This window comes from Agrobacterium sp. B1(2019), from assembly GCF_008274755.1.
Lineage (GTDB): Bacteria > Pseudomonadota > Alphaproteobacteria > Rhizobiales > Rhizobiaceae > Agrobacterium > Agrobacterium salinitolerans.
Genome location: NZ_VTPB01000004.1, coordinates 403,700 through 459,585, shown reverse-complemented (window position 1 = coordinate 459,585; position 55,886 = coordinate 403,700). Strand labels below are relative to the sequence as shown.

Genomic DNA, 55,886 nt, shown 5'->3' with positions numbered 1-55,886 from the left:
CGCACACTGTCGAGCGCCGCCGTCGGCTCGTCTGCAAGAACAAGGGCAGGATCATTCGCAAGTGCCCGGGCGACTGCCACGCGTTGCTGTTCGCCTCCCGACAGCCGTGCCGGAAGATTGCCGACGCGGTGGGCAAGATCGACGCTCCCGAGCAAATGCGAAGCGTAGTCGCGCGCCGCCCGCGAAGGCACATCGTCGATCTCAAGCGCCAGAGCCACGTTTTCCACCGCCGTCAGAAACGGAATGAGGTTGGCCTTCTGGAAAACAAAGCCGATATTGTTGCGCCTGAAATCACGAAGATTGTCGAGGTCGGCACCCGGCTCTGAAACGAGCCGCTCGCGAATATAGATCTCGCCCATCGTTGGCGGTTCCAAAAGGCCAGCAATCAGCAGCAGTGTGCTTTTGCCCGACCCGCTGGGCCCCAGGATGCCGACAACTTCGCCCGGATGAATATCGAAGGAGACACCGTCAAGGGCACGCACCACGGTCTCGCCGCTGCGGTAGTGGCGGGCTGCGTTTCGGACGCTGAGAATGGGTGCGTCGCTCATGACAGAATTTCCTGCGCCCGAACTTTGAGAGCCCTCGAAATCCCAAGCAGGCTGGCAAAGCCACAGATGACAGCCATGGCAAGCGCAAGCATACCGATGTCAGGAAGATCGATCACGACCCTGCGCGGAAAGTAGGGGAAGATCAGATGAGACAAGCCAAGGCCGAGAAGCAAGCCGCCTGCCCCGATCAGATAGGACTGCTGGGCGATCATGCCGACAATGACGGAGTTGCGTGCGCCAATCAACTTCAGCATGGCGATCTGATGACGCTTTTCCATGGTCAGCATGTAGATGATCAGCGAAACGACGATCGCCATCACCAACATAAGGACCGCAGTGAAGGAGAGGATCTGCACTCTCAGCCGCCAAAGCCTCTGGTTCAGAAGCAGGTTTTCCTGATCGGCCTTGCTCAGGACGTTTGCGTCTCCCCAGGCCATGATCGCCGCGCGGACGGCTTTCTCGTCAGCAGCCTGCTCCAGCGTCACCAGCGTCGCGGCAATCTTGCTATCCTGTTGCACCGAGCTACCGCTTGTGCTTTGGCCGGAGCCCGGTTCCTTTCGGGCAAGCAGCACCTCTTCGCTTGTCCGCCGTTGAGCGATTGCCATGGCATCGTTCACGGTAACGAAGAGGAGCCCGTCACCACTCATGTCGACCATCCCTCGCGCCAGGCCAACGATGGTGTAATCGTCCTGGCCCAGCCGGACCCGGTCACCGAGACTGAGCCCGATGCTTGCGTCTGCAATCGCCTCGAAGTGGCCGTTTTCCAGGTATCGACCTGCTGTCAGCGGCACCCATTCCCCACGGTCCTTGGGATAGTCGAGCCCCGTAATGGAGGCGCGCAATTGCCGGTCACGAAAGGCAAATTGCTGGCTGATCTGCACGAAACGCCGGACACCCGCCACGCCGGCAATACTCTCAACCCGGCGATCCATCTCGGAGGATATCGCCGAGCTTTCGGAAAAGGGACCGGACCGCCCTCCTTGCACCACCCACATATCGGCGCCGATCCGGTCAATAATCACCAGCGCATCCTCAACGATACCCATGTAGAGACCGATCATGCCGATAGACGCAGTGACCAGAAACGCAACGCCTGCAGCGGTCATCAAAAAACGTCCCAGATTGTGGCGGATGTCCTTGAGGGCAATATTCATGGCCATGACTCCGAGCGGGCGACAGGCATGAAGGCGTAGGCCCGCTTTGGGTCGGTCATGACGACATCTCCCTTATCGAGACCACTCCGCACCTCAACCATGTTTCCGCCAATCGATCCGAGTTCCACAGGCCGCCACGAAGCGCGGCCTCCAGCGGCCGTCCATACCCCGGGATGCCCATCTTTTCGAACAATTGCCGAAGCGGGAACGGAAATGACGTCTGACCTGCCTTCAAGGGCGATGACAGCAATACCACGCTGCCCAAGCGCCCAATTCGATGGCAGTTGCTGCGGCGTGATGTCGACGGTGAACTCTCGCGTCTCGGTGTCGACCTCCCGCCCAATGCGGAGGACTTTGCCGTCGACAGGAAGCTCACCTTGCGAATTGAACGTGATTTTTACGTCTTGGCCTTGGGATAGCGAAGCAATCGCGCTTTCATCAAAGCGGGCCGTCAGCACGATGCTTGAAGGATCGACAAGCTCAACAATCGCGCTGCCAGGCGAAACGACATCGCCGAGATTGAGGTCTCGGGCAACCACAATGCCATCGATCGGAGCCTTGATGACCGACTTGTCCAACTGCGCCTGATTCACTTCCACCGTTGCAGCGGCTTCAGCCTCCTGTGCTTCGGCTTGTCGGATAGCGGATTGCGCTTTGGATAAATCAGCTTCGCCCTGCTGGACTGCGGTTTGAGCGGATTCCAGCGCTGAACGCGTTGACGTGCCGGTGGCCTGCAGCTCCTCCTGACGGGCAAGCGTCGAGCGGGCGTTCGCAAGCGTTGCTTCAGCGCGCCGGCTGTCGGCATACGATGCTTCCACCGCCTTGCGTGCCGCCTCTTGCGAGGCACGAGAAACGCTAAGTTGCGCTTTCAACTCGTCGGCGCTGATTTCGGCAATGATCTCTCCCTTTCGCAGCACGTCATTGCGATCGACATGGAGAGCCGTAATGACTCCCTGCAAACTGGAACTGACATTAGCCTTGTTGATTGCATCCAAGGTACCGGGACCCTTTATCTCAGCTTCGAAGAGGCTCGGACCCACCGGCATCAACTCTGCGGGCTTTGGCACCAGATAGCGGATCGACAGCAGAATTGCCGCCCCTGCGAGCAAGCTGACGACAAACATCGCCACCGTCCTGCCTGGCCGACGGGGCGCTGAAGGAGGCCGGACAAGGCTCTCCGGCTTCGGAGCTTCGGGGGATCGATCGCCGATTGGCGCGACAGAGGATGACGGCGCCGGATCGACATTGTTTTCGCCGCCGGGCGCACCCGTCAGTTGATGGGTGATATCTTTCCCCCGTGGCCCTTCTTCCCTCGGCATATTGGCTTTTCTTGGATGCAAGAGACTACACTCCAGGCAATGTTATAATCATGGTGCCGCGCCTTTATGCGGCGGCATCTATCGCGGTAGACGTCGGAAAATAGCACCAACCCGAGAATGGCATCTGAGAGAATATGATTTAAAGCGCCTGGCATCCGCGGATATGGTTGCCAGGCGCAGTCCGTCCGCTCTCCGTGGGGCGGCGGCGAGCGGAAACGAACCTAGTCCGGCTTCTTTGGCATGACTTTCGCGAGCGTCTCAGAGCAGACCTTAGAAAGTTGATCCTTTTTGCTCTGGATGCAGCCCATCAATTGACCACCCCCTGGGCGCAGACCGGGGCAAAGCTCGCGGAAGTCTGCGCTACAATCGTCCCGGATCTGCAGTTTCTGAGACATCGAGAGTTGCTGGGCCGAAACGCTCGAAGCACCGACAAGGGAAAGGGCGAGAGCGATTGCATATTTGTTCATGGTAATGATCTCACGTTTTGCGTGGTTCTGGAGGGGACTGTCAGTCACGGGAGATTGAGCCATGACGGACTCGGACGTTGCCGAAGGGTCCGCGATTGATTGAGGTTCCGCTGCAGGTCCCATCGGCGCAATGGCCGAAGGCAACATGGCCCGGCCTAACAACCGCCCCACCGCAGCCGCGATCGTTGCAGCCACCAACCGCGCCACCACGGGGCGGAGGTGCTGCGGGGCGATAATAGGCATTCCACTGGCCGTACCAGGGACGACCGACGTAATAGGTATTCCAATACGTCTGATTGAAGCTGACGACGGTTATGCCCACGGCCGGGGCAACCACCGGCGTCACCACCGTTGGGGCGCCGCGATAGAACACCTGTACGTAACTCGCCGAAACCCATCCCCGCTCGCGCCCCCAGGACACATCGCACCATGACGTACTTGCCGTGCAGCCGTAAACCGTCAGAGCGGCCTGCGATGGAAGGCCGATAACAATAGGATAGGCTGTGCTTGGGCCTGCCCGCATGTTGACATTCGTCACCGCGACGGCGGACATGGCAGCCGATGCCTGGCCAGGAATCATGGTACCGACCGTTGCGGCAAGTACCGCCACCACGCCAAGCGATGTCTTTTTCCAGTTTCGCATCAACATTCTCCTGATTGATATGGCGCCCGGTGCTCGACGCGCCGAAGCGACCCGGCAGCGAGCGTCTTGTTGATGTCAGCCTTCGAGCCTGACAATCGACATGAGGAGATTTAGCGGTGCGCCGTAAACCGCCTTTGAACAGCGCATGTCGTTTTGTTTCAGTTTGTTAACGGGCTGCAAGCGCTTGTAAAAATGCCAATAGATGCTTGCGTTTCACGACTGACCCTACAAAACTGTGTGCATGGAAACACCCAACCCATCGATCCTGATTGTTGAAGACGATGTCGAGATCCGTACCCTGTTGGCGGAGCTTCTCGTTGCTGAAGGTTTCATCGTCATTCAGTCCAGCAACGGTCGCGATATGGACGACGCGCTCAGCAAAGCGGTTCCGGACCTCGTCATCCTTGATCTTATGTTACCGGGAGAGGACGGCCTTTCCATTTGCCGCAGGTTGCGAACGACTAACGCCGTGCCAATCCTGATGCTGACAGCCAAGGGTGATGAGATCGATCGCGTTGTCGGCCTGGAAGTCGGCGCCGATGATTATTTGGTCAAACCGTTCAGTCCCCGCGAGCTCACCGCTCGCATCAGGGCGATTCTGCGCCGCGTCCATATGCGCAACCCGGTTGTCACCGCCCCTTCACGCCGGTTCACATTCGACAATTTCGTCGTCGACCTCGATGCGCGCCAGCTCTCCGACATCGAGGGTGTCCCCCTCATCTTGACCAGCGCGGAGTTCGATCTGCTTGCCTGCTTCCTCAATCGGCCGCGCCGTGTGCTGACGCGCGATCAGATTCTGGACTGGACCCGGGGGCGTTCGGCCGAACCGTTCGATCGCACCGTTGACGTCCTGATTTCCCGGTTGCGGAAAAAATTCGAGACGGCGAGCCCCGGTTCCAACCTGATCAACACAGTGCGAAACGGTGGGTATCTGTTCACCGCGCTCGTCCAGCAGGTGCCGTAGTGGCATCCCTCACTCTTGCCCGTCGCCTCTCGGCCATCATCATTGTGCTGATACTGATCGTCTGGCTGATTATGGTGATGAGCTCATACCTCGGCAAGGATTGGGAGGAGCAGAGTTTTAGACCGTCACCCGATCGACTTGCTGCCATCGTCGAGGCGCTGGAAGATGCCCATCCCGATCAACGGCCGGGTATCCTTGCAGCACTCAATACGCCGGTCTTGTCCATTCGTATCGTTATGCCGTCCGAGAAAATGGAATCCAGAGATGCGTCCGGAAATGTGAGCGACGATCTTGCCCGGCAATATCGCAGTCGCCTGGGCGACCGGCCCATCACCGTCTCTCGCTTTGCCGCATTGCGGGAGGAAAGGGACATTCCCCATTTCCCCTGGAACGACAAATCGACATTTGAATTCCGAATTGGCATGCGCACGGGCGAGACGCTGATCATCCACAATACCTCGCCGGTCATCGCCACGCCGTTCGGACTGCCGATAGGCCTCGGCGCCGGTCTTCTTGGAAGCTTAGCGGCACTCGCAGCTTTAGTCGCTCTCTACCGCGAGATCAGACCCCTTGGCGCACTGGCCCGCGCCGTCGATCACATCGACCTGAATGGCGAAACGATCAGCTTTCCCGACACAAAGGGACAAAGTGCCGAGATCAAGGCTCTGGTCACGGCTTTCGATCAGATGCAGCACCGGCTCTCACAGTTGCTGCGGTCCCGAATGGCAATGATTGCGGGCATTTCTCACGACGTCCGGACGTTCGCAACGCGACTGCGGCTGAAGGTGGATGCCATACCCGACGCGGACAAGAGGGAGCGGGCGATCCGCGACATCACAGACATGATACATATGCTCGACGATGCGCTGCTCGCCGCCCGGATCGGAGCCGGTGACCTTCCTCAGGAGCTCATTGATCTCACCCCTCTCGCACGCAGTGAAGTGAGCGAAAGGCAGAAGACAGGGGCCGACGTCAGCTTTCTGGCTCAGGCCGGCGGAAGTACGTTCATCCTGGGAGATCCGCTGTCGCTGAGACGGGTGATCGGCAATCTCATCGACAACGCCATCAAATACGCAGGATCAGCGCATGTCTCCGTCATGGTCGACGCCGGATATGTGGTGCTCTGTGTCGAAGACGATGGTCCCGGCATTCCCGCGGAGTCGGCCGATCTGCTGACCGAGCCTTTTGTTCGCGGCGAAGTTTCCCGCAATCGCGACACAGGCGGGGCGGGGCTCGGGCTGGCGATCGCCAAGAACCTTGCCGAGGCCCATGGAGGCGACCTCTCGATCGGGACAGCGAACAGCGGCGGCGCCCGGATCGAGGTTCGGCTTCCGATATACGAATATTAGATGCAGTGGATTTCCAACACCGCTCGAGCTTGTTTCATAACGGCATCGCCTGGTTCAGGTTTCGAGGAGCCTGAACCAGGCATCCGTTGATTAACAGAAACCGTTATAAATTATGCCCGTGTCCGCCCTTAGATCACCGGCGCACGCGACCCATCAATGATTTCAACGCGGTCGCGGTTGTCGAAGCCCCACGCTCGATCCCGGCCTTGGCCGCATCAAGGGGCAGCACCGTCGCGGCAATGTTCAAGGCGTTCGGATATTGCCTTGTGACGAAGGCATAAACGAGCCTGTCGTTAGCGGCATCGAAGAGTTCGACCGCATAGATCACGGCGCCGGAAAAATTGCCCTCTTTATCCCCAATAGATCGAAGCCCGCTCATGGCAAAGCCGACGGGTGTCAGTCTCGTGGCCGTACTCAGTACCGGGACGCTGCTTGTCGCGCCGGTGATCGTGACCCGCATTCTTAATGTGTTTTTGTCTGGCTCCAGTTCAAGAAGTTGCTGGCGTGCCAGTTCGCGTCTGAAAGTTTGACCGGCATAGCGGGCCAATTCCGTCTTGGATTGCTCGGACAGATCTCCAAACTGACTATCTTTGCCCCGATAGATCCGCACGGGTTCCAGGAGAACTGAAGCGTAAGGCTTGAGGGCACCCGGCTTAAGCTCCGTGTTGAAAGCGACCCGCTGATCCGTCTGCAGGCTGGTTGCGCGCAGTTGACGGCTTGAGGCCAGTTCCTGATATAGGGCAGGTTTGCTCGAGCACGACGCACAGAGGGCGCTTATTCCCAGGACGAATATTGCCCTGTGAAAGGCTCGCACGGTCGGAAGCAGCGCATCCATTTTCGTCTCCTCGCTCCCGAACGGTCGCACAGACTTGCCGGACCCAATCCGGAAATGGCGCATGAGGAGCGTGACGCATAAGCAGGCACGCATGTTGCTGCAGCATTTCACGAATATGACGATTTGTTGCAGCAACGCCGCATAGGCATTGCGCTTCATTGTCGCTTCCGAGGGCGTTGATCGGAAATGGTTCAATCTCCGTGGGTTCGCAGAAAGGCGGACATGATTTAGCCATCAGTCGCGAGGGTTAGGGATTTCCACGCTTCGATTTCCTGTTGCAGCCGCTCGATCCGCGCCGTCACGTGCTTGAGCGCATCGCTGCCAAGAAGAAGTTGCGGAGGAGGATTATCGGAATCGATGAGGGTCAACACCGCGGCGGCGAGCTTTTGCGGATTACCCTGTTGCTTGCCGCTCACCGCCTGACGCGCCTCGCGGATGGGATCAAAAAGGCTATCGTAATCCGCAATGGAACGTTCCGTGCGGACCATGGAACGACCTGCCCAGTCTGTCCGAAATGAGCCTGGGCAGAGCGTTGTCACATGAACACCGAACGGCGCCATTTCCGAACGCATGACCTCTGAAATGCCCTGCAGTGCAAACTTGCTGCCGCAGTAATAGGCGATGCCGGGCATGGTGATCATGCCGCCCATCGACGTGACGTTGACGATAAAGCCGCTTCGGCGCTGGCGGAACTTTGGAAGAAACGCCTTGGCGACCGCGACGGCGCCGAACACGTTGACGTCGAATTGGCGGCGCATCTCCTCGATGGGCGATTCCTCAAGCACACCCTCGTGCCCATATCCGGCGTTGTTGATCAGCACATCGACTGGACCATGCTCCTCCTCCGCTTGCTGCACCACGACAGGAATACGATCAAAATCGGTGACGTCGCAAAGGACCGGGTGCAGTTCCGGGAGGGTCTTTGCCAGCGCTTCGCGCGAGGCTTCGGAGCGGACGGTCCCGATGACGGTGTGACCGGCTTCGATTGCGGCAGTGGCGATTGCCAATCCAAAGCCCGAGTTCGCCCCTGTTATGAAAAACATTTTGCTCGACATTTCTGAAACTCCTTGATTGCCCGTCGATATGACAAATAATCTGGAGACCACGCGGGTTCGATTGCGGATCCTCTTAGAGTTTTGCCAATTCCTATGAAATGTAAAATGCAGCCGTCTACACATGACCAGTCTGCCGCCTTGGCCGGGCAACTTGCTCCTCGTCTTGGCTACAATCAGACCGCGCTCGGTTGTATCCGTATTCTACGCACCGAAGCAGTGCTGAATGACATTCCGGTTCTTTACAAGCCGGGGGCCGTGTTTGTATTGCAAGGGAGCAAACACGGCATTCTGGACGGGGAAATCTACCTCTATGACGAGCACCACTATCTTGCCGTTTCGGTGCCCGTTCCCTTTAGGATGACATCTACAGCCAGCCCACGGCGGCCACTGCTCGCCGTTTATTTAGAGTTCGACATGCAGATGGCGGCCGAGATCGCCACCCAGCTCGAAAAGCTCGCCGGTCCTGCAAGCGCCAAGCCAAAAGGGCTCTTCTCGAGCAGGATGGACAGCAGTATCGAAGACGTGCTGCTGCGCTTGCTGGCGACGCTTGGCAGCCCGGTTGAGGTCGCCGTCCTTGGCGGCTCAATCCTGCGTGAACTGCATTACCGGGTCATGTCAGGGCCGCAAGGCGGCGCAGTGATCGCGGCCCTGCAGCGGAAGGGGACCTCGGGAAAACTGGTCGAGAGCGTCTCCTGGCTCCGTGAGAACTACCGCTCTGAAATCACCGTTGCGAACCTGGCCAGAGCGGCGGGAATGAGCGTCCCTTCCTACCATGTCCATTTCAAGGAGCTCACAGGCTCAAGTCCCATGCAATATGTGAAAGCCATGCGGCTCCATGAAGCGAGACTGATGATCGCCCGCCAGAGCGGAACAATTGCAGAGGTGGCGGCGTCAGTGGGCTATGTCAGCCCGGCGCAATTCAGCCGCGACTTCAGACGGCATTTCGGGCGTACCGCATCGGAGGAGGTGAAGTGGGTCCGGCATCACTTGGGCGAACAGGTTTGACCATTGCCCCTCATCGTTCTCACAATCGATCGACCGTCAGAACACAACATTTCATTGTAAGGCGGCTTGAAGGGCGGCTTTACAATGAACAAGGGTCGTGTCGAAGACGGGAACGCCTACGTTATCCTGGTTTAACAGCATACCCACCTCGGTACAGCCAAGGATAAGACAGTCGCAGCCTTTGTCGATCAGACGCTGCGCAATCCGTTCATAGGTCAAGCGGCTCTCCTCGTGAACGATGTCGCAGCACAGCTCTTCATAGATAATACGGTGCGTTTCAGCTCGATCATCAGCTTCAGGGGTCGCTGGCGACAGCCCCTGAGCGATGAGGCGGTCGGTGTAGAAGGTCTGCTCCATGGTGAAGGTGGTTGCCATCAAACCCGGTCTCCGGAAACCGCGGTTGAGGATAGCGGCTGCAGTTGCGTCCGCGATGTGCACGAACGGGATCGACACCCCGCCCAAGATCTTGTCCGCCACCTTGTGCATGGTATTCGTCGCCAGGATGAGGAGGTCGGCACCTCCGCGCTGCAGCGCGATAGCATGTTCATTGAGGATGTGCCCCGCCGCGTCCCAATCGGAGGATGCCTGCAACTTTTCGATTTCGTCGAAATCGACAGACCGTATGAGAAGCTCGGGAGAATGAAGTCCTCCCAGGCTCTCGCGGGTAAGCCTGCAGAGTTCCCGGTAATAAATCTGGGTTGATGCCGCGGACATTCCGCCAAGTATGCCGATGGTCTTCAAATGTTTCTCCATTTTCATACGTTAGGTCTGTTACCGCTCAATGGGCCCTTGAGCAGAAACCAGGCCACCCATATTCGCTACCCCGGTACGAGTGCAACGTCAGGAAAACCACCAATTGAGTGGGAGGAATACCTGAACGATGGCCGCCGCCCGCTTCGCCGAATTTACGCTTAAAGTGCAGCGGAGGGAACTCCGCAGACCATTACCGGCGCATGCTGCCGGATTTGCTTTCGGTTCTGGAATTCAGGTCGAACAACGCAGTGTGGCGTCCGGTGCTTGCGGCGCTCGACTGGATTGGGAGCAAGGTAGGTGACAGCTGCCGGTTTAACCTCGCCAGCGGATTGCAGGAATCTCTGCTCCAACGGTACCAGGCTTGCGGTGTCGTATCTGAAATTTGGCCAATCAGTGTTTTGCCAATTCCATGTCACGAGTTATAGACGCCCTCTTTATAACTCATGATTATTGCCAAAAATGAGTTATTGCACGCCTGTCTATCGCTCAGCACTACATGCTGCGGCTCTCCATTCAAGAAGCAGCGATCGACAAGTAACTTCCCGAGCGACTTCTCCGCGTCAATTGACAATCAAGTCAATCGAACCGTCAGCGCTAAAATCGGTGCGCATCAAGCTGTTCATGCCGTCTGAGGTCTCGCCTTCCAGTTCATGCAAACGCCGGGCGAAGACGACCTGCCGGAGGCCCAACGCTTTGTGGATTTAAAGGTTCAGCTTACTCCGCCAGGACTTGAGATATTGGCGCTCACGACCGTTTGTCAGCGATGATAGCCAACTTGTGGATTTGTGGCGGCTTGGCAAACAGATCTCCTTCTTCCGCCTTGGCCATTAAGGCCGCAGCGACTTGGCCATTCAAGTGGGCATCTCTTCCGCCCTCATCGTCAAACGTATCGAAGATTGCGAACGAACCTGGACCTTCCTGGATTGCGTACCAGGAAATCGTGCCAGGCTCCGCGTTTACTAGAGGAATGGCTGATCGCAGAAAATCGGCGACTGCCTGTTCCTTGCCGGGCTTTGCTTCAAGAGGAACGTAGAGTGCGAATTTGGTCATCATTACCTCCATGGGCACTCGATTGTGCCGCAACCAGCTATAGCACGTGAAGCCGTCATGTGTTGCACGATTGATCAATTAGAGGAGTTCGATGGTAAAGTTCGCTTTGGGTAGGATGGCGACCGCCGCAAAAATGATTGAAAAAATGGGTACCGGATCAAAGCTATTTAAGGGATGTGATCCGGCCACCTATCGCATCAATGAGATCGAATGATGAAACTTGGCGCTCCGACAATCGACGATGCGTATAGGACCTACAAGACGGACAGCCTTGGTGCACAGATCGTTATGCGCTGAAGCAGTCTGGCTGGATCGAGGCAACCACGCTGTCTGATCATGCCGAACAAGCACAACGCAAGCCTGGGTGACAACTTCATCAGGCTCACTCAAGGGCCTGCGCGATGGACCGGCAACATGATGAAAACGCGAAGCCCGCCAGCGGCCCTGTTTTCCGCCCATGCGCCGCCGCTATGCCATTCGGCTGCTCGGCGGTTGCACGTCGCTAGCTGATGAAGAAGATGGGTATCGAAGCGATCTACCGTCGCCCGAACACCTCCAAACCAGCGCCAGGAGGGCACAAGATTTATCCCTATCTTTTGCGCAAGCTGGCGGTTACGCGGCCCAATCAGGTATGGGCGATGGACCTGACCTATACCCCATGGCTCGCGGATTCGTCTATCTCTGCGCAGTCGTGGACTGGTTCATTCGGCGGGTTCTGTCGTGGCGGCTGTCGATCACGATGGAGGCGGCCTTCTGCATCGCAGCAGTCGAGGAAGCGCTGGCCCGTTATGGCACGCCCGACATATTCAATACCGACAGGGCTCGCAGTTCACCTCGATCGACTTCACGGCGGTGACGAAGAAGGCGGAAATCGCCATCTCGATGGATGGCAAGGGTGCGTGGCGGGACAACGTCTTCGTCGAGCGGCTCTGGCGTTCGATCAAATACGAGGAGGTCTACCTTCACGCCTACAAGACCGTATCCGAGGCCCGCGTCGGCATCGGCCGCTATCTGACCTTTTACAATACTCGACGCCCACATTCATCCCTTGACCGGCAGACACCGGATAAGGCGCTACTTCAACGCGCTGACACCAATGATGGTGGCGGCATAATCGAGGCGGAAATCCACTTAACGAAACGCCCGAAACTGTTCAGACAAACCGAGCCAACTCTGTCGCTCATGGATCTTCCTGTGCTCCATGTCCTCACGGGCGCCGAAGCCGTCAGCGAAATGTTCGGGCAATCCATCGTTGGCCCGGTCGTGACCTTCTAAGGTCGACTGGCACGTGAACCGGACGATGACCACAAGACATCATCGTTGGATCCCGCGAACCTTCAGGACCCTTCGAAGCGTGACCGGCGTCCCGCCACGTCGCAAATCGCGTCGATGACCGGACTATCGAATTCGCGCGGCAGATCATGCCCCATGCCTCCGATCGGCAGGTAGACCGCGTTCGGTATCGATAGCGCCGTGTCTTGCCCGCAGGCTTGCGATATCAAAGGATCTTCTGTTCCGTGTATGACAAGCGTCGGCGCGGTGATCTTTGCAAGATGCGATCGCCGGTCGCCGGCCACCGCCATGGCGGCGATCTGCCGCATCGTCCCGCCCGGATCGTAGCAACGCTGCACTTCTTCTTTGAGAAGGGCGCGATGGGCCGTTTCGTCGAATGGAACCCCCGTCCCCGAGATCCTGCGCGCGAACGCAAGACGTACCGCCAGAAAGCCTTCGGGATCGACGGCCGGCTCGGGCGCGGGGCGCATCATTATTGCCATGACATCCCGCGTCGCCTGCGGCAACGACGGATTGCCGGTGCTCGACATGATCGACGTTAGGGAAATTACCCTGTCGGCGTAGTCGCTCGCAAGAATCTGGGCGATCATGCCGCCCATCGAGCGTCCGACGACATGGGCCCTTGTTATCTTGAGGACATCAAGGAGACCGATCGCGTCGGCCGCCATGTCATAAAGCGTATAGGGCACGTCGGGTCTGCGCCCCGCCCCGAGCGCTGCTGCGAGCGCTCCAAAATCCGGCGTGGCCGACGTGGTGAAATGCGTCGAGCAGCCTGCGTCCCGGTTGTCGAAGCGGATCACGCGATAGCCTCTGGCGGCCAACCTGTTGCAGAAGGGTTCTGACCAACGGATCATCTGCGTCCCGAGCCCCGCGATCAGCAGGATCGGTTCCGCATTGGCCTCGCCGAAACTGTCCCACGCGAGTTTGATGCCGTTGGTTGTTGCGATATTCATTCTTTCGCTCCTGTGGCTGCGAGTGGTAGCGGCATTTCGGCCAGCGGAAGGAGCCGAGAGTCCCTCACGGCCGCCGTGCGGTGACCGAGGCCAGCCAGATAGCCGGCATGGCTGGCAAAGGAGAGAAACGAAGCGACGCTTGCCTGCCTGACGAGCATTGCAAGATCCCAATGTTCGTCGCTTGGACCGATCAGGAAGGAGCCGGCATGACCAAGAAACAGGATATCACCGCCGGCCTCCCGTAAAAATGGAAGCGTGTGTTCGATATAGCGATCGAAAGCCTCAGCCCCGCTGATCGACTTGGCAGGTGCCAGGTGAGAGTAGCCCGAATAGTCGGCGATAGGCCTAAAGCGCAGCAGATTGAGCATCACGACAGGCCCATCGAGATTGCGTTTTACAAAGGCACGACCGGCGTCCTGTGTCGGCTCCAGATAGAAAATGGTCTCAGTTATTGTCATCGGTTATCCATTGAGCGACGGGTTATGCGCTTTGATCGTCGTCCGGCCCAAATGCGAGACGCAGCGCATAAGTGCGAATGTCCTCAGGCCATGCAGCGACCCGTTTTTTCACGGCCGGTTGATCGTCGGCGAAAAGGGCGCGCGTCACTTCCTCATAGCCGGGCAGATCGCCGGCTATTGCATGCATAAACTGGTAGGCGGCGTCTTGTGCTGCCTGCCTCTGTTGGCGCGAACCCGCCCCTTTCCGTGCCTCTTCGACGAGACGCCTTAGCGTTGCGGACGCACCACCTGACTGCTCCGCCAGCCATTCCCACTGTCGGGGCAGCAAGGTCACCTCTCGGGCGACGACACCGAGCTTTGGTCGGCCACGCAGTGCCTTGGTATGCATTTCCTTCGAGTCCGTCGAGCCGGCCCCGGTTCCAGTTTTGGCGCGATAGCGTCTTGGGTGCGCCTTTAGAGGTTGCAATAACCGCTCAAGAACTTCTGCATCGCTTCCGCGCAAATCAAGATCGATGGGGCGCCCCGTCGTGTCATCGAAGACGAGGACTGCGCCAACCTCATCCGGAGAGCGCTTTACCGCCAAAGCCACCTCGGACAATGGCCCGCTCAGCAGCAATCTGTCCCCGGCAAACGCCGTACAGGTCTTCGCAGCAGGATCGGACATTGCGCACTCCCATTGATAGAGACGCGCTAAATACCCGGATTAAATTACTGCGTCAATTCTACCCGGGTAAAAATATTGCGCTTGCTATCGTCGTGGGTCGGTAGCGTCTCTGATATCCACCCTCGTCGGAACTGTTTGCCTGCTGCCCATCCTCGGAGCGACTGGCACCACGTGACCGGCGAGATCTCGGCCTCGCGTGCCAGTGCGGCCAAAACTGGCGGTCTCGCTGGGATGCGCGTGAAATAAGCTAGACGATGATGCCATCGGGCGAGTTCCACGCCCAACGCCTCCATCCAATTCAGCACGGTATAGAGATAGGCGTCAGCAACGGTGAAGCTTCCGCCCATGATGTAAGACCGCGAGGTCAACTCCGCATCCAGGAGATTGAGGCGTTGGGACGATCGTGTTTGGAACATATCACGGACTGTTTCCGGCAAATCCCTGTTGAACAGCGGACTGGACCCCGCGTTGATCTCGCTCGTGATGAAGTTCAGCCAGTCTTGCTGCCGTGTGCATTCCAGAGTTGCATTGGGAGGAGCGAGACCCGCTTGGGGGGGTAGGTCGGCCAGATATTGCACCAGCGCGGGCCCGTTCGTCAGCACTAGCTTACGCGCGCGTTTCCATCCTCTGCCAGTCGGGCCGCGACGACTGAGCCGCTGGACCCGGCGCCACAGACGATGAAGTCAAAGACGTCGCCGGCGGAGTTATGCGGGAAAAACGGATTCGCGGGTGCATTCTTGTCATGGGCAGGCAGTTTCACGTGAGTTCCTCCGGAAAATGTTTCAGAGGAATTGGCCGGAAGTCTGGGTTGGAGAGGCGCGGAAATACCCATGGATTTGGGTGAGGCATCCGGCGTTCCGCCGGTATCTCACTTGGGAAAAGCCGAGCCGTTAAGTTAATTTTGTCAACGCCATCGGGAGGGTTATCAACCGTCCCGATAGCGCGAAGTCGATCATTGCTTTTTTGCTGACACGGTCTTGGCGGCTTGATCGATAGTATCGGCGATAACCGCTGGCTGTGTCATGAAGAGGGCGTGGCTTGCCGAGACCTTGGTGATCTTCGCCTTGATGCGCTCAGCCATGTGAATCAGCATGGCCTGATCGAAGGCCTTGTCTTCGGCCGCAATAACGGCCCAGCTGGGCTTAGTGCGCCATGCAGCATTTTCGAGCTTGGTGCCGAACGCAGACATGTTGATCGGCACTTGAGACGCACTCATGAACGCGACATCGGCATCGTTGACGTCGTGTGCAAAGCCCGACTTGAACTTTGCCGGGCTGACATAGCCAAAACCGTCCTTCGTGGTCTCGATAACGAACTCGGACGCCGGCGCAAATCCTTCGTACTGCTGAGCTGTCGTCTCGCCGGCGTCTGGAGAAAGAGCGGAGACATAGACGAGACCAGCGACCTTCTCATCGATACCAGCTTCCGTGATGACGGTTCCGCCCCAGGAATGACCAACGAGAATAACCGGGCCGTCCTGCCGCTCAAGAGCACGCTTGGTGGCGGCGACATCGTCTGCAAGCGACGTCAGCGGGTTCTGCACGACGGTGACGCGATAGCCACGCTTCGTCAGGTTGTCATAAACACCCTTCCAGCCGGAACCGTCAGCAAACGCACCGTGAACCAGAACGACGTTTTTCACGGCTTGATCTTTCGGAACGGTGTCGGCTGCATTCGCTGCCGGCAGGGTAACCGACAGCGAGGCTGCAGTTGCGATTGCGGAAATGGTAGTGATGGACTTGCGTGTCATGATGCTCTCCTCTTTCTTTATGCGATAACAATTATCGCGATAACTATAAGCTTTCATATCTTCGGACGCACGTCAACACGATTCTTATCGCGATATTGGTTTTCGTGATAATTTCGGTTATATGGGTGTCTACAGGAGTTCAGAATGACCAAACGCCATAACGATCCCCCGCCCCTGCGCGACCAGCTCTGCTATGCGATTTATACCGCCGGCATCGCTATCCAGCGCGCATACAAGCCGCTGCTTGACGAGCTTGGACTGACCTATCCGCAATATCTCGTTCTGAACGTTCTCTGGGCGCAGGACGAGCAGACCGTGGTGTCCATCGCCGACCAGCTTGCTCTTGAATCCAGCACGCTGACACCTCTGTTGAAACGCCTGGAAGTCGCCGGGCTCGTGCGTCGGACGCGCAACGCTAACAACGAGCGTCAGGTTCTGGTGGCGCTGACAGATCAGGGCCGTGCCTTGCAGCACAAGGCAGGCTGCCTCAGCGATACCTTGCTGGCAACCTCGACACAGACACCAGCGGAACTCGCTGCCTTGAACCAAGACGTGCGGCGCCTGCGTGACGCGATCTACTCGCAGATCGGCGGGTGGGATGCACCCGCCTGACCTGCAAGAGTAGTCGATGGCCAGATCAAGCGGTCGGAACCGTCCCGCCATCAATCACATGCTCGGTCCCGGTGATAGATGCTGCTCGATCCGATGCAAGAAACGCAATCAGATCGGCAACCTCTTCCGGTTTTGCCGGTCGCCCGAGCGGTATGCCGCCGAGCGAGTTCATGATCACCTGCACTGCGGCGTCGTAGCCGATACCCGCTTCCTCGGCGATGCGCAGCGCCAGACCGTTTGCCCCCGGATCGGCGATCCAGCCGGGAGAGACCCGTACCACTCGCACACCCTTCGGAGAAACCTCTTTGGAGATGCTTTTGCTGTAGGTGTTGAGGGCTCCCTTGGCCGAAGCATAGCCAGTCGTCGCCTCCGGTAGCGGAAGGTTTCTCTGGATAGAAGTCACATGGATGACGACACCGCTTCCCTGAGCGATCATTCCGGGGATGAGAGCTCGATCCAGTCTGACGGCCGGGAAGAAGTTGAGGTTGAACTCTTTCTCCCATTCATCATCGGTAAGCGCGGCAAAGCCCCCTGACGGGGCCGAAGAGCCGCCCAGCATGTTCACAAGGATATCGAGGCCGCCGAGCTCTCTCTGCACCGCATCGACGACAGTCTTTACCCCCGCCGTGGTGGTCAGGTCGGCCTCGACGAACGCCGCGCCAGAGAAGTCAGCAGGCTTCTTACGAGAGGTGGTAAATACGCAGGCACCGAGCTGTCTGAACAGCGTCACGGTTGCAGCTCCGGCCCCCGAAGTGCCGCCGGTGATGAGGGCCCGACGGCCCTGCAGGGTGAGGAACTGTGTCATACGGTGATCTCCAGTTCAGCGACCTTGTCGCCCGCGAGGACGAAGAAGAAGCGCAGATCAATGGGGCTGCCCGGGAAGTCGCCGGCGGCGTGGGACGTTATCTGGGTTCTCCCGTTTTCGGTGGTCATGAAGAACGGCTCCACCGTGTAGCCGTATTGCTGAGCTTCATCAGCCATCCATGTCCGAATGGCATCACGGCCCCTGTGGGTCTTGCCCTTATCTTTCACAATGCCGTTCTCGGTGAATGTGGCAGCGATCGCATCCGGGCTGTTTGTGCGGTCGGCCTCGAAATACGCTTCGATAGCCTTGGGCAACTTGATTGTCATTGTTTCCACCAATCCCGGTTTCAGGCTCTGCCAGCTGAGGGTGCCCCCCCCTTTGGAGGACGATGACGGTAATCTAAGACGAACAGGTTGACACGATAAAGGGGATAAAAGAGGATGAGGAATTGCGAAAAGAGGGATAATGACCCGTTCTGTTCTAGTCGATCTGGACGCCGTTCTCAGCATCGCGCGCCTTGGTTCGTTTCGTGCTGCCGCGCTCGAGCTTGGCATGTCCACCACAGCACTCAGCAATGCTGTTGCAAAACTTGAGCAGCGTCTCGGGGTTCGCCTGTTCAATCGAACAACGCGTAGCGTCTCGCTCACCGACGCGGGAAAAACCTTTGCCGAACGGGTTGGACCGGCAATGATGGACATCCACGATGCCATGCTTTCGGTCCAATCTCTCCAGGAAACTCCGGCAGGGACATTGCGCATCAATGCATTCGCGACGGCGGCACGCGAGGTGATGGAACCGCTCATCCTGTCGTTCATGCAGCGCTATCCGCAGGTGCATATCGATCTGGTCACGGAGGGACGGATCGTCGACATCGTTGCGGCGGGCTTCGACCTGGGTTTGAGGCCGGCCGATCTGGTGCCGGCCGACATGATCGCCGTGTCACTTGGTTTAAAGCGAAGCAACGCCGTTGTCGCATCACCAGACTTCCTGCGCACGCATGGCATGCCAACCGTACCATCCGACCTGTACCGGTTTCGCTGCATCCGCGCGCGTCTGCCCAACAACGCCTTGTTTCGGTGGAAATTTGAAAAGGACGGGGACGCTATGCAGATCGATGTGCAAGGCTCGATCACCCTCGACGAGTCAAGCCTGGTCAGGATCGCGGCTCAAAATGGCGTTGGGCTCGGATACGTTATGGAGGCCGATGTACGCGAAGATATTGCTGCCGGTCGACTGGTCCGTGTTCTCGAAGACTGGACGCCCTCGTTGGCGCCGTTGGCGCTGTACTACCCCGGCAGGAAAAACCCACCGGCCGCCTTCAGTGCGTTCATTCAAGCTGCGCGAGAATTTGCCAATCGATAATCGTTTGGCGGATCAGTCAGGTCTCGTCGACATTGTCATTACACACGAACATACTTGATGTTCGTGTTGTGAAGGCTTGTCCCGAAATCGCTTCGACTTTGTGGCCGTTCTTCGCCTTGATGCGGATCGAACCGTCGCCCCTGCGCGAACGCAATCATCCGCTTAGCGGCAGTTGTTCCGGCCATTCCTGCGCGCCATGGAGTACGCGAAGCATTCGAACTGTTGTCTCGGTGATCGCATAGGCCGCGACGTAAGGCGTACCATTGATGACGAGTTCGCGTGTCCCGGCAATTCTACCCACGCGCCCACTGGCAGGAAAATCGAGCAAGCGACGGGCGGCTACTATCCGTTCATCGATCAGTATGGTTGCTGCAGGATTATCTGCCTCGATGTATGTGAAAATAGCGTCGCGATCCGACAACGCAAACGCAGACCAAGTCAGTTTCACGTTTCTGGCACACCAGCTTTATGGCGGGCCGCCGCTCGACGTGTGGCAAAGTGCGCCTCGACCTCGTCGTCCGATAAATCCGGTCGAGTATCGTTCAACGCTTCGAGCACCTTGGTCCGAAACCAGGCGTCATGTGCTTCACTGCCAGAAAGAAGCTCAAGAGGCAGCGCGCCCTCGTTAGCAGTTCGGGTGAGCATGATACGAACCGCATCAGATACCGTGAGGCCCATGCTTTCAAGCACGGCAGAGGCACGGTCCCGGACTTCGGAATCAATACGTGTTTGTACAAGGGCGTTTGCGGCCATGACTATCTCCCACAACTTACGAGACAGTAATTCATTTGCATGACGATTTCCAGACTAGAGTGTCGATATTCCGCTCGAAGTGCTCTTAAGCTCTTGAAGGGGTCTGAACCCATAACCAGTAAGCTTCTAATAAACTATCCAGCTGAATTCCCGAATGAATCTCTTACGAATAAACCCACCACCGCTGTCTTCAGGATATCGGAGCAAAGCTGCTGGCAGCGCTGATTTTATGGAATGGTTTTCGTAGGAATTGGCAGTTGCTGCTGATGACGTGTTCCTCCACCCGCCAAGCGTTCAACTTTTTACCCTTATTTATCCCGGGACCGAAGACCGGCGATGCTAGTCCTTTTTCCAGAGGCGCTGATGTGGATCGGCACCCAATGTCGAAAAGGAAAGCACCATGAAAAAGCATCTTCTCGCCACTGCCGCACTACTCATGGCGATCATGCCCGTTATAGCCGAAGCCCGCTGCGTACCGAACACCCCGGTCATTGCCGCGAAGGCTGTTCCCGTCATTCAATACAAAAACACGGTGATCGATGGTTTAAACGTCTTTTACCGTGAAGCCGGCCCCAAGGACGCACCGGTCCTGCTGCTCCTGCACGGATTTCCGACTTCGTCGCACATGTTCCGCAACCTTATTCCGCTGTTAGCGGATCGTTATCGGGTGATCGCACCTGATTATCCCGGCTATGGCCAGAGCGATGCTCCAGACCACACGAAATTTTCCTACACATTCGCGAACATGACCAACATCGTCGACAAGCTGGCTGAGAAGGTCGGAGCCGACCGCTACAGCATGTACGTCATGGATTACGGCGCACCGATCGGATACCGGCTCGCACTCAAGCATCCCGAGCGGGTCGAAACGCTGATCGTGCAGAATGGCAATGCCTATACCGAAGGTCTCGCGGCATTCTGGGATCCGATCAAGGCCTATTGGGCTGAGAGAACGCCGGAGCGCCGGGAAGCACTTGCCGGTCTGGTCACGCTCGAAACCACGAAGTTCCAGTACACCGATGGCATGGGCGATGTCGCGCATATCAGCCCCGACAACTGGGTGGTGGATCAGGCTTTGCTCGACCGTCCGGGCAATAAGGACATCCAACTGGATATGCTGGGCGACTACGGCAGCAACGTCCCGCTTTACCCGCAGTTTCAGGCCTTCTTCCGCGACCATCAGCCACCGACGCTGATCGTCTGGGGCAAGAACGACAAGATCTTCCCTGAAGCTGGCGCGCACCCCTATCTTCGGGATCTACCGAAAGCCGAGATGCACATCCTCGACAGCGGCCATTTCGCCCTGGAAGACAAGCTCGACGTGATGGCGCCGCTCATTCACGACTTCCTTGACCGCAAGCTCTGCAAGTAACGCATCCAGCGGGGCCGGCGGCCCCGCAGCCACCCCCCAACAGGATAAAATCATGACCAATCCCGTTTCGGGCACCCGGGCTTCCGGTGTGCCATCCCTCTCGATCGTCCTCGTGCACGGCGCCTTCGTCGACGGCTCCGGATGGCAACAGGTCCATGGCGAACTTGTCGACCGTGGATTTGAAGTGCTTGTCGCCCAACATCCAACGACCTCGCTTGAAGGCGACGTCGCGATCGCCGAGCGCCTGATCGCTGCGGCTCGTTACCCGGTCCTCCTGGTCGGCCATAGCTATGGCGGCGCCGTTATCACGGAAGCCGGCGCCAACCCGAAGGTCCAGGCGCTGGCCTATATTGCGGCTTTCGTGCCTGACGTCGGCGAGTCCGTTGCAGCGCTGAATGAAGCTTCAGAAGAGCCCGGCGAGGCGAAGGCACCGTTGCTGCCGCCGCAGGGCGGTTATCTCATTGTCGACCCGTCTCGCTTTCCGGACGCTTTCGCAGCTGATGTTGACCCTGCGATCACCCGGTTCATGGCTGCAGCGCAGTTGTCCTGGGGCCTAGCGGCGGTCACTGCGCCTTTGACCCATGCGACCTGGAAGACCAAACCCAGCTTCTATCTGGTGGCATCCGCCGACAGGATGGTGCCGCCCAGTGCGCAGCGCCGCATGGCAAAGCGCGCGGGAGCAGCGATCACCGAGATCGACAGCAGTCACGCCGCAATGTTGTCGCACCCCCAGGACGTCGCCGCGTTCATCTTAGCCGCCGCCACTGCCACTACCCCGGCCGAAGGTGCCGGACAATGACCGCGCCCGTTACCTATCACCGAACCACCAGCGTTGCCGGTATAAAAATATTCTATCGCGAGGCCGGAGAAAGGGGCGCACCTGTCGTGGTGCTGTTGCACGGCTTTCCAAGCTCTTCGCACATGTACCGCAACCTCATTCCAGCGCTCGCCGACCGTTATCACGTGATTGCGCCCGACCTTCCGGGGTTCGGACTGTCGGACATGCCGTCCTCGGATGATTTCGAATATGGCTTCGCCACTTTTGCGTCCGTCATCGCTGATCTTCTCGAACAGCTGGGTGTCGAACGCTACGCGCTCTACGTCATGGATTATGGCGCGCCGACCGGGTTTCGGCTGGCGCTTGCACACCCCGACCGGGTGACAGCTCTGATCGTCCAGAACGGCAACGCCTATGAAGAAGGTATGGGGGATTTTTGGGCCTCGACGCGCGCCTACTGGGCCGACAATGGTGCGACGAACCGCGACACGCTGCGGCCGTTTCTGTCGCTCGATGGAACGCGCTTCCAATATCTCGCCGGGACAAAAGACGAGGCGCGGATCGATCCTGCGGCGTGGCTATATGACCAGCTCTTCCTAGACCGTCCGGGAATTGTCGAGATCCAGCTCGACATCATCTACGACTATCGGACCAACGTTGCGCTCTACCCCGCGTTTCAGGAGTATTTCCGCACGTATCGGCCACCGACCCTGATCCTGTGGGGCGAGAATGACCCGATCTTTCAGCCGGAAGGCGCGCGCGCCTTCCTCAGCGACCTTCCCGACGCCGAACTCAGATTCTTCAACACCGGACATTTCGCCCTTGAGGACAAGGCGGACGAAATAATCCCGGTCATGCGGGACTTCCTTGCCCGAAACCTCAACAGCTAACTGAAACCTCAAAAAGAGAGAATGACCATGTACAACAGCAAATCCAAGCCAAGCGTACTTCCGACCGGTGGTGGCGCGGCCCTCATCGATCCCTCCGACGCCCTGTTCCTGCTTCTCGATCACCAGTCGGGATTGTTTCAAACGGTCAAGGACATATCGGTCGCCGATCTGCGCCGAAATGTGGAAATGATCGCCAGGCTCGCCACTCTCCTGAACGTCCCAGTTATCACGACCGCCTCTGAACCTGCCGGCACCAATGGGCCGCTGATGCCGGAGATCCATGAATTGGCGCCGCACGCCGTCTATGTGTCGCGCAAGGGGGAAGTGAATGCCTGGGACAATGACGATTTCGTTGCAACGGTGCGCGCAACCGGCCGCAATACGCTTATCATGGCCGGCGTCTGGACCGGTGTCTGCGTGATGTTTCCCGCACTCGACGCCCGTGCCGCGGGCTACGACGTCTACGCGGTCCTCGATGCGTCGGGAGATCCGAGCGAAATGGCCTCGCGCGTTTCACTCGCCCGGTTCGTTCAAGGCGGCGTCAAGCCAACATCGACCAACGCGTTGCTGTCCGAGCTTCACCGTACTTGGGCGCGGCCTGAGGCTGCCGAACTCGGCAAGCTCTATGGACTTGCAGCGCCTAATTATGCTGCAGTGGCCGAAAGCTATGCGCGCGCCCAGCAGGCCGCACGAGAGGCAATGTAGCACCTCGTGCAGCCGCCGCCCTGCGAACTGAAGACATTTCAAGGAGATACGATTGTCATACGGCTTTATGGATATTGCGATCACACCAGCGGTACGCAAAGCACAGGCGGAAATGGGAGCGGATCATTTGTGGTCCGACTTCAAGGGGCACCGAGAATTCGACCGGTTTTCAGCAAGAGAGGTCGCGTTCATCGCGGAGCGCGACAGCTTCTATATGGCCTCGGTTTCGGAGTCAGGTTGGCCTTATGTCCAGCATCGCGGTGGGCCTGTGGGCTTTTTGAGAGTCCTCGACGATCGCACACTCGCTTTCCTCGACTACCGCGGAAATCGCCAATATATCAGCACCGGCAATCTGGCCGAGAACGACCGGGCGTGCCTGTTTCTGATCGACTATCCGGCACGGACCCGCCTTAAGATCTATGCCCGCGCCGAAAAGCTGACGCTCGATGCGGATCCGGCCCTTACGGAGAAAATCACGGACAATGATTATGGTGCCAACGCCGAGCGTATCTTCAGGCTGAAGCTAGAGGCGTTCGACTGGAACTGTCCGCAGCATATCGTGCCGCGATATACCGAGGCCCAATTTCTGGCGGCCTCACGACACCTTCTCGACAGGGTCAGTCAGCTTGAGCAGGAAAATGCGTCGCTCCGGTCGCAGATCGGCTCGCAACGAAAGGAGTGAGCGGGTAGCCCACGAGCCCAAGATTGGTGAAGGTCAACCTCGATCAGTTTTATCCATGGCAAATTGGGTCCGTTTGATCGCAGCCCCCGCGCCGATAGTGCGTGCGCAATCCAGTGACGTCTGAAAATACCGCATCGCCTTGTCGGGCTGCCTGCGGCTGGCTGCAATCGTTCCTGCGACTCGCCAAAGATCCGGATGCCACCAACGCTCTTCACGTATGCCGGGCTCCGTAAGCACGGCGCGCAGGCACTCCTGCGCAAGCTGAATTTCTCCTACAGCAATATAAGCCTCAGCCAGGAGGCTTCGGTAGAATGGGACACGCGTTCGCCAGCGTCCCCGGAGCAATCCGGTGATGCTGTCCTGCATCAAGCTCAAACCGGCTGTGTCACCTCGAACCGACTGGATCGCACCGGCGAAAAACGTGGCAGTCCCCTCGTAAATGCCAACGCTTTCGCGGCGACCGACGTCAGCCAACTGTCGCTGAAGCTGCGAGGCGCTTTCAAGGTTGCCGTTCACGAATGCGATCGGAAGCCCCGCCAACGAGATCGCATTGCCGAGGGATATCATGTGATCAAGATCGATGGCACGATCGATGGCACGACTGGCCAGATCGGCGGCACGATCAGGATCACCCTGCAGCCAGGACAGAAATGCCTGGGACAAGCGTATGCCAGCCGGCAAGTCGACCTGGAACCGCGAGAGCCCGTGGCCTTCTTCCAGGTGACCCCAATCACTCATCAGCGCGTCCAGGTGAGCCGATGCCGTATTGAGCTCCCCCGCATAGATCTGGATATGCGCCAACAGCCGTCTGCCGTCGGGCGCTGTCGCCCAGTCCAACCCCCTTGCTGCAGCAAACTCCTTCATGCTGCGTAATGCCGTTCGCGGCCGACCGGAATAGGCAAGAAAAACGGCCTGTCCGCAAACCGAGCGTATTTGAAATTCGGCATCGTGCGATAGCCCCGCATGAAGGATACTTTCGCGCCAGGCCTCATGGGTTTGCGGGTGCATGTGGTGCGCCAGCGTCATGGCCCAGGCCCGCGCCGTTGAGAGCTTTGCTCGTCCCAAAGGCGCAAGCCTTGCCGGGGCCGCGCTGTTGGAGCTTGCAAGCTCGATTGCCTCCAGCATTTCCTTGAATGCCGACAGCTCTTGCCACAGCGGCAACGCAGCCACCACGAGTTCGACACCCAAGACAGCATCGCCCGCAGGATCGAACGCCCACGCGATTGCCGCACGGACGTCATCGATCTGTCTGCGATGTTTCCCGAGCCATTCCCGAGACGTCTGCGACGCCCATTCCCGTTCGGCGATCTGCAGCTTGTTCCTTGTCCGAACGGCAAATTGCCGTCTTGCTTTCTCTCTGTAGAATGAACCCAGCAGGCGCCGCGCAGCATAGGCACCCGTGCTTTCGGCAAGCCTGTAATGCACGGTCCCACCGTCGTACTCCGCAGAGACCAGCGACTTTGCCACGAGCTGCGACAGTGCATCCCGCCCCGTCATTGGCTCGAGGGCACCGGCGGGATACATCGCCTCCACGTCGTCGGTGTTGAATCGGCCTGAAAACACTGAAAGCAGACCGAGCAACACGGCCTCGCGGTCAGGAAGAAGTCGATAGCTCCAGTCGAGGGTCGCCTCCAGGGATTGGTGGCGCAAGGGCGCATCCCTTGCGCCCCGGTTCATCGTGTCAAAGCCATCCTTGAAGAGATCATCGAGCGCCGCGCCCGCAAGAACACTGGCGGTGCCGGCCGCCAGCTCGATCGCGAGGGCCAGTCCGCCAAGCCGCGTGCAGATCGAAACGACGCTGCGGACATAGTCATCAGTGGGCTCGGCATCCGCTGAGCCCACCGCCTTTGACACGAACAGCTGGATTGCCGGAAACTGCAGCGCCTCGCTGCTGGAAAACGTCGTCGTCGGCTCTGGGTAAGCGAGCCCGGAGAGGAAATGGATCTGCTCGTGTCGCGTCCGCAATGGCTCGCGGCTGGTCGCAATGATACGGGCAGCAGGAACCTCTGAGGATATCCGCTCGACCACAGTCGCTGCCATCGCAATGACATGCTCGCAATTATCGATGATAAGAAGCAGCCTGTTGCTGCGAAGGACGTCGATCACGCCCGCGATCGGATCGTCAAACCCGAGCGAAACGCCGAGAGCGGACGCGATCGCCGGCACCACAAACCGCGGGTCGCTAAGCGTCGAGAGATCCGCAAAGGCGATGGCTTCGTCTGCCCCGCAGGATTGCTCTGCAACCTTCACCGCAAGTGACGTTTTTCCCGCGCCCCCTGGCCCGACGATGGTTACGTAGCCCGGCTGATCGAGCGTCCCGGATATCTGATGGATCGCGTCATCGCGGCCAAGGAGCTGGCGAACTCGGGGGGCAGCAATATGGTGGCTTGTGCTTGAACCCACCTGCCTTGCCGGCGCCGGGCGATCGCTTTCCAAGGCAGCGACGAACTTGTAGCCTCGTCCTGCAATGGTTGCGATATACTCCATGGACGGATCAAGGTCGGCCAGCGCGCGTCGCAAGTTGCCGACATTGACCTTCAAATTATGGTCGTGGACGATATAGTCTGGCCATACATGTGCGAACAGATCGGCTTTGCTGACGACCTCGCCCGCCCGCGCAACGAGCAGGGTCAGAATGTCGAAACCTCGCCCACCGAGGCTAACGGGTTGCCCCTTGTACAGGAGGGCTTGAGCCTCTGGCAGAAAACGGAAATCTCCAAACTGGAAAGCGGTTTGTTTCAACAATGCTTGGGACCTACGATCGTGTGACACTTCTGCTCTCACAATTCATAAGATATCGACGCTACACCGCACTGGTCAGTTTGCAAGGTGTATAGAGGCATCGTTGCACAGTACGTTGGCTTAACATGATAGGTATCATCTCTCTTCGTTCGTCTAGCTCGCGGAAATTCGCCCCACGCTGAAGTCTGCGCACATCCTTGTCGCCGGCATTTCGCATTCAGACAGACGTCAAGGAATTCGCTGATGCGATTGCTCTATTTTTAATCCAACAGTTCCTCTATCTGCTGTCGGTGAAGTTTCTGCCTTTGGAGTACGTTCGTGGGTTCGTTTTCGTCTGATCAGCCCTGCCCTACGCAGGAAGATGCTATTGAGGCCAAGGCCTTCATTGATCTGCATAGGGCCGCCCGCGGCCGATTGGCAGACGACGAGCGATTTGAATGCGTTTCGATGAACGGCGGATGCGCAATCTCACTTCCTAGCGCGCCGGCGATCGGCCTCAACCGCATCCTTGGCCTCACCAGAAGTGAAGATCTCGACAAAGCCTATACCTGGATGAAAGGAAAGACGGGGAACAGGTTCTTGCAGGTCAATATCGATGCCGCATCCGACGAGCTGAAGCATTGGATCCGATCGAAAGGGTTGGTCCCCTATGGTCCAGGATGGGCGAAGCTTTCACGATCCGCAGACGCGGCCTCCCTCCCATCACCAAACGCTGTGAAAACACGAAGGGTTCTGCCCGACGAAGCGGAAGTATTCGGTGCCATGATGTGTGCCGGTTTTGGCTTTCCGGCAAGCCTCACGGGTCTCTGGGCAGCAATCGTCGGGCGCGACGGGTGGTCGTGTTTCTACGCGCTGGACGGAGACATGCCCGTGGGAGCAGGCGCAATGTTCGCCTCAGGATCTTTCGCCTGGCTCGGCGGTGGGACGACCGTGCCAAGCTTTCGAAACCGTGGTGCGCAGAAAGCTTTGATTCAAGCTCGCTTGGAAGACGGCGCAGCCCGTGGCGTGTCTACTTTCGTGGTCGAGACCGAAGTGCCATCGGCCGAAAAAGCAAACATCTCAAACGCCAATCTGGCGAAAATGGGGTTCCTGCATGTCTATGATCGTAACAACTTTATCGTATGACGGTTGGTGTTGAGAGAGACCGATGTTCCTACAGTGGCTATTTTGTTTGCTTCGGGAGCTGAAGGCGACGGACTTCAAGTTCACCTTCTCGCCTTGATCGGAATCGAACCAGCGTGCCGTAAATCAAAGCCCATCACCATCATCTATCAATCCGCACTTTCAGTTATTGCAGTTACAGGTCTTATTCACTATATTGGCTGCCAAGGAGAAATCATCATGGCCAGCCAGATTGTTCATTTCGCCAGACTGTCAGATCGCGACCGAAAGACAGCAATGCCCTTGCCAAAGCTGGTTGCCGGCGACAGGCTGGAACTTCACGTTCGGGATGCAGGCGGCAACGAGCGCACGCTCCCGATCCCGCCATCGGCCGCCGCAGCTGTCGAAGCCCTTCTGGCGCATATGCTGCTCGGGGAGCGCGTTGCTGTGCTGGCCGAGGACCAGGAAGTGAGCCCAAGTGATGCTTCCACCATTCTCGGCATCTCTCGTCCGCTCGTCGTCGTCCGCATGGACCGGGGCGATCTGCCATTCCGCTACGTCGGCAAACACCGCCGCGCCCTCCTGAAGGATGTGCTCGCGTTAAAGTCGAAGCTCGACAAACGGCAGACGGCGATGGAAGCACTTGCCGAGGACACAGAGGACCTTATCGAGACCTATGGCCTCTAATCCGCCCGTCGCGGTCTACGATGCCTGCGTCCTCTACCCCTTCCACCTACGCAACATTCTGATCCAGTGCGCCTTCGACGGTCTCGTCGAGGCGCGCTGGACCGACGATATACATGATGAATGGATGCGCAATCTCGCCGTCAACACACCAGGTTTGTCCATCGACCGCCTGTCGTGTTCGCATAGCGCCGGTGCGCTTTGGGCATGTGTTCATTGACAGTGATGTGGCCTGAACGTTGCGAACTCCTGACGTGACTTGCGACACGTTTGTGATCCAAGAAAATCTCGACCGCCCGGTACGTCAGCCTGACATCGACCCGTCGTCCGATCAGCCCATGCGGTACGGAATAGAAGGTCTTGTCGATCTCGATATGGTAATCAGGATGGACTTTTGCGGTTTTCCATTCCGCATACTCAAACGGCGTTGAAGGCAAAGGTTTGAGCTGGGAACGTTCGACTTCATCGAACAAAGCGCGCCGGGATTTTCCATATCGCCGCATGGTTCGGGTATTGAGGTCTTCGATCAAAGCGCTGATGCGGATATTGAGATCGACAAGGCTGAAGAACCGCTCGTTTCGGAGCCTCGCCAGGACCCACCTCTCGACGATTAGAACCGTCCCTTCGGCGGAGGGCTTGTCACGAGGATGCCGAGGCCGTGCCGGAACCACCGTCGTGTCGTAATGCTCAGCGAAGGCGGCAAACGTCGCATTCAGTGTCGGTTCGAACCAAAGAGCCTTGGCAACAGCCGATCTGAGGTTGTCGCAGATCGTTGTCTTCGTCACGCCACCGAAGTAACTGAAGGCCCGCTGGTTCGCTTCGATCCAATCGGGCAGCTTTTGGCTGAAGCTGGCATAGGCGAACGTCAGTTGCGACGCGCTCAACACCGCGACATAGATTTGCGCTGCGCGGATCTCGCCGGTAGATGGATCGATGATCGGGATCGTATGGCCGGCATAGTCGCATTCCATCGCGACACCGGCAACATGACGGCTGCGATAGGTCGGCCGGGCTCGGCTTTCGTGATCGGCAAACCGGCCGCAGAACCATGTATAGCCATAGCCATCCGGGTGAGCTTCCCGGTATTCCTGCCAAAGCAAATGGAGCGTGACGCCCTTACGCTTCAGTTCGCTGGCCATCTTCGGCCAGTTCGGCTCGACGGTATCGCGTGGAGGCCGTCCCATTCGCCGGAATAGTCGATGCTCGAGAACGTCGTCCTCGTCCAGGCCCGGAGGTAGAGGCCAGACCGCAAGCCCGGCTTCCTTTGCCCGCAGCAGGTACGTCGAAACCGACGTTTTGCTGATCTTCAGCCGTTCGGAAACGGCACGTATCGACAATCCCTGTTCGAACGTAAGTCTCAGGATCGATCGGATATCCTTCACGTCAGTATGTCTCGCTTGCTTCCGCCTGGGCATCTTGTCCTCGCTCAAAACACGAGGGCAAAGTGCCAGATCGGCGCTCACGAAAATCGATCTAAATCCGTCGCTATAGCTGTCCGCGACTTACTGAAATGCGTGTCCGCGACTTTGTGAAACCCGCAAATAGCGGGCATAACGAGATCAATCCCGACGATGCCTAAGACAATCGCCCCCAGGGCTCTTTCTCTCTGACCGTCGCAAGCGTTGCGGCCTCACCCTTAAGTGCGAGGCAAGCTCTCGGCCACGCGCCCTTGTCAGCGCCGAACGCGGTCTGAAGCCAGGCGAGCGTAAGACGTCGGGTCGCTTCCAGCACGTCTGGTGCTTCAGTCTCTGTTTCCTTTGCGTCGAGCGCTGCAATGCCGCCAAGACCATGACCGACCCCGCGCATCGTCAACATCGCAACGGCACCCGGCGCATCATGAAACGCATCCGCATGCCATTCAGGCCCGCGCGTCGTGAAATGCGGATTGTCCATGTCACCGCAAACGACGAGGCTGCGTGTCGTCAGTGTCGAGAAATCGACGTCGAAGAACGGAAGCCGGACAGCATTCTCAGGCGTCATGTCCTTGCCGCCGCGTCCCGGCGTTGTCAGGAGAACGCCGACCGAGATGCGAGGATCAGAAAAATCCTCACCATCCACCTGCGCGCCGAGCAGGAGCCCAACCGTGTGGCCGCCAAAGGAATGGCCCACCGCGCCGATGCGTAAATGATTCATCCGCCCAGCAACGGCCGGCGCCTGCCGTTCAATCTCGGGCAACTGGTCCAGGATTGCCTTCATCTCCTCCACACGTTCGCGCCAAAAGAACGGCGCGCCGGTTGAATCCGACGGCAAGCCACCGACCCGAGAACTCGCATGCGTCGGCTGGATAACGACGAACCCCCTCTCCGCCCAAAACTGGACAAGAGGAGCGTAACCGTCCTTTGAAGGGATATAGTTGGAAGGGCCGTAACCGTGCGACAGCAGCACGATTGGCAGGTTACTTCCCGTAGCGGGCGCGGTCAGACGCAGTTCCAGCGGCTGGCGGCCCTGCATCGAAAGACGAATCGGCGTGTAGGCCACGCTGAGAGTGGCTTCGGGCGTCGCAATATACTTCGCGAGAGTGATCAAATTGTTCATGGCTCTGAACCTTCAACGATGGATTTTGGGTGGTGATGTTCAGGCGAGCAAATGGCCCGCCTCGCGGAACGAAGTTTCCGCATCGGCTCCAGCCGGTATTTTCATCGGCGCGTCGATCTCTGTCACAGACCGCCAAACGGCCTCTGCAACCGCATCCGCAGTGGTGACTTGCGCGCCCGAACGCAGCTTCGTCAGGTGGTCGTGGACGAAGGCGGTATATGGTTCGGGAATGTCCATGCCCATCCTCGAGACAGCATTCCTGCCGAAACCGGTCGTCGGCGCCGAGCCAGGCAAGACAAGCTTGGCGCGGACGCCGAATAGAGCCGCCTCTAGCGCGAGGCTCTCCGTGAAAGCATTGAGCGCTGCCTTGCTTGCACTGTAGACCGACAGCGCGGGCAGAGGCCTTATCGTGACGGTGGAGCTGACGTTGACGATGACACCTGAGCGGCGGGCCCGCATCTGCGGGAGAAAGGCTTTGGTCATCGCAATCGCACCGAAGACGTTCGTTTCGAACAGCTCCCGGATCTTCGACATTTCCGCACCTTCAAGCGCATTGAGCATGCCGACCCCGGCATTGTTGACCAGTGCATCGATCGTGCCGGCGGCTTCGACCGCCTTCGCGATGCTGTCTGCGCTTGTGACGTCCAGCTGCAGGATTTCGAGCTGGTCGTTCGGCAGAAGCAGGTCGTTTCGCGGCGCACGCATGGTTGCGACCACGTCCCACCCTGCGGTCACGAATTTATTGGCGGTGGCGAGGCCGAAACCGGACGAGCAACCGGTGATAATGATCTTGGGCATGTTTTGTCTCCTGACGTTCAACTTGCCTGAAGATGGACCTACCGCATCGGACTTGCTATATGCCTATGTCCACGATTGTTTAGCAAAAGTCCAAATCCATGGCTGATCCTGTCGCTGAGGTTGTCTCACTGCTCAAACCAAGTCCGTCGATCTCAAAGCTCGTGATTGGCGGCGGCCAGTGGCTGGTTGAGCGATCAGAGCTTGGAAGCCCGTTCTACTGCGCCGTCGTCGAAGGCCGTTGTCTCATGACAATTGCCGGTCGTAAGCCCATGGTGCTCACTGCTGGCGACTTTGTCCTGGTCCCAAAAATCTTCTCGTTCACAATGAGCAGCATGGAGCCGCCGCCACGCGGCGCTCTTGCTCAACGACTGGAGACCAGCCCCGGCATCTTCCGCTTGGGCGATCCGGACGCGCCGGCAGAGATCAAGGCACTGGTCGGGCACTGCGCGTTCGGCTCGGATGACAAGGCTCTGCTTGTCTCGATGCTGCCGGAAGTCATCCATGTTCGCGGTGAGGAGCGACTGATGACGCTGGTTCGCATGATCAATGACGAGACAAGGGCTGACCGTGCCGCACGCGGAATGGTGCTTCACCGGTTGCTCGAGGTATTATTCATCGACGCACTGCGATCGGCCGCGAGCGCCAAGGCAACGCCGGGTCTCTTGCGTGGCATGGCCGATCCATTGCTGGCGCCGGCCCTGCGCCGGGTTCATGCAGATCCGGGTCGCAGCATGACGGTAGAAACGCTAGCGCAGGAGGCAGCCATGTCTCGTTCCACCTTCTTCGATCGGTTCCGCAGGGAAGTCGGTGTCGCGCCGATGGAGTATGCCACGGGATGGCGCATGGCGTTGGCGAAAGAGTTTCTTCGCGAGGGTGTCGCGTTAGCCGAAATTGCCGAACGCGTTGGTTATGGATCGACAAGTGCCTTCAGTGTCGCGTTCAGTCGGCATGTCGGAATGCCGCCCGGCGCCTATTCGCGGGCGGCTGCCGCCGCGTGAAGCTTTCGGCTCTCACCTGCCAATATAGGCGGCCAGTTCCTCAGGTGTTTCCTTGGGAAAAGCCTGCTTCAGGAAATCGAGGAAGGCAGACACCCGTGCACTCAATGGACCCCGCGAGGGGTAAAGCGCCCAGAGCGCGATTTCGGATCCCTCGATGTCGCCCCAGTGCTGCAATGTGCCATCAGCGATATCCTGGCTCACCCATCATTCCATTAAGGAGTTTTGGGACGCCCTGTCGGATTTCTGCGACATTGCCGACGCGGCAGCTCGCGTCCTGAAAATGTCAAGCTCTTCCACTATCCTGTCTCGTCACGCCCTCCGCACTGCTTCGAATGGCCTCCGCCATGAAATCGCAAAGCGAATTGTTGGACCCGGCGCCACGTATCAGGGCAACGTCAAGGTGCCCTATCACGGGCAACACATCAGCCTGCGCCAGCTCCACGACAGTGGACGGGGCCGACATGCGCGTGACGGCAGCCACGGCAAGCCCAGCCTCAACCACAGTGAGAAGGGCCGACAGGCTGAAACTCTCATAAGCCGGCTGGAAGCGGATATCGCTTTTCCCCAACGCGGCCAGAACAATGGTACGTGCCTGGCTTCCAGGTTCGAACAACGCTACAGGAAGCGGACGCCGTTCCAACGCAATCCGATCGCGAGAGGCAATCCAGATCATAGGCTCTTGTCGCAGGAGTTGACCTTCCACACCCCGCGACCGTGTTACGATGGCGAGATCGATGTCTCCCCTCTCGACCTGCGGCACAAGCACCGTTGATTGAGAACAAACGATCTTGATGGCGACGCGGGGGAACAACTGGCCGAAGCGGCGTAACACGGGCGGCATGATATGGGAGATATAGTCATCAGGCGCGCCGATCGTGATCGACCCGGCAATATCGGGCTTGCGAAAAGCTTCCACGGCCTCGTCATGCAGCCGCAGAATGCGTCGTGCATAGGCCTCCAGTTCCTCACCAGTCCGGGTCAGAGCCAGATTGCGTGTGTCGCGGATGAAAAGCGCCGCCCCAATTTCGGCTTCGAGCCGATTAATCTGCGTGGATACAGTGGCGGGCGATTTATGCACTGCAGACGCCGCACGCGTGAAACTCATCAAATCGACACATGCAACGAAGGTGCGGAGCAAGGTGTGATCAAATTCCATGATTGTTTGGAAACTCCAATGAATATGTTTATATTATATTGATTGTGTAATTAATCGGAAAAGTCCAGTCCTGAATCAAGCAAAGTTGCATCAGGAGCCAGACAGCATGAGCAGGCAAATTCACGGTTTTTTCGGCGTGGCGTCTGCCCAGATGTTATTGGGAACTCTTGGGGTCTGTGTTTTGGAAAGCGATGCAGACCCGCTATCGGTCACCTTTTACCGATGTGTAATCGGTGGCCTGGTGCTGGCACTTTATGGTGCCATGCGAGGTGATCTTTTCGGCGTATTGCGTCTGCCGCCACGAGTGCTCGGTCTTGCGCTCGCCAGTGGCCTGCTGATGGTCGGCAACTGGGTGTTGTTCTTCACAGCCATGCAACACACTGGCATCGCGGTCGCCACGATTGTTTTTCATGTTCAGCCTTTCATGGTGGTGTTGATCGGCGCGTTCGTCTTTCGTGAACGGTTGCACGCCGCCACCTTCGCATGGATCGCTGTGGCCCTGATCGGGCTCACTTTCGCCACAGGGTCAAGCAATGGCCAGACAACTGCCGATGGATCCTGGCTGCTGGGGATTTGCTGTGCGCTCGGCGGTGCATTTTTCTATTCTGTTGTTACTGTCGTCGCCAAAGGACTGACAGGCATAACCGGACCTCAATTGGCCTTCGTTCAGTGCCTTTGCGGCATAGCCCTCTTGGCGCTGGTAGTGCCGGCAGGACCTCTGGAGGTATCATCCGTTCAATGGGGGTGGTTTGCCGTCATCGGCGTTGTGCACACCGGTGGTGTGTACATGCTGCTATACAACGCACTGCCGAAGCTCCCGACACCCTTGGCAGCCGTATTACTGTTTCTCTACCCGGCCACTGCCATTGTGATTGATGCCATAGTCTATGGACACCGATTGGGGGCGGCGCAATATGCCGGCGTAGGCTGCATTTTGATCGCAAGCCTCGGCGTGTCGCTAAAGTGGGGTGTTCGCCGCCACCTGTCGGTTTCGACCACTTGAGGAACAGAAAAAAGGTCGCGTAGGCGGAGGGTTTGTCCATATCGCGATAGGGAGTGCTGTCGATTCTCCATGAACGGTCTCAACACAAGCCAGCTCTTTATTTTTTACTGGTCTCTCACGGTTCGCAATAGCCTGTCCGCCTCGGTGGATCTGAACGACCCAATCGTAACTCGCAGGGGCGCAGGTTCTCAAAAGTCTCGGTTCCACCGGGATCTCCAGCGCTGATAGCAAACGTCATTTTTGGAGGTTGAACGGTTGGGTTTAACATCGGTCCGTTATCAAGCGTTGGCTGTACCCGACCTCCTCAGATCGGGTACATCGTTTCCAGTTAATTTTAGACCTGCCGCAAACCGCCGTCGACGCAGAGTTCGGCGCCAGCGATGTAACTCGCTTCATCACTCAACAAGAACAACGCGGCCGCAGCCACTTCAGAAGGCCGCGCCATTCGCCCCATCGGGATCGGAGCGACAATCGCCGCACGCATATCAGGTTGAACCGCAGCCATCATTTCCGTGTCAGTAGGTCCGGGTGCAACGACGTTGACGCGGATACCGGCGGGTGCGAGCTCTGCTGTCCATGTTCGGGCATAGGAACGTACAGCTGCCTTGGTAGCAGCGTAGGTGCCATAGGAAGCGTAGCCGCCGCTATCGGCAATGGATCCAATAAGGACAACGGATCCGCCTTCCATCATTGCCGGCAAAGCCGCCTGGAAGCCGAAGACCATACCGCGGACGTTGACGTCGAAATGGCGGTCGAAGTGTTCAGGCGTTATCTCGGTTATCTGCGCAGGCTCAGAAAGACCTGCATTCAAGACGAGTGCGTCGATACGGCCGTGTGCCTGTCGCACTTTTTCGACAGTCTCTACCATATTGTGGGGCATCGCGGCATCCGCGGCAATGCCGACTGCGCCATGACCAATCGCCGTTGCCGCCTTTTCGGCATCTTCGCTTCGGCGACTGGTGATGAAGACCTTCGCCCCTTCGGCTGAAAGCCGCTCTGCAATTGCCAAACCGATACCCTTGGCGCCCCCGACGATCAGAGCAACCTTGTTATTCATTCGAGCCATCACAAATCCTTTCAATTGACGGTCTCTCCATGATATACGTCAGATATCTGGTATCAATTACGCACCTTAAGTAGCCTAGATATGGAAGAATATATCGACCTTGAAGCAGCTTCTCAGAGCGCCCTCCATGAGATGGCGCGGGTTCGCGCCGCGCTCGACAAGATCGCGGATAAATGGACAATTCTGATCCTGACGGTGATCTGTTCGAAGCCCTCGCGTTTCAACGAGATCAAACGTCGTCTCGACGGGATCACGCACAAGGCTTTGGCCGACGCTTTGAAAAGGCTTGAGCGGAACGGTCTCGTAACAAGGACCGTCCTGCCGACCCAGCCAGTGGGCGTGGAATATGCCATTACGCCACTGGGCCATTCGCTGCGGGAGCCGTTTGAAGCATTGTGCTCATGGGCAGCGGTCAACGGCGACAAAATCGAAGCGGCTGCGCTACGCTATGACAACAAAGGAAATGGTCGCTGACAATGCCGCCGTGGCCGCTTGGGAAGCGCAAAGCTGAAGTTACTCCCGGGGGCGAGCGGAAAAGAAAATCGCATGCGTCCCGACCGGGGGGCAGACAAGTTAACTGCAGCTGCAATCGCGGGAACACCTCTCCAGGCCAGGGATCAAACCGGACGGACTTCCGTTGCTCGTTACGGTTATTTTTTCGAAGGCGTGTCATGAAACTAAACCTGGCTTTAAGCGTGACTCTAAGCGTTACCTTTGCAGCAGAAGTCGCGGAAGCGCGGACCCAATTGCATCTTTACGGTGCCGTCCCGGTGACAGGTAATTACCTGCTTGAGGCCGCCTAGGAGAGTACGCGGATGATGCCGATATCCGATACGGTCGCCTGAATTGTGGCCATCTGCTCGTCCGCCAGCCGAAATCAAAAGGTCCTGACCCTAAGCAGTGGAAATCAACGGTGAATCCGACATATCCCGATTCCGCGGCATGTAGCCGTCGGGCACTTGAAAGGAACTTTCCTATCGCCGTCAAAAATGGCCGCGTTTGAGTAGTTGACCCTGGATCGAAAAGGGATCAACGCAGCCCCCGCAACAGAGATAAGTCATTCTCAATGTTACATATTGCTCCAGTTTCAGAGTCGCTAACGTGAGAGGCAGATAATTCTCAGTTAAGCGGCTATTAACCCTTAATCTCTGGACGCGACGCGAGAATCGTGTTGTATCTTTAGCGGGCTTTGGGCGGCAAACCGAACTTTGGCCGCCAAGGGGGCGACATGGCGATGGCGAATAATATAGAAGCAACGATTGCTCAGAAGGAAGATGCAGGCGGCAAGATAGCCCGCCATGCGAGCCTTCTGTCGCAACAATTGCAGGAGCTGCGCACACGCATGTATCCGCCGAAGTCGGAGAAAAGCCTGCGCCCCTTCCTGACCAATGAAGTTTCAAAGCTGACATCCATACCTGATTCCACCCTTAAACTCTTGTCGAGTGAAGGGCGTGGTCCGATTCCTGGACGGCTGGAAAACAATCATCGGGTCTACACCCTGGCCCAGATCAACGAATTGCGGGAACTGTTCGCAAGCCAGAAGCCTGCAGATGCGTTGAGATTCTTACCCCGCCGCCGCGAGGGCGAACACCTTCAGGTGGTGGCGATCGCCAACTTCAAGGGCGGCAGCGCCAAGACCACGACCTGCGTCCACCTTGCGCACTATCTCGCCTTGCAAGGCTATCGTGTCCTCGCACTGGATCTTGATCCGCAGGCGTCACTTTCTGCTCTCTTCGGTGCGCAGCCCGAGTTTGACGTCGGTGCCAATGAGACCATCTATGCAGCGCTGCGTTACGAAGATGCAGAGCGTCGATCGATCCGCGACATTATTCGCAAGACCTATTTCGACGGAATTGACCTGATCCCGGGCAACCTCGAGGTCATGGAATATGAGCACGAAACGCCCAGGGTTCTGGCGCAGAAATCCGGTTCCGGGGCAATTTTCTTCGAGCGACTGAAGCTTGCGCTGGCCGAGGTCGATCAGGATTATGACGTGGTTATCCTCGATACGCCGCCGTCCCTCGGATTCCTGACGCTCAGCGCAATCTACGCTGCCACGAGCATGATCATCACCGTCCATCCGGCGATGCTTGACGTGGCTTCCATGAGCCAGTTCCTGTTGATGATGGGAGACCTGATCAGCGTGCTGAATGAAAACGGCGCGCAACTCGATCAGGATTTCATTCGCTATCTCGTCACCCGTCATGATCCCAACGATGCGCCCCAGTCTCAAGTTGTTGCCATGATGCGCCATCTGTTTGGTACCGATGTGCTTCTTCCAACCCTGATCGAAAGCACGGCTGTCGAGGCAGCGGGACTTGCTAAGCGCTCCATCTACGAACTCGAAATGGGCCAGATCGGCCGTGACACACACAAACGAGCCCGCGAGGCGGTCGACGCCGTCAATGAAGCCATTGTGAAACTGATCAACACCAGTTGGGGGCGCACATGACCAGCAAGTCATCGCGTAAATCCATCGTAGCAAATTTTGGGTTGCTCTCAGCGGAACTGGAAAACCGGTTGTCGACGGAGAACCCTGCCGCCGCTCCCCAACCTGCTCCATCCGCTCGTGTCGGTGCGGGCGTGATCGGTGCGGCGCACCGAGCGATCGACGACATTAAATCAGAACGTGATCGGCTGAAGGCGCTGGTCGAAGCCGGGGGAGGAGCGATCCGCGAACTCGATCCGTCCAAAATCGACCCCTCGCCCTTTCCCGACCGTCTTCCTGACGATGATGCCTCCAATTTCGAAACATTTAGGAATTCGATCCGCTCCGAAGGCCAAAAAGTTCCCATCCAGGTCCGAAAATCACCGTCCTCGCCTGATCGCTATCAGGTGATCTACGGCCACCGTCGTCTCCAGGCCGCCCGCGACCTCGGAATTCCGGTTAAGGCGATCGAGGTAGAGATTTCCGATGTCGAACTGGTCATCGCACAGGGTATTGAAAATGCCGATCGCCAGGATCTTACCTGGATTGAGCGCGCCCTGTTTGCCCGCCGTATGGACGATGCCAATGTGAAGCCTCGCGATATCAAGGCTGCCCTGTCTATCGACGATCCCGAACTGGCACGCATGCGGTCCGTTTACCGCGCAGTCCCGTCCGGAATCATCGAAGCGATCGGGCGCGCGGCGAAGGTCGGTCGTCCGAGATGGGCCGACTTTGCAAAGACTTTTTCCGAAAGGCCGGATCTGCACGATGCAGTGAGCAAGGCTTTATCCGTCAGCACCGAAAAGCGCCTGGGATCAGACCAGAAGTTTCTGGCAGCATTTAATGCCCTGAAACCGAAAGCTCCCTTGAAGGAGACCGGCAAAGCCATTGCTGGCCCCGCAGGCGAGCAATTGGGCAGGCTTGTGCGTACGGCCAAGGAGGTTCGTATTTCAGCGTACACGCCGGCTTCGGTGGAATTCCTGAGCTTTATTGAATCGGAGTTGCCAGCGCTGGCCGAGCGCTTCAGCCGTGAGAAATCGAAGAACTGATCGAAACCGTAAGCGGTTTTTGACACGAATTAAGGAAGGGAAGCGCGCAAAAGAAAAAGGCCCCCGAAACGTCGCCGTCATGGAAGCCCTTCTCGTTGTGTGAGAGCTTGAGAATCGCATTTCCATGAATCCTAGTCAAGAGTCTTTGGCACCGTTTCGGTGAGCGTTCTTCTTTTGCCTTTTTGAGAGGCGAAGACATGGAAGGTGGACAAGTAACGACGCCCTTTGGGCGGCGACAGGTTACCCTTGCGCTTGTGAGGCGACAAATCGCCACGAGCAGGATCGAGGAGGGTAAATCGGCAAACAAGTGGAAGGTTTTCCGCGACGCATCGGAAGCTCGGGAGGTACTTGGTCTGCAGGATCGTAGCCTCGCGGTTCTTGACGCGCTTTTGAGCTTCTATCCGGAGAACGAACTGCGACAGGACGCGCAGCTTGTCGTCTTTCCCTCGAACATTCAGCTGTCGATTCGTGCCCATGGTATTGCAGGCGCAACCTTGCGTCGGCATCTTGCGCTCCTCGTTGAAGCCGGGCTGATCATCCGCAAGGATAGCGCCAACGGTAAGCGCTACGCCAGAAAAGATGACGATGGATCGATCGAACATGCCTTCGGATTCGACATCTCGCCGCTTCTTATGCGAGCTGAGGAGCTTGCATGCCTCGCGCAGCAGGTTGCTGCCGATCGAATTGCCTTTAGACGGGCAAAGGAAAACCTGACGATCTGCCGGCGTGATATCCGCAAGCTTATTACGGCAGCTGTTGACGAAGGTGCTCCAGGCGGCTGGGATGAGTTGGAGGAGCGCTATCTTAGCCTGGTCAGGCAAATTCCGCGCAATCCCGGACTGAATGAGCTTAGCGATCTGGGCACCAGGATGAGCAGTTTGCGTGAGGATGTCATCAAACTCCTGAATTCCGATGACTTTTCGTCAAAAATGACTGCCAATGATGCCCATATTGAGCGCCACATACAGAATTCAAATACCAACCCTCCTTATGAACCTGAACCAAGCTCTGGAAACGAGCTGGAGGCGAAGCCGAGTGAAAATGAGCAGGCCGTGCGTACGCCGATAAAGGCTTTCCCGATTGGACTTGTCTTGCGGGCCTGCCCGGAAATTTCGAACTACGGTCCTGAGGGCCAAATCGAGAACTGGCGCGAACTCATGACAGCCGCTGTGGTTGTCAGGTCGATGCTTGGGGTCAGTCCTTCTGCATATCAGGAGGCCTGCGAGGTGATGGGCCCGGAAAATGCGGCGGTGACCATCGCTTGCATTCTTGAACGTGGCGGTCACATCAATTCGCCGGGTGGATACCTGAGGGATTTGACCAACCGGGCAAAGCGTGGAGAATTTTCGTTGGGACCATTGCTGATGGCCCTCCTGAGAGCTGCCGGTCACTCGGTAAAGGCGACGGGATGATATATTGATGATATGAACGAGGCTATCGGTTTTCGACAGGTGTAGGGTGTCACCTCCTCTTCCAATCGTCTTTTCTAGCTATGAAAGGGATGCCTGTCGTCCCGGCATAGGCTAATGCGCCTCGACTTACTTCAGACATGCCAGCAGTGGTTTGGTTTCCAGCAAGTGAAATAGGCCGCTGGCTGGCGAAAGAATAGGATTCGCGATCATGAGCAACAGATCGAAAATCTGCAATTCCGGAATACCAACTCAGATGGCGTTTTTTGGCGGGATGGGACCATGGTGCCCTCAGTACGACCAAGTCGTACCAACCGCTAGAGGGGAAATGATGATAGAATCCTGGCGCAGTCGATTTTAGTAGCCGGTCATTTCCAGGTAGCCTCGCCCTGAGGCAGTTCCTGTAAACACGATAGGCCCCTCCCAATAAGGGGTGGAGGTCGCCATCCATGCCTGATCGTTAAGCGCCACCGTATTGATATCAAAACCCCGGCTCGGAATCTTCAGGTTCCATTCCACCGGAACCGCCTTGCCGTTAACGGTTGCGGTCCGCAAGGGCAAAATCTTTATCTCCTCGGGTTCGATCGGCGAGGTCTTGCCATCGGTGGAAATCCAGTTGGCGGAGGTATACCCTCCTTCGTCATCTCTCAGTTGGAAAGCCATCAACTTCTCGCCGGATGCAAGGTGGAGGGAAAACCAGTCCCATCCTGTCTGATTGGAAGAGAGTGGCTGGGATGACCATTCACGATCCAGCCAGGCTTTGCCTGTCACCTGCTTGATCGCACCCTGGACAACAACGTTGCCGCTGACGTCATAGAAGGGCTGGGAATAATAGTAGCTGGCCTGCCCGGCAGCTGATTTGATTGAAAAACCCCCGTCTCCCTGAAGAACCAACGGGCCGTTCGCCTGAAGCTTTAGTTGATAATGGAAACCGTCGCCGCTGGCGCTCAAATCAATTTTGTCGAGGGGGTCGGCGAGTCCGGTCGTGGCCGTTTTCATCGCCCAGTTGTCTATCCATGCATGGAAAGGAGCGGTTTCGACACCAGCCTGCCCTACCCCGCCGCGCGCCAGTTTCTCCGCAACATAGTGACGACGGGTGGTGGTAAGAGCGGCATGGCCCAACCAGATTTGTGGATCCGCCCATCCGGCCCGCTCGCCGGGTTGGAGGGCCGAACGAAAGAGCGTCCATTGAGCCCCTAGCTGCTCACCGTCCAAGGTCTGAAGATTCGCGGTGACGTACCACCATTCGATCCTGAAATCCGGATGCGGCCCGTGATCCTGCGGAAACACCAGCGGCACTCCTCTTTGAGGAACGCTGAAACCTTCGGCAGTCGACCCTAAGCCAGCGAAGCCCTGCGCTACCGCCACGGCCGGCGTCAAAAGACAACAAGTGAACAGTAGCAGAATGATGTGCTTAGCGTTCATTGGCAAATATCCTGAGGAGATCCGCGGGCGTCGTTTTCGCCAATCGAAGGACCGGTATCGCGACCGAGACAATGGCGGCGACAAGAGCGACGAGACCCAGTTTCAACCATTCAAGCGGGAAAAGGATCATTGGAAGCCGCCAACCGAACGCTTCAACATTGATGATTGCCAGAAGAACCCAGGCCAAAACAAGCCCGACGGGAATAGCGGCAAGATACGTGATGAGCCACAGAGCGAGTGTGCGGATTAGCTCCAGCCAGGCAAGTTCGCGACGGCGAATCCCGAGTGCCCAGACGGGCGCCAGTTGCGGCAATCGCAGGGAGGCGAGCGTCAGGAGGCTTGAAAACTTGCAAAGCCGGCGACGGCGAGCGTCAGCACGTTCAGGGCACCCGTTACCGCAAAGGTCTGTTCGAAAATTGCCGCAGATTGGCGCTTGAGGGACGCCTGGTCAACGATATTAGCTTCCGGCAGGTCGAATTCTTCCATCAGGCGCCGTCGGAAAGCCGTGGTCTCCTCTGGCGCAAGGCGAAGGCCATATCGCAGTTTTTCAACATCGGGATAGTGCTGGACAAGAGCATCAATACCGATAATCACCTGTCCGGTCGGGTTGCCATAATCCGAAAATACGCCGACGACGGTAGCGCTCCAGCCGCCTGGCAAGCTAATTTTCTGCCCGGGCGAAGCCTTGCCGGCACGCCAGAACTGCTCATTGACCAGTGCTCCCTGCCCGCTCGCAATCTCATCCCAGGTCGTGGCGGAGCCGAGGATCAACGGCCAATGATCCCTGTAGGTGGGATCATCGGCGACTCCGAAAATCTGCACCTGTTCTCCCGAAACTTCACCGCGGGTGCTCCAGATGGGCAGGACTGCGCGTGTGTGCTCGGGAAACCATTGGCGTAGCCGCCCGGCTTCCGTCTCGTCTCGTGCCGTCACGTAAACCTCTGCTGCAAGCCGCTGATCTAGCCAACCGAGAAAAGTCTCCCGAAAACTTGAGACCATCGTCCCGACGCCGATATTGGCCGATAAGGCAAGCATCAATGCCATCAATGCGAGGGAAAGTCCGGGCAATTGCTGGCGCGTATCGGCAAAGAACCATCGCACAAGTATCGGTCGAGATACCCGTTCACCCGCTTTCAAGAGAAAGGCCAGAAACGGCGGGAGGTTGAATGCCGCGCCGAGCAGAAGCGCTGCCAACAACGCAAATCCAGTGAAGAGCCCTCCCCCGGTCCAGATAAGGAACCCGGACAGCGCTAACAGAAATGTGCCGATTGCAACCTGCAGTATCAGTCCTCTGGCGGATGCCATTGTCCATGCCCTGCTATTCGCCGTCGACAATATCGGCATCCGCCAGACACGCCAAAGATGTTGCAGCGAGGAAAGCCAAGTCCCGATGAGCGCCATGCCAAGACCCGCCAGCCACCATTCGGGCCTGATGGAAAGTGAGCCCGCAACGCTTGCCCCGTAAAGCCCACTGAGCGTCGCGGCCACGCCCGGCAAGAGCGCAGAGGCGACGACATATCCGAGGACGACGCCAAATGCGCCGGACAGGAGGGCGAAGAGCGTTATCTCGATAGCGAGCATCGTCGTGAGTGAGGCCAAGGAAACTCCAAGCGATCTCATCGTTCTGAAGGAGCCTCGCCTCTGCTCGAATGACAGCCCGGTTGCGGAATAGGCGATAAACAGACCCACGATAAATGCAAGGAAACCGAAAGCCGTAAGATTAAGATGAAAACTGTCGGTGAGCCGCGCTACATCAGGCCGTCCGCCAGCCTCTCTTATTGTGAGCTCGGGCGCGATGCGCCCGATCGCCTGACGATCCCGGTCTTGTGAAGGTGAAATAACGATTCGGCTGAGGTCTCCATTGCGTTCAAGGATGCGGGCGGCGGTGGAGATGTCGGCGAAAGCCGCCCCGTCAGGAATAGTGGCCGCCGTCCTGACGGCAAGTCGCGCCGTATCCTTCAAGGCACTAGCCGTCGCCGGCGATACGATCATCACGCCGGGCGCCGTCATGAAGTCGATCAGTCCGGATCTATCCGAGGCGGGAAGGAGCGTTCCATCCGACGGCATCGTCAACGGGTCAATCCCGATCAGCCTGATACGCGTCGTGCCGAACCGGTGTTGGCCCTCGATGACAGGAGAGACATCAAAGCCGGCCCGGCGAAGCCTCGCGTAAGTCTCCAAGGGTATCGTGCCCCCGTCTTTGGCCACCAACTGGTCCAGCTGGTTTTGAGACAATACCGAGGCCGCCCTGTCGTAGCTGGCGCGGGCCTCGGCATTGATGGCCTGTACGGCAGACCAAAGGGCTGTCGCGAGCGCCACGCCCATGACCAGCGTGATGAATTGCAGGGGCCTGTGGCGCCAGTGTGAAAGCAATGCCTTGAAGGCAGCGGGGTTCATGGGTGAACCTTCCCGCCGCTGAGTGCGATGCGCCGATCGAGTTTTGCGGCGAGCCGGCTGGAATGGGTGACGAGCAGAAGGGCAATCTTCGCTGACTTCGTAAGTCTTAGCATGATGTCGATGACGGTATCCGCGGTCTTCTCATCGAGATTGCCGGTCGGCTCGTCGGCAAGGATCAGCAGCGGTTTTGCCGCAAGCGTCCGTGCGATCGCAACCCTTTGCTGCTGCCCGCCCGAAAGCTGTTCGGGATAGCGGCCAAGCAGCGCTGCAATCCCGAGGGCTTCGACCAACGTCTTTTCCCACGTTGGATCAGAACGGCCTGCGAGCTTTGCATGGAAAGAGACATTTGAGCCAACATCAAGGCTCGGAATGAGATTGAACTGCTGGAAAATCAGACCGACGTCATTCCGACGAAACATTGCGCGGTCTTTGTCATTAAGATCGGTGATCGTGCGGCCGTTCACCGTGATCGTACCGCTGTCAGGCATATCAAGGCCGCCGGCAAGATGCAGGAGTGTGCTTTTTCCGCTGCCCGATTCTCCCGTCAATGCAAGGCTCTCACCTGCTTCAATGGCAAGATCGATTCCGTTGAGAACCGGGATCGTTCCCTCGGCGGTCTGATAGGTCTTCCTGAGGCCGGAGATTAACAGGATCATGGGAGCTTCGATCTCTAATTTATCCTATATGATCGGATGTGGTCGAAGACTTCAACCAACCTTATCTGACGATGTTCAAGTGGCGCGAGACGGAGGGCTTCAGGTTTTGTCGACGAGCCCAATTTTCGCCACCCGTGCCTGTGTATTTGGAATCAATTACCGAGTCGGATAATCCTGTCTGCTCATCTGCTCCTGATTTGCTGCTGGTCGTCGAAGGTTGGAAGTGACGGACGAATTTTCTGCTGAACTTGATGACTTGCATCACAGTACCTTCGAATATTTCTGGTCCGGCAGCCATCCTGACAGCGGACTTCCCCGGGACCGCATGAAATCAGATGGCCAGCCGATCCACGAAATCACCTCCATATCCGGGGTCGGTTTTGGTTTTCTTGCGCTGATCGTTGGCGTGTATCGCTCCTGGATAACAAGACAGGAGGGCCTCGATCGGGCAAACCGCATGCTACGATCTCTCGACAGGGTCAAACGATTTCACGGCGCCTTTCCACATTTTGTCCACACATCCGGCGGCAAGACAATTCCATTTGCCAAGTACGACGACGGCGGCGATCTTGTCGAAACTGCACTTCTGGTTCAGGCGCTGATCTGTGCCCGGGAGTTCTTTGACGGGCAGACACTTGGTGAAATCGATCTGCGCCGGTCGGTTACCGACATCGTCGAGACAGTGGAGTGGGACTGGTTTACACGCGGAAAGCCCGGCCCTCTCTTCTGGCATTGGAGCCCCCGATATGGCTGGGCGAAGAACCTGCCGATTGTGGGTTGGAACGAGGCACTGGTCGCTTACGTCATTGCAGCAGGATCGGTCTCGCATGCGATAGACTGCCCGTCCTACCACGCCGGCTGGGCGCGCAATGGCGACATCAAAAACAACGCGATGTATCTTGGCATAAGGCTCCCGCTCGGGGAGCCCTATGGAGGACCGCTTTTCCTGTCGCAATATTCGTTCTGCACTCTCGATCCGCGCGGTCTGGGTGATGCCTACTGCGACGATTATCGTGAACAGGTCCACGCGCACAGCCTTATCAACTATCGCGTTTGCAGCGCCCGTTACGCGTGGCAGGACGGATGGGGTCTGTCCGCCTGTGATGGGCCGAAGGGATATGTCGTCAATTCCCCAACCAATGATCATGGCCTCATTGCGACGACGGCTGCGCTATCCAGCATGCCGTTCCTTCCAGCTCGATCAAAACAGGCAGCCATGCGCTTCCTGAAGTGGCGTGGCGGCGCTCTCAAGGGGCGTTTCGGGCTGATGGATTCTTTCCAGCCGTCCTCCGGCTGGGTTTCCAAAACGCATCTCGCCATCAATCAGGGTCCAGTGGTAACGATGATGGAAAACCACCGCAGCGGCCTCATCTGGGATTTGTTCATGAATGCGGGGGACGTCAGACGTGGCATGGTCAAGCTAGGGTTTCGCACAAACAGATACCGGGAACAAGACGACGTCCTGAAGCTCCGGTAATCGTCGTCTGCCTTCTCTGACGGTCGCCTGCTCAACTCTTGCGTTGCCGTCCTCTGTCTAAACGGCAACGATTAATACAGAAATGGCTGGCTCGGACCGGAGCCAGCCATTTTGTTTTCAGCGTGCAATTGTCACATTTCGGGAAGCAGAACCTTGTCGATGACGTGAATGACGCCGTTCGACTGTTTAACGTCTGCGATCGTCACATGCGCGACACCGCCCATTTCGTCGGTGAGGGTGATTTTGCCCTTGCTTTCCTTGGCTTTCAGGATGCATCCGCCGACTGTCTTTACGTCGTGGGTGCCGTTATCGTCCTTGATCATTTTCTCAATAGCCTTGGACATCGCGTCAGCTGCGACGACGTGACAGGTGAGAACCTTGGTCAGCTGCGCCTTGTTCTCAGGCTTCAAAAGATTGTCGACGGTGCCCTTGGGCAAAGCCGCGAATGCTTCGTTGGTCGGCGCAAAGACCGTGAACGGTCCCTTGCCCTGCAATGTCTCCACCAGGCCCGCGGCTTTGACGGCCGCGACAAGCGTTGTGTGGTCTTTTGAATTTACGGCATTTTCAACGATGTTTTTGTTTTCATACATGGCGGCGCCACCGACTTTCGGGTTGGCGGCGAAAGCGCCAGTCGAAATGGCAGAGACGATTGTGGCAAGCGCAAGCTTCTGTATTGCAGACCGGATCATCGTAACGTCCTCTTGTTCAATTGCCCCGACGCGAATTGCGCGCCTCCTCGGGCAGACACCCCTTCATTGGAGCGAGACAAAAGACGAAAGGGCTGACAGAAAAGTTTCAGGAAATGAAGTCCGGCCTTTAAAATCGTTCTGCGAGGGCGAGAACTACCATTCGATTCTCGAGCCATCGTAGGCAAAGAACTGGCCTGTCTGATCCGCGGTGAGGGCGTCTATCGTTTTCAGAAGACGCGCGGCAGACTCTTCCGGCTCGAACCGATCCCTCCCCTTCGAAAACGGTTGCGACAAATCAGTCGCGACCGTTCCGGGATGAAGCGCTACGACGATTGCCTGCGAATTGGTGCGCATGATCTCGATTGCCGCCGTTCTTGTGATCTGGTTCTGGGCTGCCTTGGAAGCCCTGTAGGAGATCCAGCCGCCCAACCGGTTGTCTCCGATCGAGCCGACGCGTGCGGACAGCGAGGCAAAAACGCACTTGTCTTCGCGCTTCAAAAGTGGTGCAAAATGTTTCAGCAGCAAGGCTGGTCCGATCGCGTTGACGGCGAATTGCATGGCCATCTGCAAGGGATCAATCGCCTTGATCGACTTTTCAGGGCCAACGCCGTCAATGGTCAAGGCGCCGGTGGCGTTGAAAATCAGATCGAAGGTTCCGCGCTGGTCGCCGAGACGGCTGGCGGCCGCGGCAACGCTTTTCTCATCGGTGATGTCCAGATCGTCCTTGCTGCGAGACAGCGGCAGGGCGTACGCGCAACGAGCATCGGCTTCAAGCAGGGACAGGACGGCCCCTCCTATACCGCCGGATGCGCCTATGACGATCGCCCTGTAACCGTCTGCAAGGGATTGCAGCATAGATTTTGGTCCTTCAGCGCTGAGCTGGAAACTCAAGCTTGTTGACGTCGTAACCCAACTCGCGCGTTTTTGCGATCATTCGTTGAAGCTCGATTTTAGACGGTATGTTACGCGCGTAAATCCAGACGTCGTCCGTGGAGGGATTGGCGCTGATGAACCACGATTTGTCCGGGGATTTGTATAGGACCCAATAGTTGAAAGTGATGAGAAGCGGGTAACGAACGCGCATCTTCGCATTCCCTGAGCCAAAGTCCTCGATCTTACCCGTGCCCTTGATGGTTTTTAACCGGCCCTGCGGGGTGTCGACGCGGCAGCCATCTTCTACCAAGATTTCGTTTGCAGAACCGCCTTGCCGATATGCGGAATATCCGGCCACGCATCCATCCGTGATCAGCATGGGCATGCGGCCGATCTCAAGCCAAGTGCCACGGTAATGATCGATCCCAACGGGCACTGGCTTCGGGCTGGCGGCGGCAGCGGATTGCGCCGATAGCGCAACCGCAACCGTTATCGTTCCGATCAGCTGGTTAATACCTGTCTGCATGAACTCCTCCCGTTGATGGCGCCCATAGATCCAGGTACCTGCCCGCCTTTGCGGCGTACCCGACAGCGATGGATGACGAACGCTGGTGGCATAGAACGCACCGGGTCAGAAAGCGTTGCACACGCAGGCTCGGTCAGGTCATTGGCAAACCCTATTTCGCTGATGGTCCTGCTATGACGGATTTCGCCCTGATGCGAGCCGCCTTTCTGTAAGCCCGGGGCGTCAGTCCCATCTCCATGCGAAAGTAGCGATTGAAGTTCGACAGGTTGTTGAAGCCCGCCTCGAAACAGATATCGGTAATCGATGTCTCCGTCTCGGCAAGCAGGGTGCGTGCGCGCCAGACGCGAACCGACCGGCTGTAATCGGAAAAATTCATGCCGGTCAAACGCCGGAAGGCGCGGGAAAATGCCGATGGCTCAAAGCCAACGAGTTCGGCCACTTCCTGCATCTGCGCGGCGGGATTGGATTGAAGGATCTGGATCGCCTGATCGATCCGGCGATGCCTGCGGTCAGAGACCTGATTATAGAGGGATATGAAGTGTTCGCTGGCAAGCAATCGCTTTTCCGCAGCTGCTTCGATGTCCTCGAGTATCTCCAGAAACAGGCCCAGTCCGCCGCGGTGTCCCACCGCGTGCAACTTGAGGATTTTCGCACCGATTGAGAACGATTCCTCACCCAGAACCTCGATTCCGCGTTGCGCCAGAGGCTTGAGCCGGTGAAGGACATCAAACTCCGGGCAGACCGCGCGGATGCCGATCAGCGCATCCGCATCGAATTGCAGGACCATGTCCCGGCCGGGCAAGGCAGGCGCGCCTGGCGTGATCCAGTTGTGAGGAAGGTTTGTCCCGGTGAGCACCAGGTGTCCCGGGCGAAAGGGCCCGATGTAGTCGCCGACATAAGCAAAGCCGGTCGCATCAGGAATGAAGTGGATTTCCCATTCGGGATGATAGTTCCAGATGCAGATGGGATTGGGATAGTCGTCACGCCGGATCAGATAGGATGCGCCTCCTGGCAGCACGATCTGCTCGCGTGTGGCCGTGTAGGTCTCGGAGACTGATTGAGGAAAGTCTGATGCAATAGCCATTCAACTGCTCACATTATGGCGGACAGATGTCAAGATAATACCAGTTCTGTGACGGAGGCCAACTAGTTTGAACCCTTCACTTGCGCAAATCTTGCCCGGTCGATGGCGAGGGAGTTGCCATCAAGGGAGGACATCATGACACTGAACGCTCTCCGCGCCGGCTGCGCGGTTATTGCTCTTTTTGCCGCATCCAACGCTTTTGCCGCCGCACAGTGCACCAGCGATGTGCGTGTCCTGGCGCAGCCGCGCGACGGACTGACACTTCTCGAAAAATATGTCGACGAGTTCGAAGAACTCTCGGGCGCTGGTTTCGAGATCAGCTATCTCAACGAGAACGATCGCCGCGCAAAGTCGCAGGCTGATGCCTCAACTGTCGGCAGCTTTAACGTCTATTATGTCGATGAAGCCAATCTTGCGCTTTTTGCCTCCTCAAACTGGATCGTCCCACTCGAGGGCTTTTACCCGGCAGAATACGATTACAACGACTTCGACGCCGGTATGCGCGCCGCTGCGACATATGAGGGCAAGCAGTGGTTCGCGCCTGTGCAGGGCGGCGGCGACCTGATGGTCTATCGCACTGACCTGCTGGAGAAGGCAGGCATTGCCCCGCCGAAAACCTGGGATGAATATTTCGCCGCTGTGCAGAAGCTGCATGACCCGGCAAACGGTGTCTACGGCACAGCCCTGCGCGGCCAGCGTGGTTCTGGTGCCAATGTCTGGCGGTGGATGCCTTTCTTCAAAGCAAATGGTGGCGAGTGGTTCAAGGATGGCAAGCCAGCCTTCAACTCGGATGCCGCCGTCAAGGCGACCGAGACCTATCTCGAGCTGTTTAAATACTCCGCACCGGGCACGCAGACCGGCTCTTGGGATGAGTCCACCGGCGCTTTCCGCTCTGGCAAGGTGGCGATCATCATAGAATCCGCACCTCTTGGCGGCATGTCCGTCGATAAGGCTCAGAGCCAGGTTGCGGACAAGGTCGCCTTCTCGGTCCCGCCGTCGCCGCTGCCCGGCGCCGGTTACGCCCATGGTTTTGCGATTGCTTCCAAGGCCAACAAGACCGACGAGGAAAAGGCCTGCGCCGGTCTCTTCGTTGCCTGGGCGACATCGAAGGAGCAGGAAGCTCGCCGCCTCGCCGCCGGCCAGCCGGGCGAACTGACGCGCACCAGCACCTATCAGAGCCCGGAATATGCCAAGACCTTTGGTCAGAACCTTGCCGATGCCATGGCGGCGACTGGTGAGAAGACGACCGTCACCTTCTGGCAGGATGCGCGGTGGCAGGAACTGGGCAACCAGTGGGGCATCATGCTCGAAGAGCTGATCACTGGCAGCCGCACCGACATCAAGGCAACGCTGAACGAACTCGAAGCCTTCGCCGCCAAACTCTAACGCCTCCCAGGCCGTCTGACGGGCGCGTCCAGTGACGCGCCCCCTTTTCCCCACCCGAGGATCTGCCATGCGCCGAGGCCGCTCGCTGCCTTACGTCTTTCTTGGACCCACTCTGGCCATCCTGATCGTTCTGGCGCTCGTGCCGACGGTCTACGCCATTAATATCTCCTTGCAAAACCGCACCCTTTCGGCGCCCGACGCGGACTATGTCTGGTTTGCCAATTATCTCGCGCTGGCTTCAGATGCACGTTTTCTGAACGCGCTCTGGGTGTCCTTCAAGTGGGAGGTCATCAGCGTCTCGATGACCATGGCGACAGGTCTTGCTCTCGGGATCGCAATGTTCGAGGCCGCAAGCCCTCGCCTGCGAAATGTGCTCTGCGTGCTTTTCATCATTCCGGTTCTTTTGCCTCGCGTTTGCGCCGCTTTCGTCTGGAAGTTCGCCTTTCATCCGCTCTACGGCGCCTTGACCTGGCCGGTCAGGGAACTCACGGGCATCACGCCCGATATTCTGTCGACGCCCCTCGGGGCCCTTCTTGCCGTTGCCTTCGTTGATGTCTGGCAGTGGGGCCTGTTCTTTGCGGTAATCATCCTGAAACTTCTTGAATCTTTGCCGCCGCAGCCGCTGGAAGCCGCACGTATCGATCGCGCGAGCCGCTTCGAAATCCATCGTTTCGTGACCGTGCCGATGCTGAAGGCACCGTTGATCAGCCTGCTGCTCGTCAAGGCGATCGAGAGCCTGCGCTCCTTCGACCTCGTCTACGTGATGACGCGCGGTGGTCCCGGCATCTCCACCGAGACGCTGGACATGTACGCCTATTCCCAGGGTTTCATCGAAGCCGGCAAGATTTCCTACGCCTCCTCCATGGCCGTCATCATGATGGTCCTGACCATCGTCACCTTTACCTTCACCTGGAAAAGGCTCAGCCGATGAAAGTCTCTACCTTTCTGCTCAGGCTGTTGCTGGTTCTGGCAGCCGCACTTGTCGTGCTGCCGCTGCTATGGACCCTGCTAAACGCCTTCAAAACCAATGCCGACCTGCTGGTGTCGACGCCGAAGCTGGTCTTCCAGCCTGTCCTCGACAATATGAGCTATGTGCTTAACCGCCGTTCGGTCGCGCGTGCGCTCACCAACTCTTTGATCATCTGCTCGAGTGCGGTCGTCCTCGGAGCGGGGCTCGGTGTGCCGGCTGCCTATGTGATTGCCCGGTTTAAGAACAGGATCACAGCGGAGGCGCAGTTCTTCGTCCTGTCGCTTCGCTTCCTGCCGCCCGTCGCTATCGCCATTCCGATGCTTGTCATCTGGCTCGGCCTTGATCTGTACGACACAAGACTGTCGCTGATCGTGACCTATCTCATTGTGACGGCGTCGATCACCATATGGCTTTCCGTCCCGGCTTTCGAGCGCGTCAGCCTGCACGTCGAAGAAGCTGCGAGGGTGGACGGACTTGGCCCTTATGCGACCTTTTTCCGCATCGCCCTGCCGATTGCCCGTTTCCAGGTATTTGGCGCGATCGCCTTCTCCTTCGTCCTTGTCTGGAACGAGTTCCTGCTTGCGATGATGTTGACGACCGCGAAGGCGAAGACCCTGCCCATCATCGCGTCCGAAATGTCGCAGCTCGGCATGAACGTGCCATGGGGCATCCTCAACGCCGCCGTCGTGCTTTTGTCGCTGCCACCACTGATCCTGCTCGGCGTGCTTGCCGGTGGCCTCAATGCTGCATTTTCCAAAAAAACTGATCAAGGTTGACTGAACCATGAAAGCACTTGTCCTCGAACGCATCGGCGAACTTTCCCTGCGCGACATCGAAATTTCCCAGGAAATGGGGCCGGATGACGTTCGCATTCGTCTCCATACTGTCGGCGTCTGCGGCAGCGACGTGCATTATTACACTCATGGCCGCATCGGTGACTTCGTTGTCAACGCGCCCATGGTTCTCGGCCACGAGGCGGCCGGAACCGTTATCGAAACCGGCGCCAATGTCACCCATTTGAAGATCGGCGACCGTGTCTGCATGGAGCCCGGCATTCCCGATCCGAAATCGCGCGCATCCCGGCTTGGCCTCTACAACGTCGATCCCGCCGTCACCTTCTGGGCGACGCCGCCGGTGCACGGCGTGTTGTGCCCCGAAACTGTTCATCCGGCGAGTTTCACCTACAGGCTGCCGGACAGTGTCTCGTTTGCTGAAGGTGCGATGGTCGAACCATTTGCCGTGGGCATGCAGGCTGCCGCCCGGGCCAACATCACTCCCGGCGATACCGCGGTTGTGACCGGCTGCGGCACGATCGGCATCATGGTGGCATTGGCCGCTCTTGCCGGCGGCTGCTCGCGAGTTCTTATTTCGGACATTTCCGCCACGAAGCTGAAGCTTGCCGAAAGCTATGGCGGAATCACGGGTGTCAATCTGAAAGAGGTGGATCTCGTTCAGACCGTTAATGAGGCAACGCTAGGATGGGGAGCGGACATCGTTTTTGAATGCTCCGGTGCGCCGGCCGCGGTTCGTGATCTCTTCAAGGTCGTGCGTCCCGGCGGAACGGTCGTCATCGTCGGCCTGCCGCCGGAACCGGTCGCCGTGGATCTGGCAGCGGCCTGCTTTCGCGAATGCCGTATCGAAACGGTCTTCCGATACGCCAACGTGTTCGATCGCGCACTGGCGCTGATTGCCGCCGGCAAAGTTAACCTGAAACCGTTGGTTTCCGGCACTTATGCCTTCGATCAATCGATCGCTGCCTTTGAAAGGGCCGCCGAAGGCCGGCCGGAGGATGTGAAGCTGCAGATCGTTGTGAACGGGGGGACGCATTGATGGCCACCGTCGAGTGCCGGGGAATCCGGAAAGTCTATGGTTCGCTCGAGGTCATGCGGGATTTTGACCTCAAGATCGACGACCACGAATTCGTCGTTTTTCTCGGTCCGTCAGGTTGCGGAAAATCCACCATGCTGCGCATGATTGCCGGGCTAGAGGAGATTTCCGGCGGAGATCTTTTCATCGGCGGCGAGAGGATGAACGAACGCGATCCGGGCGACCGAGGCATCGCCATGGTGTTTCAGAACTACGCGCTCTATCCCCATATGAGTGTCCGGGACAACATCACCTTCGGTCTTGAGAGGGCCGGTATTGCCAAGGCCGTAATCGAGCAGCGTTTGGCGCCTGTGGTCGATGCGCTGGGACTCGGCGTCTATCTCGCGCGCAAGCCCACCGAGCTCTCCGGTGGACAGCAGCAGCGTGTGGCGATTGCCCGCGCCATGATCAAGACGCCGGAAGTCTTCCTTTTCGATGAACCGCTTTCGAACCTTGATGCCAAGCTGCGCGGCAGCCTTAGGGTTGAGATCGCTCGGCTTCACAAAGACCTCAGAACGACAAGCATCTACGTCACTCATGACCAGCTTGAAGCCATGACGCTCGCCGATCGGATTGTGCTAATGAAAGACGGCCGAATCGAGCAGATGGGCACGCCCGAGGAGATTTATCAGGCGCCCGGGACGGTGTTTGCCGCCGGCTTCATCGGCACGCCGAACATGAACTTCCTGCAGTTGCAGATGACGCGGGATTGGCTCGGCGACGACCTCGTCCGATTTGCGGCTCCAGCAGGCCTGCGCTCCGGTGAAGTCACAGTCGGAATCCGGCCGGGATCCTTCCGACTGAGCCAAGATGCCCAGTCATTCCGAGGCAGAGTGGAGCGCAATGAGTTCCACGGTGAGACTCGTCTTATCTGCCTCAAGAATGATCGACACGAAATCAACATTTCCGTGCCTGCCGAAGTAAGGCCGGTGATTGGTGAGATGCTTGGTGTCGAAGTCGCCCCATCGGATATCCACGTTTTTGATCCTGGATCAGGCCTCAGGTTGAATTGACCGTGGTGAGATTGGACATTGATGGCGTCGTACCATGCGACGGAACGCTTGTGACCCGGTCGGGGCGCCCTCGCCACCCGCGTCTGCCATCCACCGTCTCCATTGGCCCCAAACACGTTTTGACATCAAAACGGTTACGCGGGTAGGTAAAGAAGCGGAAACGTCATCGCAGTCCCCTCAGCGAAAAACGGCGCGTAGAACCCTTGCGCCGTTCAGGTGCTGGAAGTCGGAATGCCTTGCGGTTTTAACTTTCCTATCACGTTGGAAAAATGTCTTCGGTCGACGTCACAGGCGATCTTTGACCTGTTCGCCGACTATGTGTACCCGGCTGATTGA

The 55,886-nt window shown here is 57.8% G+C and carries 53 protein-coding genes and 5 pseudogenes (1 of these 58 cut by a window edge); 25 read left to right on the top strand and 33 right to left on the bottom strand.

All coding sequences use genetic code 11. The annotated features are described in order from the left end of the window. The 5 genes from AGR1_RS26345 to AGR1_RS26325 form a co-directional block, all read right to left on the bottom strand. Positions 1–548 carry the 5' portion of an ABC transporter ATP-binding protein gene (locus AGR1_RS26345; RefSeq protein WP_149148906.1) on the bottom strand. The gene continues 196 nt to the left of window position 1, outside the view, so the window shows 548 of its 744 coding nt (coding positions 1–548); its start codon is at positions 546–548; the stop codon falls past the left edge of the window. After that, a complete protein-coding gene (locus AGR1_RS26340; protein WP_149148905.1) occupies positions 545–1,702 on the bottom strand; it encodes an ABC transporter permease in 1,158 nt (385 codons plus the stop codon). The genes AGR1_RS26345 and AGR1_RS26340 overlap by 4 nt, the downstream gene beginning before the upstream one ends. Next, on the bottom strand, positions 1,699–2,826 hold the full coding sequence (locus AGR1_RS26335) for an efflux RND transporter periplasmic adaptor subunit (protein WP_187772303.1): 1,128 nt from the start codon (positions 2,824–2,826) through the stop codon (positions 1,699–1,701). The genes AGR1_RS26340 and AGR1_RS26335 overlap by 4 nt, the downstream gene beginning before the upstream one ends. A gap of 416 nt (positions 2,827–3,242) precedes the next feature. After that, positions 3,243–3,488, bottom strand: a complete 246-nt coding sequence (locus AGR1_RS26330; protein WP_149148903.1) for a hypothetical protein — start codon at positions 3,486–3,488, stop codon at positions 3,243–3,245. Between the two features lie 40 nt (positions 3,489–3,528). Further along, complete coding sequence (locus tag AGR1_RS26325) at positions 3,529–4,131, bottom strand: SH3 domain-containing protein (RefSeq protein ID WP_246669751.1); 603 nt, start codon at positions 4,129–4,131, stop codon at positions 3,529–3,531. Between the two features lie 241 nt (positions 4,132–4,372). Here AGR1_RS26325 and AGR1_RS26320 point away from each other — a divergent pair, with 241 nt between their 5' ends. Continuing rightward, the gene (locus AGR1_RS26320) at positions 4,373–5,095 is read left to right on the top strand and encodes a response regulator transcription factor (protein ID WP_149148902.1); all 723 of its coding nucleotides are present in this window, start codon (positions 4,373–4,375) and stop codon (positions 5,093–5,095) included. Further along, positions 5,095–6,444: an ATP-binding protein gene (locus AGR1_RS26315; protein WP_149148901.1), complete on the top strand. Its 1,350-nt coding sequence runs from the start codon at positions 5,095–5,097 to the stop codon at positions 6,442–6,444. Before AGR1_RS26320 ends, AGR1_RS26315 begins: the two co-directional genes overlap by 1 nt. Before the next feature lie 133 nt (positions 6,445–6,577). Here the strand turns inward: AGR1_RS26315 and AGR1_RS26310 are convergent, their stop codons facing one another. Beyond that, positions 6,578–7,438: a DUF3313 domain-containing protein gene (locus AGR1_RS26310; RefSeq protein ID WP_149148900.1), complete on the bottom strand. Its 861-nt coding sequence runs from the start codon at positions 7,436–7,438 to the stop codon at positions 6,578–6,580. Positions 7,439–7,506: 68 nt separating this feature from the next. Continuing rightward, complete coding sequence (locus AGR1_RS26305; protein WP_149148968.1) at positions 7,507–8,334, bottom strand: oxidoreductase; 828 nt, start codon at positions 8,332–8,334, stop codon at positions 7,507–7,509. A 93-nt stretch (positions 8,335–8,427) separates the two neighbouring features. On the opposite strand from AGR1_RS26305, the gene AGR1_RS26300 reads away from it, so the two are divergent. Continuing rightward, on the top strand, positions 8,428–9,339 hold the full coding sequence (locus AGR1_RS26300) for an AraC family transcriptional regulator (RefSeq protein WP_149148967.1): 912 nt from the start codon (positions 8,428–8,430) through the stop codon (positions 9,337–9,339). A 51-nt stretch (positions 9,340–9,390) separates the two neighbouring features. Here the strand turns inward: AGR1_RS26300 and AGR1_RS26295 are convergent, their stop codons facing one another. From AGR1_RS26295 to AGR1_RS26285, 3 genes and pseudogenes are all read right to left on the bottom strand, one after another. After that, the gene (locus tag AGR1_RS26295) at positions 9,391–10,080 is read right to left on the bottom strand and encodes an aspartate/glutamate racemase family protein (RefSeq protein WP_149148899.1); all 690 of its coding nucleotides are present in this window, start codon (positions 10,078–10,080) and stop codon (positions 9,391–9,393) included. Between the two features lie 326 nt (positions 10,081–10,406). After that, positions 10,407–10,508 (bottom strand): annotated as a pseudogene (locus AGR1_RS26290) (DUF4172 domain-containing protein); the annotation flags it as partial. Between the two features lie 328 nt (positions 10,509–10,836). Beyond that, complete coding sequence (locus tag AGR1_RS26285) at positions 10,837–11,142, bottom strand: antibiotic biosynthesis monooxygenase (RefSeq protein ID WP_149148898.1); 306 nt, start codon at positions 11,140–11,142, stop codon at positions 10,837–10,839. Positions 11,143–11,648: 506 nt separating this feature from the next. On the opposite strand from AGR1_RS26285, the pseudogene AGR1_RS26280 reads away from it, so the two are divergent. Then, a pseudogene (locus tag AGR1_RS26280) lies at positions 11,649–12,256 on the top strand (IS3 family transposase); the annotation flags it as partial. 223 nt (positions 12,257–12,479) lie between these two features. Here the strand turns inward: AGR1_RS26280 and AGR1_RS26270 are convergent. The 5 genes from AGR1_RS26270 to AGR1_RS26250 all read right to left on the bottom strand — a co-directional run bounded on the left by AGR1_RS26270 (position 12,480) and on the right by AGR1_RS26250 (position 16,260). Continuing rightward, positions 12,480–13,388 carry an alpha/beta hydrolase gene (locus AGR1_RS26270; protein WP_149148897.1) on the bottom strand — a complete coding sequence of 303 codons (909 nt, stop codon included), beginning with the start codon at positions 13,386–13,388 and terminating at the stop codon, positions 12,480–12,482. After that, positions 13,385–13,846, bottom strand: coding sequence for a DUF1330 domain-containing protein (locus AGR1_RS26265; protein WP_149148896.1), 462 nt, complete (start codon positions 13,844–13,846; stop codon positions 13,385–13,387). Before AGR1_RS26265 ends, AGR1_RS26270 begins: the two co-directional genes overlap by 4 nt. Before the next feature lie 22 nt (positions 13,847–13,868). Further along, positions 13,869–14,510 (bottom strand): DUF2239 family protein, encoded by a 642-nt coding sequence (locus AGR1_RS26260; RefSeq protein ID WP_149148895.1) that lies wholly within the window; start codon positions 14,508–14,510, stop codon positions 13,869–13,871. 44 nt (positions 14,511–14,554) lie between these two features. Next, entirely contained in the window at positions 14,555–15,088 is a 534-nt protein-coding gene (locus AGR1_RS26255; RefSeq protein ID WP_187772302.1) for a glutathione binding-like protein, read from the bottom strand. 374 nt (positions 15,089–15,462) lie between these two features. Next, the gene (locus AGR1_RS26250) at positions 15,463–16,260 is read right to left on the bottom strand and encodes an alpha/beta hydrolase (protein ID WP_149148893.1); all 798 of its coding nucleotides are present in this window, start codon (positions 16,258–16,260) and stop codon (positions 15,463–15,465) included. Positions 16,261–16,404: 144 nt separating this feature from the next. Between AGR1_RS26250 and AGR1_RS26245 the strand changes: the two genes are divergently transcribed. Further along, positions 16,405–16,872, top strand: a complete 468-nt coding sequence (locus AGR1_RS26245) for a MarR family transcriptional regulator (RefSeq protein ID WP_149148892.1) — start codon at positions 16,405–16,407, stop codon at positions 16,870–16,872. A 25-nt stretch (positions 16,873–16,897) separates the two neighbouring features. Here the strand turns inward: AGR1_RS26245 and AGR1_RS26240 are convergent, their stop codons facing one another. Further along, positions 16,898–17,677, bottom strand: coding sequence for an SDR family oxidoreductase (locus AGR1_RS26240; RefSeq protein ID WP_149148891.1), 780 nt, complete (start codon positions 17,675–17,677; stop codon positions 16,898–16,900). Beyond that, positions 17,674–18,003, bottom strand: coding sequence for a nuclear transport factor 2 family protein (locus AGR1_RS26235; protein ID WP_149148890.1), 330 nt, complete (start codon positions 18,001–18,003; stop codon positions 17,674–17,676). The genes AGR1_RS26240 and AGR1_RS26235 overlap by 4 nt, the downstream gene beginning before the upstream one ends. A 139-nt stretch (positions 18,004–18,142) precedes the next feature. On the opposite strand from AGR1_RS26235, the gene AGR1_RS26230 reads away from it, so the two are divergent. Next, positions 18,143–19,039, top strand: coding sequence for a LysR family transcriptional regulator (locus tag AGR1_RS26230; protein WP_149148889.1), 897 nt, complete (start codon positions 18,143–18,145; stop codon positions 19,037–19,039). Between the two features lie 154 nt (positions 19,040–19,193). On the opposite strand, the gene AGR1_RS26225 is transcribed toward AGR1_RS26230, so the two are convergent. Then, positions 19,194–19,487, bottom strand: coding sequence for a type II toxin-antitoxin system RelE/ParE family toxin (locus tag AGR1_RS26225; RefSeq protein WP_149148888.1), 294 nt, complete (start codon positions 19,485–19,487; stop codon positions 19,194–19,196). Next, on the bottom strand, positions 19,484–19,792 hold the full coding sequence (locus tag AGR1_RS26220; protein WP_149148887.1) for a type II toxin-antitoxin system RelB/DinJ family antitoxin: 309 nt from the start codon (positions 19,790–19,792) through the stop codon (positions 19,484–19,486). Before AGR1_RS26220 ends, AGR1_RS26225 begins: the two co-directional genes overlap by 4 nt. 400 nt (positions 19,793–20,192) lie before the next feature. On the opposite strand from AGR1_RS26220, the gene AGR1_RS26215 reads away from it, so the two are divergent. The 5 genes from AGR1_RS26215 to AGR1_RS26195 are packed head-to-tail and all read left to right on the top strand — an operon-like array spanning position 20,193 to position 24,219. Further along, a complete protein-coding gene (locus tag AGR1_RS26215; protein WP_149148886.1) occupies positions 20,193–21,164 on the top strand; it encodes an alpha/beta hydrolase in 972 nt (323 codons plus the stop codon). 52 nt (positions 21,165–21,216) lie between these two features. After that, positions 21,217–21,963, top strand: coding sequence for an alpha/beta hydrolase (locus AGR1_RS26210; RefSeq protein ID WP_149148885.1), 747 nt, complete (start codon positions 21,217–21,219; stop codon positions 21,961–21,963). After that, positions 21,960–22,832 carry an alpha/beta hydrolase gene (locus AGR1_RS26205; RefSeq protein ID WP_149148884.1) on the top strand — a complete coding sequence of 291 codons (873 nt, stop codon included), beginning with the start codon at positions 21,960–21,962 and terminating at the stop codon, positions 22,830–22,832. Before AGR1_RS26210 ends, AGR1_RS26205 begins: the two co-directional genes overlap by 4 nt. 27 nt (positions 22,833–22,859) lie before the next feature. Next, the gene (locus tag AGR1_RS26200; protein ID WP_149148883.1) at positions 22,860–23,537 is read left to right on the top strand and encodes an isochorismatase family protein; all 678 of its coding nucleotides are present in this window, start codon (positions 22,860–22,862) and stop codon (positions 23,535–23,537) included. A 52-nt stretch (positions 23,538–23,589) separates the two neighbouring features. Further along, entirely contained in the window at positions 23,590–24,219 is a 630-nt protein-coding gene (locus tag AGR1_RS26195; RefSeq protein WP_149148882.1) for a pyridoxamine 5'-phosphate oxidase family protein, read from the top strand. 33 nt (positions 24,220–24,252) lie between these two features. Here AGR1_RS26195 and AGR1_RS26190 read toward each other — a convergent pair whose 3' ends face one another. Continuing rightward, on the bottom strand, positions 24,253–26,964 hold the full coding sequence (locus AGR1_RS26190) for a winged helix-turn-helix domain-containing protein (RefSeq protein ID WP_246669750.1): 2,712 nt from the start codon (positions 26,962–26,964) through the stop codon (positions 24,253–24,255). Between the two features lie 315 nt (positions 26,965–27,279). On the opposite strand from AGR1_RS26190, the gene AGR1_RS26185 reads away from it, so the two are divergent. Both AGR1_RS26185 and AGR1_RS26180 read left to right on the top strand, forming a co-directional pair. Continuing rightward, positions 27,280–28,086: a GNAT family N-acetyltransferase gene (locus AGR1_RS26185; protein ID WP_149148880.1), complete on the top strand. Its 807-nt coding sequence runs from the start codon at positions 27,280–27,282 to the stop codon at positions 28,084–28,086. 216 nt (positions 28,087–28,302) lie between these two features. Beyond that, complete coding sequence (locus tag AGR1_RS26180; protein WP_149148879.1) at positions 28,303–28,749, top strand: DNA-binding protein; 447 nt, start codon at positions 28,303–28,305, stop codon at positions 28,747–28,749. Positions 28,750–28,919: 170 nt separating this feature from the next. Here the strand turns inward: AGR1_RS26180 and istA are convergent. The 3 genes and pseudogenes from istA to AGR1_RS26160 all read right to left on the bottom strand — a co-directional run. Further along, positions 28,920–30,161, bottom strand: a pseudogene (gene istA, locus AGR1_RS26170) (IS21 family transposase); the annotation flags it as partial. Positions 30,162–30,321: 160 nt separating this feature from the next. Beyond that, entirely contained in the window at positions 30,322–31,281 is a 960-nt protein-coding gene (locus tag AGR1_RS26165) for a dienelactone hydrolase (RefSeq protein ID WP_149148878.1), read from the bottom strand. 39 nt (positions 31,282–31,320) lie between these two features. Next, positions 31,321–32,079: an SDR family oxidoreductase gene (locus AGR1_RS26160; RefSeq protein ID WP_149148877.1), complete on the bottom strand. Its 759-nt coding sequence runs from the start codon at positions 32,077–32,079 to the stop codon at positions 31,321–31,323. 98 nt (positions 32,080–32,177) lie between these two features. On the opposite strand from AGR1_RS26160, the gene AGR1_RS26155 reads away from it, so the two are divergent. Then, positions 32,178–33,077 carry an AraC family transcriptional regulator gene (locus AGR1_RS26155; protein ID WP_149148876.1) on the top strand — a complete coding sequence of 300 codons (900 nt, stop codon included), beginning with the start codon at positions 32,178–32,180 and terminating at the stop codon, positions 33,075–33,077. A 12-nt stretch (positions 33,078–33,089) separates the two neighbouring features. On the opposite strand, the pseudogene AGR1_RS26150 reads toward AGR1_RS26155, so the two are convergent. Both AGR1_RS26150 and AGR1_RS26145 read right to left on the bottom strand, forming a co-directional pair. After that, positions 33,090–33,278: pseudogene (locus AGR1_RS26150) on the bottom strand (LysR family transcriptional regulator); the annotation flags it as partial. An 82-nt stretch (positions 33,279–33,360) separates the two neighbouring features. After that, positions 33,361–34,233, bottom strand: coding sequence for a LysR substrate-binding domain-containing protein (locus AGR1_RS26145; protein ID WP_149148875.1), 873 nt, complete (start codon positions 34,231–34,233; stop codon positions 33,361–33,363). 106 nt (positions 34,234–34,339) lie between these two features. Here AGR1_RS26145 and AGR1_RS26140 point away from each other — a divergent pair, with 106 nt between their 5' ends. Next, on the top strand, positions 34,340–35,236 hold the full coding sequence (locus AGR1_RS26140; protein ID WP_246669749.1) for a DMT family transporter: 897 nt from the start codon (positions 34,340–34,342) through the stop codon (positions 35,234–35,236). 334 nt (positions 35,237–35,570) lie between these two features. On the opposite strand, the gene AGR1_RS26135 is transcribed toward AGR1_RS26140, so the two are convergent. Beyond that, positions 35,571–36,302 (bottom strand): SDR family oxidoreductase, encoded by a 732-nt coding sequence (locus AGR1_RS26135; RefSeq protein WP_149148874.1) that lies wholly within the window; start codon positions 36,300–36,302, stop codon positions 35,571–35,573. Between the two features lie 81 nt (positions 36,303–36,383). Between AGR1_RS26135 and AGR1_RS26130 the strand changes: the two genes are divergently transcribed. The 4 genes from AGR1_RS26130 to repC all read left to right on the top strand — a co-directional run bounded on the left by AGR1_RS26130 (position 36,384) and on the right by repC (position 41,191). Further along, positions 36,384–36,776 (top strand): helix-turn-helix domain-containing protein, encoded by a 393-nt coding sequence (locus AGR1_RS26130; RefSeq protein WP_149148873.1) that lies wholly within the window; start codon positions 36,384–36,386, stop codon positions 36,774–36,776. Between the two features lie 754 nt (positions 36,777–37,530). Continuing rightward, positions 37,531–38,754, top strand: a complete 1,224-nt coding sequence (gene repA, locus AGR1_RS26125) for a plasmid partitioning protein RepA (protein WP_187772301.1) — start codon at positions 37,531–37,533, stop codon at positions 38,752–38,754. Next, the gene (gene repB / locus AGR1_RS26120; protein ID WP_149148965.1) at positions 38,751–39,779 is read left to right on the top strand and encodes a plasmid partitioning protein RepB; all 1,029 of its coding nucleotides are present in this window, start codon (positions 38,751–38,753) and stop codon (positions 39,777–39,779) included. Before repA ends, repB begins: the two co-directional genes overlap by 4 nt. A 197-nt stretch (positions 39,780–39,976) precedes the next feature. Continuing rightward, positions 39,977–41,191, top strand: coding sequence for a plasmid replication protein RepC (repC, locus tag AGR1_RS26115; RefSeq protein ID WP_149148871.1), 1,215 nt, complete (start codon positions 39,977–39,979; stop codon positions 41,189–41,191). 354 nt (positions 41,192–41,545) lie between these two features. Here repC and AGR1_RS26110 read toward each other — a convergent pair whose 3' ends face one another. The 3 genes and pseudogenes from AGR1_RS26110 to AGR1_RS26100 all read right to left on the bottom strand — a co-directional run bounded on the left by AGR1_RS26110 (position 41,546) and on the right by AGR1_RS26100 (position 45,666). Further along, complete coding sequence (locus AGR1_RS26110; protein ID WP_149148870.1) at positions 41,546–42,613, bottom strand: lipocalin-like domain-containing protein; 1,068 nt, start codon at positions 42,611–42,613, stop codon at positions 41,546–41,548. Then, positions 42,603–45,010: pseudogene (locus AGR1_RS26105) on the bottom strand (ABC transporter permease). The gene AGR1_RS26110 and the pseudogene AGR1_RS26105 overlap by 11 nt, the downstream one beginning before the upstream one ends. Next, the gene (locus tag AGR1_RS26100; RefSeq protein ID WP_149148869.1) at positions 45,007–45,666 is read right to left on the bottom strand and encodes an ABC transporter ATP-binding protein; all 660 of its coding nucleotides are present in this window, start codon (positions 45,664–45,666) and stop codon (positions 45,007–45,009) included. The pseudogene AGR1_RS26105 and the gene AGR1_RS26100 overlap by 4 nt, the downstream one beginning before the upstream one ends. A gap of 325 nt (positions 45,667–45,991) precedes the next feature. Here AGR1_RS26100 and AGR1_RS26095 point away from each other — a divergent pair, with 325 nt between their 5' ends. Continuing rightward, positions 45,992–47,143 (top strand): glucoamylase family protein, encoded by a 1,152-nt coding sequence (locus AGR1_RS26095; protein WP_149148964.1) that lies wholly within the window; start codon positions 45,992–45,994, stop codon positions 47,141–47,143. Positions 47,144–47,274: 131 nt separating this feature from the next. Here AGR1_RS26095 and AGR1_RS26090 read toward each other — a convergent pair whose 3' ends face one another. The 4 genes from AGR1_RS26090 to AGR1_RS26075 form a co-directional block, all read right to left on the bottom strand. After that, the gene (locus tag AGR1_RS26090; RefSeq protein WP_149148868.1) at positions 47,275–47,832 is read right to left on the bottom strand and encodes a fasciclin domain-containing protein; all 558 of its coding nucleotides are present in this window, start codon (positions 47,830–47,832) and stop codon (positions 47,275–47,277) included. Positions 47,833–47,985: 153 nt separating this feature from the next. Then, complete coding sequence (locus tag AGR1_RS26085; RefSeq protein ID WP_187772300.1) at positions 47,986–48,687, bottom strand: SDR family NAD(P)-dependent oxidoreductase; 702 nt, start codon at positions 48,685–48,687, stop codon at positions 47,986–47,988. Between the two features lie 13 nt (positions 48,688–48,700). Next, entirely contained in the window at positions 48,701–49,231 is a 531-nt protein-coding gene (locus AGR1_RS26080) for a lipocalin family protein (protein ID WP_149148867.1), read from the bottom strand. Positions 49,232–49,382: 151 nt separating this feature from the next. Beyond that, a complete protein-coding gene (locus AGR1_RS26075) occupies positions 49,383–50,315 on the bottom strand; it encodes an AraC family transcriptional regulator (protein WP_149148866.1) in 933 nt (310 codons plus the stop codon). A 135-nt stretch (positions 50,316–50,450) separates the two neighbouring features. Between AGR1_RS26075 and AGR1_RS26070 the strand changes: the two genes are divergently transcribed. The 5 genes from AGR1_RS26070 to ugpC all read left to right on the top strand — a co-directional run bounded on the left by AGR1_RS26070 (position 50,451) and on the right by ugpC (position 55,550). Next, on the top strand, positions 50,451–51,701 hold the full coding sequence (locus AGR1_RS26070) for a sugar ABC transporter substrate-binding protein (protein WP_149148865.1): 1,251 nt from the start codon (positions 50,451–50,453) through the stop codon (positions 51,699–51,701). Between the two features lie 67 nt (positions 51,702–51,768). Next, the gene (locus AGR1_RS26065; RefSeq protein ID WP_149148864.1) at positions 51,769–52,632 is read left to right on the top strand and encodes a sugar ABC transporter permease; all 864 of its coding nucleotides are present in this window, start codon (positions 51,769–51,771) and stop codon (positions 52,630–52,632) included. Continuing rightward, positions 52,629–53,447, top strand: coding sequence for a carbohydrate ABC transporter permease (locus tag AGR1_RS26060; protein WP_149148863.1), 819 nt, complete (start codon positions 52,629–52,631; stop codon positions 53,445–53,447). Before AGR1_RS26065 ends, AGR1_RS26060 begins: the two co-directional genes overlap by 4 nt. A gap of 7 nt (positions 53,448–53,454) precedes the next feature. Then, complete coding sequence (locus AGR1_RS26055; RefSeq protein WP_149148862.1) at positions 53,455–54,501, top strand: NAD(P)-dependent alcohol dehydrogenase; 1,047 nt, start codon at positions 53,455–53,457, stop codon at positions 54,499–54,501. After that, the gene (ugpC, locus tag AGR1_RS26050) at positions 54,501–55,550 is read left to right on the top strand and encodes a sn-glycerol-3-phosphate ABC transporter ATP-binding protein UgpC (protein ID WP_149148861.1); all 1,050 of its coding nucleotides are present in this window, start codon (positions 54,501–54,503) and stop codon (positions 55,548–55,550) included. The genes AGR1_RS26055 and ugpC overlap by 1 nt, the downstream gene beginning before the upstream one ends. The last annotated feature ends 336 nt before the right edge of the window (positions 55,551–55,886 follow it).

Excerpts from the sequence above, each read along its gene's own strand:
- AGR1_RS26340 (WP_149148905.1), bottom strand. The coding sequence starts at position 1,702 with ATGAATATTGCCCTCAAGGACATCCGCCACAATCTGGGACGTTTTTTG.
- AGR1_RS26335 (WP_187772303.1), bottom strand. The coding sequence starts at position 2,826 with ATGTTTGTCGTCAGCTTGCTCGCAGGGGCGGCAATTCTGCTGTCGATC.
- AGR1_RS26330 (WP_149148903.1), bottom strand. The coding sequence starts at position 3,488 with ATGAACAAATATGCAATCGCTCTCGCCCTTTCCCTTGTCGGTGCTTCG.
- AGR1_RS26325 (WP_246669751.1), bottom strand. The coding sequence starts at position 4,131 with ATGCGAAACTGGAAAAAGACATCGCTTGGCGTGGTGGCGGTACTTGCC.
- AGR1_RS26320 (WP_149148902.1), top strand. The coding sequence starts at position 4,373 with ATGGAAACACCCAACCCATCGATCCTGATTGTTGAAGACGATGTCGAG.
- AGR1_RS26310 (WP_149148900.1), bottom strand. The coding sequence starts at position 7,438 with ATGAAGCGCAATGCCTATGCGGCGTTGCTGCAACAAATCGTCATATTC.
- AGR1_RS26305 (WP_149148968.1), bottom strand. The coding sequence starts at position 8,334 with ATGTCGAGCAAAATGTTTTTCATAACAGGGGCGAACTCGGGCTTTGGA.
- AGR1_RS26300 (WP_149148967.1), top strand. The coding sequence starts at position 8,428 with ATGAAATGTAAAATGCAGCCGTCTACACATGACCAGTCTGCCGCCTTG.
- AGR1_RS26285 (WP_149148898.1), bottom strand. The coding sequence starts at position 11,142 with ATGACCAAATTCGCACTCTACGTTCCTCTTGAAGCAAAGCCCGGCAAG.
- AGR1_RS26270 (WP_149148897.1), bottom strand. The coding sequence starts at position 13,388 with ATGAATATCGCAACAACCAACGGCATCAAACTCGCGTGGGACAGTTTC.
- AGR1_RS26265 (WP_149148896.1), bottom strand. The coding sequence starts at position 13,846 with ATGACAATAACTGAGACCATTTTCTATCTGGAGCCGACACAGGACGCC.
- AGR1_RS26260 (WP_149148895.1), bottom strand. The coding sequence starts at position 14,510 with ATGTCCGATCCTGCTGCGAAGACCTGTACGGCGTTTGCCGGGGACAGA.
- AGR1_RS26250 (WP_149148893.1), bottom strand. The coding sequence starts at position 16,260 with ATGACACGCAAGTCCATCACTACCATTTCCGCAATCGCAACTGCAGCC.
- AGR1_RS26245 (WP_149148892.1), top strand. The coding sequence starts at position 16,405 with ATGACCAAACGCCATAACGATCCCCCGCCCCTGCGCGACCAGCTCTGC.
- AGR1_RS26240 (WP_149148891.1), bottom strand. The coding sequence starts at position 17,677 with ATGACACAGTTCCTCACCCTGCAGGGCCGTCGGGCCCTCATCACCGGC.
- AGR1_RS26235 (WP_149148890.1), bottom strand. The coding sequence starts at position 18,003 with ATGACAATCAAGTTGCCCAAGGCTATCGAAGCGTATTTCGAGGCCGAC.
- AGR1_RS26230 (WP_149148889.1), top strand. The coding sequence starts at position 18,143 with ATGACCCGTTCTGTTCTAGTCGATCTGGACGCCGTTCTCAGCATCGCG.
- AGR1_RS26220 (WP_149148887.1), bottom strand. The coding sequence starts at position 19,792 with ATGGCCGCAAACGCCCTTGTACAAACACGTATTGATTCCGAAGTCCGG.
- AGR1_RS26215 (WP_149148886.1), top strand. The coding sequence starts at position 20,193 with ATGAAAAAGCATCTTCTCGCCACTGCCGCACTACTCATGGCGATCATG.
- AGR1_RS26210 (WP_149148885.1), top strand. The coding sequence starts at position 21,217 with ATGACCAATCCCGTTTCGGGCACCCGGGCTTCCGGTGTGCCATCCCTC.
- AGR1_RS26205 (WP_149148884.1), top strand. The coding sequence starts at position 21,960 with ATGACCGCGCCCGTTACCTATCACCGAACCACCAGCGTTGCCGGTATA.
- AGR1_RS26200 (WP_149148883.1), top strand. The coding sequence starts at position 22,860 with ATGTACAACAGCAAATCCAAGCCAAGCGTACTTCCGACCGGTGGTGGC.
- AGR1_RS26180 (WP_149148879.1), top strand. The coding sequence starts at position 28,303 with ATGGCCAGCCAGATTGTTCATTTCGCCAGACTGTCAGATCGCGACCGA.
- AGR1_RS26165 (WP_149148878.1), bottom strand. The coding sequence starts at position 31,281 with ATGAACAATTTGATCACTCTCGCGAAGTATATTGCGACGCCCGAAGCC.
- AGR1_RS26160 (WP_149148877.1), bottom strand. The coding sequence starts at position 32,079 with ATGCCCAAGATCATTATCACCGGTTGCTCGTCCGGTTTCGGCCTCGCC.
- AGR1_RS26155 (WP_149148876.1), top strand. The coding sequence starts at position 32,178 with ATGGCTGATCCTGTCGCTGAGGTTGTCTCACTGCTCAAACCAAGTCCG.
- AGR1_RS26145 (WP_149148875.1), bottom strand. The coding sequence starts at position 34,233 with ATGGAATTTGATCACACCTTGCTCCGCACCTTCGTTGCATGTGTCGAT.
- AGR1_RS26140 (WP_246669749.1), top strand. The coding sequence starts at position 34,340 with ATGAGCAGGCAAATTCACGGTTTTTTCGGCGTGGCGTCTGCCCAGATG.
- AGR1_RS26135 (WP_149148874.1), bottom strand. The coding sequence starts at position 36,302 with ATGGCTCGAATGAATAACAAGGTTGCTCTGATCGTCGGGGGCGCCAAG.
- AGR1_RS26130 (WP_149148873.1), top strand. The coding sequence starts at position 36,384 with ATGGAAGAATATATCGACCTTGAAGCAGCTTCTCAGAGCGCCCTCCAT.
- repA (WP_187772301.1), top strand. The coding sequence starts at position 37,531 with ATGGCGATGGCGAATAATATAGAAGCAACGATTGCTCAGAAGGAAGAT.
- repB (WP_149148965.1), top strand. The coding sequence starts at position 38,751 with ATGACCAGCAAGTCATCGCGTAAATCCATCGTAGCAAATTTTGGGTTG.
- repC (WP_149148871.1), top strand. The coding sequence starts at position 39,977 with ATGGAAGGTGGACAAGTAACGACGCCCTTTGGGCGGCGACAGGTTACC.
- AGR1_RS26110 (WP_149148870.1), bottom strand. The coding sequence starts at position 42,613 with ATGAACGCTAAGCACATCATTCTGCTACTGTTCACTTGTTGTCTTTTG.
- AGR1_RS26100 (WP_149148869.1), bottom strand. The coding sequence starts at position 45,666 with ATGATCCTGTTAATCTCCGGCCTCAGGAAGACCTATCAGACCGCCGAG.
- AGR1_RS26095 (WP_149148964.1), top strand. The coding sequence starts at position 45,992 with ATGAAATCAGATGGCCAGCCGATCCACGAAATCACCTCCATATCCGGG.
- AGR1_RS26090 (WP_149148868.1), bottom strand. The coding sequence starts at position 47,832 with ATGATCCGGTCTGCAATACAGAAGCTTGCGCTTGCCACAATCGTCTCT.
- AGR1_RS26085 (WP_187772300.1), bottom strand. The coding sequence starts at position 48,687 with ATGCTGCAATCCCTTGCAGACGGTTACAGGGCGATCGTCATAGGCGCA.
- AGR1_RS26080 (WP_149148867.1), bottom strand. The coding sequence starts at position 49,231 with ATGCAGACAGGTATTAACCAGCTGATCGGAACGATAACGGTTGCGGTT.
- AGR1_RS26075 (WP_149148866.1), bottom strand. The coding sequence starts at position 50,315 with ATGGCTATTGCATCAGACTTTCCTCAATCAGTCTCCGAGACCTACACG.
- AGR1_RS26070 (WP_149148865.1), top strand. The coding sequence starts at position 50,451 with ATGACACTGAACGCTCTCCGCGCCGGCTGCGCGGTTATTGCTCTTTTT.
- AGR1_RS26065 (WP_149148864.1), top strand. The coding sequence starts at position 51,769 with ATGCGCCGAGGCCGCTCGCTGCCTTACGTCTTTCTTGGACCCACTCTG.
- AGR1_RS26060 (WP_149148863.1), top strand. The coding sequence starts at position 52,629 with ATGAAAGTCTCTACCTTTCTGCTCAGGCTGTTGCTGGTTCTGGCAGCC.
- AGR1_RS26055 (WP_149148862.1), top strand. The coding sequence starts at position 53,455 with ATGAAAGCACTTGTCCTCGAACGCATCGGCGAACTTTCCCTGCGCGAC.
- ugpC (WP_149148861.1), top strand. The coding sequence starts at position 54,501 with ATGGCCACCGTCGAGTGCCGGGGAATCCGGAAAGTCTATGGTTCGCTC.